This is a genomic window from Streptomyces sp. NBC_00286 (genome assembly GCF_036173125.1).
Taxonomy (GTDB): Bacteria; Actinomycetota; Actinomycetes; order Streptomycetales; family Streptomycetaceae; genus Streptomyces.
This window is the reverse complement of the sequence record NZ_CP108054.1, coordinates 4,456,523-4,513,014: the sequence shown is the minus strand read 5'-3', so window position 1 is coordinate 4,513,014 and position 56,492 is coordinate 4,456,523. Positions and strand designations below refer to the sequence as shown.

Annotated in this window: 51 protein-coding genes and 2 pseudogenes (1 of these 53 cut by a window edge); 25 read left to right on the top strand and 28 right to left on the bottom strand. The window is 69.4% G+C overall.

The features are described 5' to 3' along the window. Positions 1-320: 320 nt before the first annotated feature. The 4 genes from OHT21_RS20475 to OHT21_RS20460 form a co-directional block, all read right to left on the bottom strand. Positions 321-1,208, bottom strand: a complete 888-nt coding sequence (locus OHT21_RS20475; RefSeq protein WP_328769805.1) for a universal stress protein — start codon at positions 1,206-1,208, stop codon at positions 321-323. Positions 1,209-1,256: 48 nt separating this feature from the next. After that, complete coding sequence (locus OHT21_RS20470; protein WP_328769804.1) at positions 1,257-1,394, bottom strand: hypothetical protein; 138 nt, start codon at positions 1,392-1,394, stop codon at positions 1,257-1,259. 405 nt (positions 1,395-1,799) lie between these two features. Then, a complete protein-coding gene (locus OHT21_RS20465) occupies positions 1,800-2,837 on the bottom strand; it encodes a TerC family protein (RefSeq protein WP_328769803.1) in 1,038 nt (345 codons plus the stop codon). Between the two features lie 350 nt (positions 2,838-3,187). Next, entirely contained in the window at positions 3,188-3,682 is a 495-nt protein-coding gene (locus OHT21_RS20460; RefSeq protein WP_328769802.1) for a retropepsin-like aspartic protease, read from the bottom strand. 820 nt (positions 3,683-4,502) lie between these two features. Here OHT21_RS20460 and OHT21_RS20455 point away from each other — a divergent pair. Both OHT21_RS20455 and OHT21_RS20450 read left to right on the top strand, forming a co-directional pair. Next, complete coding sequence (locus OHT21_RS20455) at positions 4,503-7,571, top strand: FAD-binding and (Fe-S)-binding domain-containing protein (protein WP_328769801.1); 3,069 nt, start codon at positions 4,503-4,505, stop codon at positions 7,569-7,571. Positions 7,572-7,673: 102 nt separating this feature from the next. Continuing rightward, complete coding sequence (locus OHT21_RS20450; RefSeq protein WP_328769800.1) at positions 7,674-9,140, top strand: cation:proton antiporter domain-containing protein; 1,467 nt, start codon at positions 7,674-7,676, stop codon at positions 9,138-9,140. Here OHT21_RS20450 and OHT21_RS20445 read toward each other — a convergent pair. Beyond that, positions 9,121-9,249: a hypothetical protein gene (locus OHT21_RS20445; RefSeq protein ID WP_328769799.1), complete on the bottom strand. Its 129-nt coding sequence runs from the start codon at positions 9,247-9,249 to the stop codon at positions 9,121-9,123. The two genes, OHT21_RS20450 and OHT21_RS20445, sit on opposite strands and share 20 nt — an antisense overlap. A gap of 351 nt (positions 9,250-9,600) precedes the next feature. On the opposite strand from OHT21_RS20445, the gene OHT21_RS20440 reads away from it, so the two are divergent. The 3 genes from OHT21_RS20440 (at position 9,601) to OHT21_RS20430 (ending at position 12,263) form a co-directional block, all read left to right on the top strand. Next, a complete protein-coding gene (locus OHT21_RS20440; RefSeq protein WP_328769798.1) occupies positions 9,601-10,818 on the top strand; it encodes an aromatic ring-hydroxylating dioxygenase subunit alpha in 1,218 nt (405 codons plus the stop codon). 946 nt (positions 10,819-11,764) lie between these two features. Beyond that, entirely contained in the window at positions 11,765-11,932 is a 168-nt protein-coding gene (locus OHT21_RS20435; RefSeq protein ID WP_328769797.1) for a hypothetical protein, read from the top strand. A gap of 34 nt (positions 11,933-11,966) precedes the next feature. Continuing rightward, positions 11,967-12,263 carry a hypothetical protein gene (locus OHT21_RS20430; protein ID WP_328769796.1) on the top strand — a complete coding sequence of 99 codons (297 nt, stop codon included), beginning with the start codon at positions 11,967-11,969 and terminating at the stop codon, positions 12,261-12,263. 486 nt (positions 12,264-12,749) lie between these two features. Here the strand turns inward: OHT21_RS20430 and ku are convergent, their stop codons facing one another. The 8 genes from ku to OHT21_RS20390 all read right to left on the bottom strand — a co-directional run bounded on the left by ku (position 12,750) and on the right by OHT21_RS20390 (position 20,800). Next, the gene (gene ku / locus OHT21_RS20425) at positions 12,750-13,577 is read right to left on the bottom strand and encodes a non-homologous end joining protein Ku (protein WP_328769795.1); all 828 of its coding nucleotides are present in this window, start codon (positions 13,575-13,577) and stop codon (positions 12,750-12,752) included. Between the two features lie 274 nt (positions 13,578-13,851). Then, positions 13,852-14,085, bottom strand: coding sequence for a hypothetical protein (locus tag OHT21_RS20420; RefSeq protein WP_328769794.1), 234 nt, complete (start codon positions 14,083-14,085; stop codon positions 13,852-13,854). A gap of 629 nt (positions 14,086-14,714) precedes the next feature. Beyond that, positions 14,715-15,767, bottom strand: a complete 1,053-nt coding sequence (locus OHT21_RS20415) for a hypothetical protein (protein WP_328769793.1) — start codon at positions 15,765-15,767, stop codon at positions 14,715-14,717. 833 nt (positions 15,768-16,600) lie between these two features. After that, a complete protein-coding gene (locus OHT21_RS20410) occupies positions 16,601-17,080 on the bottom strand; it encodes an SPW repeat protein (RefSeq protein ID WP_328769792.1) in 480 nt (159 codons plus the stop codon). Between the two features lie 884 nt (positions 17,081-17,964). After that, on the bottom strand, positions 17,965-18,384 hold the full coding sequence (locus tag OHT21_RS20405) for a PRC-barrel domain-containing protein (RefSeq protein ID WP_328769791.1): 420 nt from the start codon (positions 18,382-18,384) through the stop codon (positions 17,965-17,967). Between the two features lie 656 nt (positions 18,385-19,040). Next, a complete protein-coding gene (locus OHT21_RS20400; protein WP_328769790.1) occupies positions 19,041-19,361 on the bottom strand; it encodes a hypothetical protein in 321 nt (106 codons plus the stop codon). Continuing rightward, positions 19,358-19,555, bottom strand: a complete 198-nt coding sequence (locus OHT21_RS20395; RefSeq protein ID WP_328769789.1) for a ferredoxin — start codon at positions 19,553-19,555, stop codon at positions 19,358-19,360. The genes OHT21_RS20400 and OHT21_RS20395 overlap by 4 nt, the downstream gene beginning before the upstream one ends. A gap of 24 nt (positions 19,556-19,579) precedes the next feature. After that, positions 19,580-20,800 (bottom strand): cytochrome P450, encoded by a 1,221-nt coding sequence (locus OHT21_RS20390; RefSeq protein WP_328769787.1) that lies wholly within the window; start codon positions 20,798-20,800, stop codon positions 19,580-19,582. A 240-nt stretch (positions 20,801-21,040) separates the two neighbouring features. On the opposite strand from OHT21_RS20390, the gene OHT21_RS20385 reads away from it, so the two are divergent. Then, entirely contained in the window at positions 21,041-21,538 is a 498-nt protein-coding gene (locus OHT21_RS20385; protein WP_328769786.1) for a MarR family winged helix-turn-helix transcriptional regulator, read from the top strand. 184 nt (positions 21,539-21,722) lie between these two features. Here the strand turns inward: OHT21_RS20385 and OHT21_RS20380 are convergent, their stop codons facing one another. After that, positions 21,723-22,646 (bottom strand): ribosome-inactivating family protein, encoded by a 924-nt coding sequence (locus tag OHT21_RS20380; RefSeq protein ID WP_328769785.1) that lies wholly within the window; start codon positions 22,644-22,646, stop codon positions 21,723-21,725. A gap of 324 nt (positions 22,647-22,970) precedes the next feature. Here OHT21_RS20380 and OHT21_RS20375 point away from each other — a divergent pair, with 324 nt between their 5' ends. From OHT21_RS20375 to OHT21_RS20365, 3 genes are all read left to right on the top strand, one after another. Beyond that, positions 22,971-26,798, top strand: coding sequence for an nSTAND1 domain-containing NTPase (locus OHT21_RS20375; protein WP_328769784.1), 3,828 nt, complete (start codon positions 22,971-22,973; stop codon positions 26,796-26,798). A 446-nt stretch (positions 26,799-27,244) separates the two neighbouring features. Next, on the top strand, positions 27,245-27,901 hold the full coding sequence (locus OHT21_RS20370; protein ID WP_328769783.1) for a hypothetical protein: 657 nt from the start codon (positions 27,245-27,247) through the stop codon (positions 27,899-27,901). A 184-nt stretch (positions 27,902-28,085) separates the two neighbouring features. Continuing rightward, the gene (locus OHT21_RS20365) at positions 28,086-29,348 is read left to right on the top strand and encodes a lactonase family protein (protein WP_328769782.1); all 1,263 of its coding nucleotides are present in this window, start codon (positions 28,086-28,088) and stop codon (positions 29,346-29,348) included. Between the two features lie 124 nt (positions 29,349-29,472). Here the strand turns inward: OHT21_RS20365 and OHT21_RS20360 are convergent, their stop codons facing one another. The 4 genes from OHT21_RS20360 to OHT21_RS20345 form a co-directional block, all read right to left on the bottom strand. After that, positions 29,473-30,228, bottom strand: coding sequence for an alpha/beta hydrolase (locus OHT21_RS20360; protein ID WP_328769781.1), 756 nt, complete (start codon positions 30,226-30,228; stop codon positions 29,473-29,475). A gap of 16 nt (positions 30,229-30,244) precedes the next feature. Continuing rightward, complete coding sequence (locus tag OHT21_RS20355; RefSeq protein WP_328769780.1) at positions 30,245-31,699, bottom strand: NAD(P)/FAD-dependent oxidoreductase; 1,455 nt, start codon at positions 31,697-31,699, stop codon at positions 30,245-30,247. A gap of 67 nt (positions 31,700-31,766) precedes the next feature. Beyond that, a complete protein-coding gene (locus OHT21_RS20350) occupies positions 31,767-32,747 on the bottom strand; it encodes a zinc-binding dehydrogenase (RefSeq protein WP_328769779.1) in 981 nt (326 codons plus the stop codon). Between the two features lie 53 nt (positions 32,748-32,800). Beyond that, positions 32,801-33,988, bottom strand: coding sequence for an NAD(P)-binding protein (locus OHT21_RS20345; protein ID WP_328769778.1), 1,188 nt, complete (start codon positions 33,986-33,988; stop codon positions 32,801-32,803). Positions 33,989-34,157: 169 nt separating this feature from the next. Here OHT21_RS20345 and OHT21_RS20340 point away from each other — a divergent pair, with 169 nt between their 5' ends. Continuing rightward, positions 34,158-34,892 carry a pentapeptide repeat-containing protein gene (locus OHT21_RS20340; RefSeq protein WP_443050403.1) on the top strand — a complete coding sequence of 245 codons (735 nt, stop codon included), beginning with the start codon at positions 34,158-34,160 and terminating at the stop codon, positions 34,890-34,892. 648 nt (positions 34,893-35,540) lie between these two features. Here OHT21_RS20340 and OHT21_RS20335 read toward each other — a convergent pair. Further along, positions 35,541-36,041 (bottom strand): hypothetical protein, encoded by a 501-nt coding sequence (locus OHT21_RS20335; RefSeq protein ID WP_328769777.1) that lies wholly within the window; start codon positions 36,039-36,041, stop codon positions 35,541-35,543. A gap of 76 nt (positions 36,042-36,117) precedes the next feature. Between OHT21_RS20335 and OHT21_RS20330 the strand changes: the two genes are divergently transcribed. Next, positions 36,118-37,518, top strand: a complete 1,401-nt coding sequence (locus OHT21_RS20330; RefSeq protein ID WP_328769776.1) for a M1 family metallopeptidase — start codon at positions 36,118-36,120, stop codon at positions 37,516-37,518. Positions 37,519-37,557: 39 nt separating this feature from the next. Here the strand turns inward: OHT21_RS20330 and OHT21_RS20325 are convergent. After that, positions 37,558-38,007: pseudogene (locus OHT21_RS20325) on the bottom strand (NUDIX hydrolase); the annotation flags it as partial. Positions 38,008-38,103: 96 nt separating this feature from the next. On the opposite strand from OHT21_RS20325, the gene OHT21_RS20320 reads away from it, so the two are divergent. Both OHT21_RS20320 and OHT21_RS20315 read left to right on the top strand, forming a co-directional pair. After that, positions 38,104-38,634 (top strand): DinB family protein, encoded by a 531-nt coding sequence (locus tag OHT21_RS20320; protein WP_328769774.1) that lies wholly within the window; start codon positions 38,104-38,106, stop codon positions 38,632-38,634. Positions 38,635-38,793: 159 nt separating this feature from the next. After that, positions 38,794-39,960 carry a pentapeptide repeat-containing protein gene (locus OHT21_RS20315; RefSeq protein WP_328769772.1) on the top strand — a complete coding sequence of 389 codons (1,167 nt, stop codon included), beginning with the start codon at positions 38,794-38,796 and terminating at the stop codon, positions 39,958-39,960. Positions 39,961-40,055: 95 nt separating this feature from the next. Here OHT21_RS20315 and OHT21_RS20310 read toward each other — a convergent pair whose 3' ends face one another. Continuing rightward, positions 40,056-40,367, bottom strand: a complete 312-nt coding sequence (locus OHT21_RS20310; protein ID WP_328769771.1) for a VOC family protein — start codon at positions 40,365-40,367, stop codon at positions 40,056-40,058. 89 nt (positions 40,368-40,456) lie between these two features. Next, a complete protein-coding gene (locus tag OHT21_RS20305) occupies positions 40,457-40,885 on the bottom strand; it encodes an ATP-binding protein (protein WP_328769770.1) in 429 nt (142 codons plus the stop codon). A gap of 230 nt (positions 40,886-41,115) precedes the next feature. Between OHT21_RS20305 and OHT21_RS20300 the strand changes: the two genes are divergently transcribed. From OHT21_RS20300 to OHT21_RS20275, 6 genes are all read left to right on the top strand, one after another. Next, entirely contained in the window at positions 41,116-41,970 is an 855-nt protein-coding gene (locus OHT21_RS20300; RefSeq protein ID WP_328769768.1) for a helix-turn-helix domain-containing protein, read from the top strand. Positions 41,971-41,981: 11 nt separating this feature from the next. Next, positions 41,982-42,176, top strand: a complete 195-nt coding sequence (locus OHT21_RS20295; RefSeq protein WP_328769767.1) for a DUF397 domain-containing protein — start codon at positions 41,982-41,984, stop codon at positions 42,174-42,176. 87 nt (positions 42,177-42,263) lie between these two features. Beyond that, a complete protein-coding gene (locus OHT21_RS20290; RefSeq protein ID WP_328769766.1) occupies positions 42,264-42,476 on the top strand; it encodes a hypothetical protein in 213 nt (70 codons plus the stop codon). Beyond that, entirely contained in the window at positions 42,460-42,993 is a 534-nt protein-coding gene (locus OHT21_RS20285; RefSeq protein ID WP_328769765.1) for a DUF6879 family protein, read from the top strand. The genes OHT21_RS20290 and OHT21_RS20285 overlap by 17 nt, the downstream gene beginning before the upstream one ends. Then, positions 42,977-43,816: a helix-turn-helix domain-containing protein gene (locus OHT21_RS20280; RefSeq protein ID WP_328769764.1), complete on the top strand. Its 840-nt coding sequence runs from the start codon at positions 42,977-42,979 to the stop codon at positions 43,814-43,816. Before OHT21_RS20285 ends, OHT21_RS20280 begins: the two co-directional genes overlap by 17 nt. 445 nt (positions 43,817-44,261) lie before the next feature. Next, complete coding sequence (locus OHT21_RS20275) at positions 44,262-44,468, top strand: DUF397 domain-containing protein (protein ID WP_328769762.1); 207 nt, start codon at positions 44,262-44,264, stop codon at positions 44,466-44,468. Positions 44,469-44,988: 520 nt separating this feature from the next. On the opposite strand, the gene OHT21_RS20265 is transcribed toward OHT21_RS20275, so the two are convergent. Then, positions 44,989-45,405: a hypothetical protein gene (locus tag OHT21_RS20265; RefSeq protein ID WP_328769760.1), complete on the bottom strand. Its 417-nt coding sequence runs from the start codon at positions 45,403-45,405 to the stop codon at positions 44,989-44,991. Positions 45,406-45,617: 212 nt separating this feature from the next. Beyond that, positions 45,618-46,193, bottom strand: coding sequence for a TerD family protein (locus tag OHT21_RS20260; RefSeq protein WP_165339486.1), 576 nt, complete (start codon positions 46,191-46,193; stop codon positions 45,618-45,620). A 208-nt stretch (positions 46,194-46,401) separates the two neighbouring features. Here OHT21_RS20260 and arfB point away from each other — a divergent pair, with 208 nt between their 5' ends. Further along, positions 46,402-46,827, top strand: coding sequence for an alternative ribosome rescue aminoacyl-tRNA hydrolase ArfB (gene arfB / locus OHT21_RS20255; protein ID WP_328769759.1), 426 nt, complete (start codon positions 46,402-46,404; stop codon positions 46,825-46,827). 52 nt (positions 46,828-46,879) lie between these two features. Here the strand turns inward: arfB and OHT21_RS20250 are convergent, their stop codons facing one another. Beyond that, positions 46,880-47,455 carry a flavin reductase family protein gene (locus tag OHT21_RS20250; RefSeq protein WP_328769758.1) on the bottom strand — a complete coding sequence of 192 codons (576 nt, stop codon included), beginning with the start codon at positions 47,453-47,455 and terminating at the stop codon, positions 46,880-46,882. 468 nt (positions 47,456-47,923) lie between these two features. Here OHT21_RS20250 and cdgB point away from each other — a divergent pair, with 468 nt between their 5' ends. Beyond that, positions 47,924-49,624 carry a diguanylate cyclase CdgB gene (cdgB, locus tag OHT21_RS20245; protein WP_328769757.1) on the top strand — a complete coding sequence of 567 codons (1,701 nt, stop codon included), beginning with the start codon at positions 47,924-47,926 and terminating at the stop codon, positions 49,622-49,624. Between the two features lie 118 nt (positions 49,625-49,742). Next, on the top strand, positions 49,743-50,726 hold the full coding sequence (locus OHT21_RS20240) for a carbohydrate-binding protein (protein ID WP_328769756.1): 984 nt from the start codon (positions 49,743-49,745) through the stop codon (positions 50,724-50,726). Positions 50,727-50,745: 19 nt separating this feature from the next. Here OHT21_RS20240 and OHT21_RS20235 read toward each other — a convergent pair whose 3' ends face one another. The 3 genes and pseudogenes from OHT21_RS20235 to OHT21_RS20225 form a co-directional block, all read right to left on the bottom strand. Then, positions 50,746-51,675 carry a 1-phosphofructokinase family hexose kinase gene (locus tag OHT21_RS20235; RefSeq protein WP_328769755.1) on the bottom strand — a complete coding sequence of 310 codons (930 nt, stop codon included), beginning with the start codon at positions 51,673-51,675 and terminating at the stop codon, positions 50,746-50,748. Between the two features lie 125 nt (positions 51,676-51,800). Next, entirely contained in the window at positions 51,801-52,934 is a 1,134-nt protein-coding gene (gene nagA / locus OHT21_RS20230) for an N-acetylglucosamine-6-phosphate deacetylase (protein ID WP_328774165.1), read from the bottom strand. Between the two features lie 198 nt (positions 52,935-53,132). Beyond that, a pseudogene (locus tag OHT21_RS20225) lies at positions 53,133-54,017 on the bottom strand (ROK family protein); the annotation flags it as partial. Positions 54,018-54,195: 178 nt separating this feature from the next. On the opposite strand from OHT21_RS20225, the gene OHT21_RS20220 reads away from it, so the two are divergent. The 3 genes from OHT21_RS20220 to otsB form a co-directional block, all read left to right on the top strand. Continuing rightward, a complete protein-coding gene (locus tag OHT21_RS20220; protein WP_328769754.1) occupies positions 54,196-55,479 on the top strand; it encodes an ABC transporter substrate-binding protein in 1,284 nt (427 codons plus the stop codon). A gap of 246 nt (positions 55,480-55,725) precedes the next feature. Continuing rightward, positions 55,726-55,956, top strand: a complete 231-nt coding sequence (locus OHT21_RS20215; protein ID WP_328769753.1) for a DUF3263 domain-containing protein — start codon at positions 55,726-55,728, stop codon at positions 55,954-55,956. Between the two features lie 25 nt (positions 55,957-55,981). After that, positions 55,982-56,492: the 5' portion of a trehalose-phosphatase gene (gene otsB / locus OHT21_RS20210; protein WP_328769752.1), read on the top strand. 335 nt of this gene lie beyond the right edge of the window; only the first 511 of its 846 coding nucleotides appear in the window; its start codon is at positions 55,982-55,984; the stop codon falls past the right edge of the window.

Below are 56,492 nucleotides of genomic sequence, written 5' to 3'. Positions count from 1 at the left end.
GATGGCCGCGGGGGCAGCCAGGAGAATCGCGAGAGCGATGATGAGCCAGATCCACCATTCCATCTCGGCACCCCTTTGCTCGCCTTGTCCCCCCATCTGCTTCCTTCCACAGTCCGTCCACCGATGCTCGGGTGTCTACTGCGGCCGGACGCCGTGCCTCCGGGGCGTCCATTCCTCCCGAGGTTCCCCTCTCCGTCATGGGCATGCCTGTACAGACGGCGCGGATACATGCGGCGTTGTCTCGCGGCACGCGGACCGGGAAGCGCGGGGCGTGTGGGTTCCATCCGGTTCCTCCGTGTTGGGCTCCTGGTGAGGTGCTCCTATTCGTTCGCCGCTGCCGGGACGACGGCGACGGGGCAGCGTGCCCTGTGCAGGACCTCGCTGCTCACCGAGCCGAGGAGAAGCCTGCGCAGGCCCGCTCGGCCGCGCGAGCCGACCACCAGCAGGTCGGCCTCCTCGGACAACTCCGTCAGGTACGTCGCTGGATGTGTCCAGTCGAGACGCAGCCCGGCCGTTACGCCTGGGTACCGTCCGCTGAGCTCGGCGATTCGTTCCTCGAGGAAGTGCCGGGCACTGTCCTCGATCTCGCGCATATCTGGTTCCAGTGCGGTGCCGGTGCGTGGGAGAGGCAGTAGCACGGGCCGGTGAAGGGCATGCACGACCTGGACGTGGGCCGCCCGGCGGTCGGCCTCCGCGAAGGCGAACTCCGCTGCCTCCGGCGAGTAGTGCACGAGGTCGGCACCGACGACGATGCGCCGGCCCGGCGTCTCGACTGGTCTGCCAGGACGCGTCACCAGCACCGGACACTGGGCGTGCGTGGCCACTTGGAGGCTTACCGAGCCGAGAGGCAGGTGCGGGAAACCGCCGGCGCCGCGATGACCCAGCACCACGAGCGACGCCTCCGCCGAGCGCACCACCAGGGTCCCGGCGGGATCGCCGAAGGGCAGCTCTCCCGCGACGGTGAGGTGGGGAAACGCCGACCGGGCCACTGCCTCGAACCGGTCCACCACTGCCGCACCTCGATCCGCGGCAGTCTTCCCCTCGGCGTCCTTCTCATCCGGCTTCCCGAAAGCTCCGGGCAGTTGGATGGCGTGGGCGATGTGCAGGGGAACGGCCCGCAGGACGGCCTCCTGGGCCGCGTACCGCACGAGGTGATCCTGATCGTCGGCGTCATCGACACCGACGATGACGGGTCTTGCATCCACCATCTCGCCTCCCAGGAAATCCCTTAAGGCATGCCCGCTCCGGGCCGACCCTCAAGGACGTGCGATGACGCGTACGGGCCAGCCCGTACGGCTGGGCGACTGGTGTTCACCGCCGCCGGGCGCCGAGAGGATCGCCTTGAGCAGCAGCCCGACAGCGGCCAGGATCGCCAGCGCCACAGCGACCTTCACCGTCCATGAGCGTTCTGGCCTCCTCCTCGTCGGCGCGCCCTGTGCCCGGGCCCAGGCCCCTGTGGTCCGTGAGCCGGTCGTCCCCCGCCAGCTCGCTGGACTGCATGGTCGGTCACCTCGGTGTCGAGTGACTGCCGAGACCCGTCCGACGGGGGCCTGCCCACGGCAACTGCGGCGGTGGTGGCACGGTCGTGCCGCGGGGCGCGACAGCCGACGGACACCGCCTCCACACCAGCCAAGGCCGGGTACCCGCGACCAGGTGCACGAAGCACGCCGGGAGGCTGGGGTACGGCCCGCCGGGGCTGGGTGGACCTCGTCCTCGGTCATGGGAAGGCCGGCCGAGTGGCGCAAGGCTGCCTCGCGCTCCTTGCCGCTGACTCTTGCCTCCACCTGGACGGGTAGGGGTCATGTGTCGTCACGGCCCTCTTCAGCAGCGTTACGGGAATCGCTCGGCGGTCCCGAAACAGGTTCACCAGCATCCGCTCCCGGCCGCTCGTCGGCGCGGCCGGACGGGGCGGGACGCAACACGCTGAGCACGACGGAGACGACCAGGACAGTGACGATCACGCCGAGGCTGAGGAGCGAATGAACCTCGGGAATCGCCGTGCTGATGATTTCGTGGGATGCCTGCAGGGTCAGTTTCACCCCGATGAAGCCGAGAATCAGCGCCAGGCCCTTGCTGAGGTAGTGGAAGCGGTCCATCAGATCGGCGAGCAGGAAATACAGGGCGCGCAGGCCCAGGATCGCGAAGGCGTTACTGGTGTAGACGATGAAGGCATCACTGCTGACGCCCAGGACGGCGGGCACGCTGTCCACAGCAAAGACCAGGTCGGCGCCTTCCACCGCGGCGACGACGGCGAGCAGCGGGGTGGCGACGATCTTGCCGCCCTCCCGGACGAAGAATCGGGCTCCCGCGTACTCGTCCCGAACGGGGATGACCTTGCGCAGGAGCCGTACGGCGAGGCTCTTGCCGGGATCGACACTGTCCTCTTCCTTGGTGAGGATCTTGTACGCGCTGTAGAAGAGGAAGGCGCCGAAGACGAACAGGACGGCGGTGAAGCGGTTGACCACCGCCACGCCGGCGGCGAGGAAGAGACCGCGGAAGACGAGGGCGCCGAGGACACCGAGGAACAGCACGCGGTGCTGGTACTCGCGGGGCACCTTGAAGTAGCCGAAGATCAGCGCGAAGACGAAGAGGTTGTCCGCCGACAGGCTCTTCTCCAGCAGCCACGCCGTGGTGTATTCCACGCCGGCGGTGGTGCCCACCACGAGGAAGACGAGCGCGCCGAAGACGACGGCCAGGCCCACCCAGACCCCACTCCAGACGGCGGCGTCCCGTAAGCCGATGGCATGTGCCCGCCGGTGCGCCAGCAGATCGACGGCCAAGGCCACCACAACGGTGACCGCGAAGACCGTCCACAGCCACAGTGGTACGTCGTGCACGAGCGCCACCTCTCTACCAAGATCGGCCGGCGGACGCGTCTCCGAGTCTGGAGTACCTGACGGTGGTCCGCTCCGGCGAACTGAGCGTGCTCCGTTGGACGGACACTTTCGGTGTGGTCGCGTTCACCGACGCCCCGGACCGGTGGCCTCGAACTCCGGCGACGGAGGCGTCTCGGGTGATGCCTGTGGGGTTCGTGACGATGCCGGTTCGCTGGCGGTGATCGGAGGAAGGCCGGTCGCCTGTGCCCCGCACAGGAGGGGATTTCCAGGCGGCGGCAAGACACTCGCGCGCAGCGCGCCCGTGCGCCGCCACCCGTCCAGACTGCGGCAGCAAGGGCAGGCCCCAGTTCTCACGGCGCGGGGATCTTGAGGACGCCGTCGTCGTAGTCGACGGTGATCGAGCCGTAGTCGCTGAGCACATCCGAGCCGAGCAGTCCCTGAATGCCGCCGCCTCCCCTGGGAGGGCCGAGGTCGATGACCGTGACCTCACCCGGGTCGATGCGTACGTCACCAACCCTCCACTGGTCCACCCGGGCGACGGGGACCTGCCCGGTGCCCAGGATCCCGCTCACCGATTGGCGCTCGCCGGTGCGTTCCAGACCCACCCGGTCGGCGACGTCCTCGTCGACGACGCTGGCTGAGGCACCGGTGTCCAGGGCGAACATGAAGGGACCCTCGCCTTCGATGCTTACCGGGACGAACGCCAGCGTCCGGTCGTCCTCCTCCACGACCCTGAGCGGTACCTCGCGCACCGCTCCGGGAGAGGCCTGCGCCGCGTCCGGGTCGTCGCGATCCTCGTACAGCACGCAGCCGGCGAGCAGCAGCGCGGCCAGAGGCGCGGCCACGAGCCGACTCGCCGGTCGATGCCTCGTGGCGGGCGCTGGGTCATCCCACATGCCCATGCGGCCGGGGTGCCCACCCGGCTACCGCGCAAACGCTGGTGAACGCCGACTGGTACGGGAGACCGTCGGCCGTGGTCCTTTCCTCGCCGCGGGCCATCGGGGTGCTTGCCGCCCGACTCGGGGGGGGATGGCACGGCCTGCGGGCGTGTGGCTTTTCTTCATCGGCGCCGGTGTGCTCGCCTCGCCCTGGCGTCCGGGGTTCGTTTTCCGGTACGGCGAACGCGATACCTGTAACCAACAAACGGCGAGTGAGCAGGACCTATGAGCCGGACGACACAGCAGACGGTTGTGGTGAGCGGGACGAGCGCCGGAATCGGACGGGCGACGGCCAGAATGTCCGCCGCCCGCGGGTCCGGGTCCCAGTGACGACTCGGATGGCTGTCCGATCCTGTTGTGCGCGTACCAGCCGACTCTCCTGCGGGTACGGCCGAATGCGCGGCTCTCCGGTTTGCCGGAAAACGGCCCGGGATACACGAACAGGAAATTCAGGGCATCGGCATCGCAGAGGAAAGAACGTCCCCTGGGGCGGCAGTGACGTCATCGCGGAACCGGCTCGAGGCGTTGACTTCACGCGACGCGCAGCGCCGACCGCGAATCCGCCGGGCCCGACACGCGCCGGCCAAGAGGGCCCACGCCCCGGTGCCAGGCACGGTGAACCATCCAGGAACGCCCCGACAGCACGCGGCATGGACTCCTGACCGGGGGCGCGGGCTGGTCAATCCCACAGCGGTACGTGTCCCATCCGTAAGAGGAAGGCTTGCGCATGAACCAGGTGGACCTCCCGCTGCCAGTCGTCCGTCGTTCGCCGGAGAAGATCGACATCGGTGCTCTCGAGCGGGATCTGCGCGACCGGGTCGACGGCGAGGTCCGCTTCGACACGGGTACGCGCGCCGCGTACTCGACGGACGGTTCCAACTACCGGCAGGTCCCCATCGGCGTGGTGGTTCCCCGCACGGTCGAGGCCGCCGAGGAGGCGGTGGCGGTGTGCCGTGAGTACGGCGCGCCCCTGCTCTCCCGCGGCGGCGGCACGAGCCTTGCGGGCGAGTGCTGCAATACGGCGGTGGTACTGGACTGGAGCAAGTACTGCAACCGGCTCCTGTCGGTGGACGCCGACAACCGGCGGTGCGTGGTCGAGCCGGGCATCGTGCTCGACGACCTGAACCGGCAACTGGCCGCGTACGGCCTGCAGTACGGGCCGAGGCCGGCCACCCACCCGAACTGCACCCTCGGCGGGATGATCGGCAACAACTCGTGCGGGTCGACGGCCCAGGCGTACGGGAAGGTCGTCGACAACCTGCACCGCCTTCAAGTGCTGACCTACGACGGGACCCGCATGTGGGTCGGCCGGACCGGGGATGCCGAGCTGGAGCGGCTGATGTCCGGCCAGGGGCGGGAGGCGGAGCTGTACCGCGGGATGGCGGCGCTGCGGGACCGGTACGCCGGCCAGGTCCGTGAGCGCTATCCCGACATCCCGCGCCGGGTCTCCGGCTACAACCTCGACTCGCTCCTGCCCGAGCAGGGCTTCGACGTCGCCGAGCTGCTGACCGGTTCGGAGTCCACGCTGGTCACCGTCCTGCGCGCGGAGCTGGAGCTGGTGCCGGTGCGTGCGCATACCGCCCTGGTCGTCCTCGGCTACCGGGACATCTGCGAGGCCGCCGACCATGTGCCGGCGGTCCTGGAGCACGAGCCGATGGCGCTGGAGGGCGTGGACCATCAGCTGATCCGCTTCCAGCAGCAGAAGCATCTCAATCCCGACGCGTTGCGGATTCTGCCCGGCGGCCGGGCGTATCTGTTCGTGCAGTTCGCGGGGGACACGCGCGAGGAGGTCGAGGGCCGGGCGAAGGCCCTCATCGACGCGAAGCCGGACGACGTCGATCACACCTGGTACGACGACCCCCAGCACGTGCACGACCTGTGGCGGGTGCGCGAGTCCGGCCTGGGCGCGACCGCCCATGTCCCCGGGCAGCCCGACACCTGGGAGGGCTGGGAGGACTCCGCGGTGCCCGTGCACCGCCTCGGTGACTATCTGCGCGACCTGAAGCGGCTGTACGAGGAATTCGACTACGGACACCCCTCGGTGTACGGGCACTTCGGTCACGGCTGCGTCCACACCCGCATCCCCTTCGACCTGGAGTCCGAGGAGGGCGTCGCCCGGATGCGGGCCTTCGTCGAGAAGGCCGCCGACCTGGTGGTGTCCTACGGCGGATCGCTGTCCGGCGAGCACGGGGACGGTCAGTCGCGGGGCGAACTGCTGGTGAAGATGTTCGGGCCGGAACTGATCGAGGCGTTCGAACGGCTCAAGGGGCTGTTCGATCCGGGCAACCGGATGAATCCCGGCAAGATCGTCCTGCCGCACCGCCTCGACGAGGACCTGCGCCTGGGATCCGACTACCTGCCGTGGGAACCGGAGACCGCCTTCGCCTTCCCCCATGACGACGGCAAATTCAGCCGGGCCGCCGCCCGATGCGTCGGGGTCGGCAAATGCCGCTCCCTGGAGGGCGGGGTGATGTGCCCCAGCTACGGGGCAACCCGCGAGGAGGAGCACTCCACCAGGGGCCGCGCCCGGCTGCTGTTCGAAATGGTCCGAGGCGACTCACCGGTCGATTCGGGGTGGCGTTCCCACGAGGTGCGCGACGCCCTCGACCTGTGCCTGGCCTGCAAGGGCTGCAAGACGGACTGCCCGGTCAACGTCGACATGGCCACCTACAAGGCGGAGTTCCTGCACCACCACTACCAGGGCCGACTGCGGCCGCTCGCGCACTACTCGATGGGCTGGCTGCCGGCGGTGGCCAGGGCGGTCGCGCTCGCGCCCCGTACCGTCAACGCGCTGGCCTCGGTGCGGTGGGTGGCCCGCGTGGCCAAGACGCTCGGCGGCATCGTGCCCGAGCGGGACGTGCCCGTCTTCGCCGAGCAACGCTTCACCGAGTGGTGGCGCGAGCGGGGCGTACCGGGCGGTGACGGACACCGAGGGGAGGTCGTGGTGTGGCCCGACACCTTTACCGAGCACTTCCACCCCGCGATCGGCAGGGCAGCGGTGGAGGTCCTGGAGGCGGCGGGTTTCCGGGTCAAGGTGCCCGAGGCGGCGGTGTGCTGTGCACTGACCTGGATCTCCACCGGGCAACTGGGCGTCGCCAAGCGGGTCCTGGGCCACACGATCGACGTCCTGCGCGCGGACCTGCGCCGCGGCACACCCGTCGTGGGACTCGAACCCAGCTGCACCGCCGTCTTCCGCGCCGACGCGGCCGAACTGCTGCCCAAAGACCCCGACGTTGACCGGCTGCGGAACCAGACTCGCACCCTTGCCGAACTGCTCGTCGAACGCGCCGACGACTGGCAGCCGCCGGCCGTCGACGCGCGTGCGGTAGTCCAGCGGCACTGCCATCAGTACGCCGTCATGGGCTTCGATGCGGAACGGAAGGTGCTCGAACGGGCCGGTGTGGACGCCGACGTGCTGGATGAGGGCTGCTGCGGGCTGGCCGGCAACTTCGGCTTCGAGAAGGGCCATTACGAGGTGTCCATGGCCTGCGCCGAGGCGGGGCTGCTGCCCGCCGTGCGGGAGGCGGACGAAGCGACGCTGGTCCTCGCGGACGGTTTCAGCTGCCGTACGCAGGTCGAGCAGGCCGGTACGGGACGCGCCCCGTGGCACCTGGCGGAGGTGCTGGCGGCGGCACTGCGGGCACGACGGGACGCCGAGCCCGAGCGCCCCGCACCCCCGGGGCTGCGCGCCCTGCTGCCGCTGGGCGCCGTCGGCCTCGCCGGTGTGGCACTGGCCGTACTGGCCGGGGCACGGCGCTCCCGCCGTGGTCGCCGGGGTGCGTTCCGCGACCGGTGATACCGCGTCCCTGACCGACAGGGGGCAAGCCAGGGGGCACCACCTGCCGCTCCCTGACCGGCGGACACCGGCGGAGACACCTCCGACAGGAAGGATCGGCAGGTGGAGGGAACCTGGTCATTTGGACTGGCCGTGCTGGTCGTGGCGCTGGCCGCCATGGCGGCGGTGGCGTCCAACCGGCTGAGCGAACGCAGCCGAATCCCGGCCCCGGCCTTCTTCCTGGTGACCGCCGCCGTCGCGGTGGACCTCTTCCCGGCACTGCGGAAGCTGTCGATGGCGACGGTGCAGGACATCGTGACCGTCGCCCTGGTGGTGCTGCTCTTCCAAGGCGGCATGGAGATCGGCTGGCGGCGTTTCCGGCCGGAGGCCGGTGCCATCCTCTCGATCGGCGTGCTGGGCACCTTCGCCACCGCCGCTCTGGTCGCCGGCGCGGCCCACCTCCTGCTCGGGCTGGACTGGCGCCCCGCCCTGCTGCTGGGCACGGCGCTGGCGCCCACCGACCCGGCCGTCGTCTTCTCCGTGCTCGGCCGCCGGACGATCACCGGCAGGCCCGGTGTCCTCCTGCCCGGTGAGTCGGGGGCCAACGACCCCGTGGGCATCGCCCTGATAGCCGGTCTGCTGGGCACGTCGGCCGGCTCGGCCCTCGATACGGCCGAGCACACGGCACTGGTCTTCGTGCAGGAGATGGCCATCGGCGCGGCGATGGGTGCAGCGGGCGGCTGGGCGCTGAAGGTGGTCATGCGCAAGGTGCCCCTGCCCGCCGAGGGGCTGTATCCGCTGCGTACGCTCGCGGGAGCATTCACGGTCTACGGGCTGACGACGGTGGCGCATGGCTCGGGTTTCCTGGCCGTCTTCGTCGCCGGTGTCCTGCTCGGTGACGTACGCGCTCCCTACAAGAAGGAGATCGAACGCTTCCACACCGCTCTGGGCAGTCTCGGGGAGATCGTCGCCTTCGCCGTGCTGGGGCTGACCGTGCCTCTGTGGACCTTCACCGCCGAAGGAGCCTGGACGGACGGTCTGCTGCTGGCCGTGCTGCTCGTCTTCGTGGCTCGCCCGATCGTCATGGGCGTCCTGCTGTCGCGGATGCGTCTGCGTGCGGGGGAGCGGGTATTCCTTGCCTTCACCGGGCTCAAGGGGGCCGTCCCGGTCCTCCTCGGTAGCTACATCGTCAGCTCCGGCGTCGCCGACGCCGACCGCCTGTACGACGTGGTGTTCGTCGTGGTCGTCTTCTCCGTCATCGTCCAGGGCTCACTGGTGCCGACGGTGGCCCGGCTGTGCCGTGTGCCGATGCGGTCCGTCGAGCTGGAACCCTGGGCGCTGGGCGTGCGGCTGCGGGAGCGTCCGGAAGGCGTCGCCCGCCATGTGGTCGAGGAGGGATCCGCGGCTGACGGAAGCAGCGTCGGCGAGCTCGACATCGGCGAGGACACGTGGATCAGCCTGGTCGTCCGCGAAGGCGGCCTCGTCCCCGTGAGCGGCTCCACGCGGTTGCGGGTGGGTGACGAAGTACTGGTGCTCACCGGGGATGACGACGAGAAGTGCGCCGGGCTGTTCACCACCCGGCGGGAATGACCGGGTCGGAGGCGTCGCCGAAGCGTGCCGAGCACTCCAGCAGCAGGGCGTGGACAGGCGCTCCACGGCGGAGCCGTCGTGGGGCGCCGGACACCTTCGTACTGGCCATGGGCACTCCGCTTCCGCTCCTGAGATTGCTGCACGCCTACCCACTCCGACCGCATGCGCGGGACGTCACGACATTTCATAGGTAACGATGCAGATCGGATGGAAACGTCGCACTCAAGACGTCGCTCTTGGAGCTGCTGACACACGCGCCGTCCCGGACACCAACGCGGATGGCACCATCACCGCCTACCCCACCGCTGTACACGTCACCGTCCAGTACGCCTGGCCTCATGCGTGAACGGTGCTTGCCGAGGCCCGACGGGCCGCTCACCCGTTCGGACGCGCTGGGCAGGGCGTGCCCGGCGGGCGGCCGCCAGGATGGGGGGTGTTGTCACGCGTGCAAGGGAGAGGTATGACCGGGACCGACTCCGACGGGGCCAGGAGCGGTCGGCGCTCGGGACACCGCGATCCGAATGCGGGCATGACCGACCTGCGGCGCGTCGGGGCGAACCCGGACTTCTGGTACCCGGTCGCGCTGTCCCGCAGCGTGCGCAGCATGAGAGTGATCGCGACCGCGTTCGCCGGTGAGCGCATCGCGCTCTACCGCGGGGAGAGCGGTGCCGTCTACGCGCTGGAGGACCGGTGCGCCCACCGGCAGGTGCCGCTGAGCATGGGCGTCGTGGAGGGCGAGACACTCCGCTGCTGCTATCACGCGTGGGCCTATCGTGGCGACGGTCGCATCTCTCAGATCCCGTACCTGTCCAAGGGCGATGGCCGGCCGCCGCGCGGCGTGCGCGGCTACCCCGTCCGCGAGGCATACGGCCTGGTCTTCGCCTTCCCGGGCGACCCGGAGAAAGCAGCGGTCACCGCGCTGCCCGACCTGCCGGCCTTCGGCTCACCGAAGTACAAGACCATGACCTTCTCCCGGACGGTGCGCTGCCACTACTCGTTCATGCACGAGAACCTGCTCGACATGAACCACCAGTTCCTCCACCGGGGTGTCGTCGGCAGGCTCCACCCGGAGCTGCTGGAACACCGGACCGGCCCGCGTTCGGTGGAGGCCAGGTACCTGTTCACCCATGCCGGAGGTAAGCGGAACCGCAGCGCCTCCCTGCTGGCCGCCGAGGGCATCGGCGGCAGCGACTCCGCCGACGTGATGACCATCCGCACCGATTACCCGTACCAGACCCTTGACCTGGTCCCGGAGGGCGCCGAAGGTCCGGCCTACTGTCTGTGGGCCGCGTACGTGCCCGAGGACGCCGAGCAGCGCATGTGTCACGCCTACGGCCTACTCATGATCGAGAAGCCCGGGATTCCCGGCGTCCTTCATCTGGGCTGGCCGTTCATCAGGCGGTTCACCGAGCGCGTGTTCGCCGAGGACCGCATGGCCGTCGAAGCCGAGCAACGGGCGTGGGAGGAGCAGGGCGAGGACCGCAATCACGAGGTCTTCCCCTTGATCCTGGATGTCCGGGAGGTGCTGCGCACCAACGGCGTCCCGCTCCGCCCCCAGGCTGCCGCGTTCGACGCCGATCCGTCGTCCGACGGCCCGGCGTCGGCGCCCGGCGACCACCCCGCAGGACCGGCCGCCCTCGAGGGCCCGAAGTCCTCGACAGAGTTGCCGGGCGGGTGAATGCGGTGAACGCCGATCGACGCGGAACCGCTGGTCTCGGGCCCTTCGGGGGACGTGTGGTTTTGGTCGGCCTCCCGAGGAACTCCCGGACGGCCGCCGCCCGACCGTTGCAGGTGCTGGAGAAGCACCGCGCCCTGGAGCCCCGATTCGATCCGTCTCTGCGACACATTCCGCCGGTCACGGTCTGGCGAGACGTCGAGCGAGCGGTCAACGAGCTGACCGCGCAGGACGACGGGTTTTCGAGCAGTCGATTCTGACCACCCTGGTGCCTGGCCACGCCGACTTCTCTCACCTGCCGTTCTTCCCCCAATCCGTCTTTCGCCTCCGGTAGCGGCTCCACTGCCGCGGCCTCGGACCTGCCGCCGGAGATCGCCCGTCTGGCGGACTGGGCCGCGGACCCGGAGCACTTCATGCGGCGTGCCGGCGGCGCGGAAGCGGTCCACCGCGACTGGGACCAGGGCCACCTCAGCTGCCGAACCGAGGTCGTTATGGGCCGGGCTGGGCGATCTGGCCCCGAGGGAGAACGAGCGGATCGCGGTAGTGCACGCGCGCCGCCTGGCCCTGGACGACATCGTCGCCTCCCTCGCCCGCCAACTGCCGCAACGTCGCCCATTACCTTCGTCGTAGAGTTCGGTTCGGGTTCGTGGCCATCGGGGCCGGTATGACTCTTTGCCCCTGTCCTTGATGATCCGGGGGGTGCTGTCGCCGGTCCCGGCGGCACCGGTACAGCGAACTCCGTCAGCCGGACAGGACATCACCAGCAGCGGCATTCGCGCCCAACCGCTGGCCTGGCCACCGGAGCCGCAGCAGTAGCCGCCATGGCATGACTCCATTCCGCCCCCGCTCCGGCAAGCCGGGGCACTGCCGACCGGAGCGCTCTGCGACAACATGGTCTACCGCCGCACACCCCACCCATGACCACCCACCAGCCAGCATCTGGAGCAGCATGTCCGAACGACGCATCGGAGCGGTCCTGGCCGCCGCGGGGACCCCATTGGTTCTGACCGGGGCAGCGATGTACGTACTACCCGGGCCCGGTTTCCCCATTCTTGCTACCGGCCTCGCCGCGCTCATCACAGGACTCATCATGATCGCCGCCAACCGCCGCAGCTGACCCGCCCCCTCACTCACAGGAGAACTCTGCCCTCATGACCTGGCACTGGATCGGCTTGGCTTTCTTCTCAATCACCCTGCTCCCGGCCGGGCTGGCGATGGTCACCGGCCACGTGCCGAAGCGTCTGCGCCCCCGGCTCGCCCCGACGCCACCGCGCGGCTGGGCCATCCTCGCGCTGTACGCCGCCGCGCCTCTCAACGCGATCCCCCGTCTGGCCGGCGCCTCACCGGCGATCACCTTGGCCGCTACCGCCACCGCAGGCGTCGTCGCCGCAACCGGATGCGCGGTCGCGGCCATCGCCTCGCACCGCTCAGCAAGCGCCGCGTCATGACGAGGGCACGGATCTGGCGGCGCGAGATCGGATCAGTCAGCCTCTGGTGGACCACGCTCACACTCATCCTTTGGCTGCTGAGCCGCACCACTGGTCAGCCCACGGGCTTCCTACGCTGCGCCGCCTCCGCAGCGCTGCTGGTCACGGTAGGGGAGATCGGAGACTGGCTACGCCGACGCTGGTACGCACACCGCACCACTAACCGTTCCTAACTCCTTTCACCCGGCCTTCCACATCCCCTCCCTCTCAAGTGGTCCGCAGCTCTACCTCATCCGTGTCAATCACATCGCCTCAACCTCAACTTGCTGAACTTGACAGGGAAGGCTCGTGGAGGCATATCGCGCGGCGGAGTTCAGCATCTCCTGCGCCTAGGCGTACCGGCTGCTTGGCGTGGACCGCCCCCTGGGCGCCCGCAAGGAACGGTTGGTGTTGCGCCCACCCGGTGCGTACCCCGTCTTGCGGCTCGCTGGGAGATGGCGCCCGCGGTCAGCCCGACGTGCGGCCCTGGTCTGCGGCTTTGCGTAGGCTCTCCTCCAGCGCGGCCATCAAGTCCCCCGTCGGTTCCGGCTCAGGAGGCGGCATTGGTTGGCCTCCGGATTCCTTCGCCGCGACCAGTTGCTCAAGCGCCATGGCGTATTCGTCGTGCAGCGCGGTGAGGTCGATGCTGGGCAGCTGGGCCATCAGCAGGGAGGCGAGCTCCAGTTCTTGCCCGGTCACCGGCGTGGTCGATCCCATGCCGCCGGGTTCGCGTACTTCTTCGGGCCACAGGAGGGTCTGGACAACCAGAGTGTCGCGGCGCGGCCACAGTGCGGCCAAGCGCTCTCTGGACTGCAGCGTCACCTTGGCCACGGCTGCGCGCTCAGCTCTGGCCAGTGCGGCTACCAGCAGTGCGTACGGCCGCTGCCCGGACTGCCCGTGCGGCGCGGCGTAGTAGCCGCGGGAGAACAGGAGCGGGTCCAGGCCGTCGACGGGGACGAATCCGAGGACCTCGATGACATGCTTGCTGAGCAGCGGCAGGGCCTCGAGGTCTTCTTCCCGCAGCACCACAGTGCGTCCGTCCGGGGTCTCATATCCTTTCGCGATCTCGGGCCTGTCGACCTCGCGACGCTCGGCTTGGCAGACACGCCGGTGCCGGATGCGGGCACCGTCGGTGGCGTGCACTTCGTGCAGATCCACTCCGTGCCGTCGGGTCGCGGGGAACAACTGCACCGGCAGGCTGACCAGGCCGAACATGATCCAGCCGGTCCACACCGCCTGCGTGGGCACATCCATCGTGGGCACATCCATGCCTCCAGCCTCCGCCGCAGCAGGCACGGGCGCACCTTCGAGCGGACCGCAGCCGGATCGCCAGGCGCGGAAGGCGCCGTGAGGGATACGAGGAAGGGCCAGAATCGCTGGCCCTCTTCGACATGTCAGCCGCTGGCAGGCCGGGCCTGCCAGCGGCGTGATTACAGCACTGGGACGCGCGAGGCCTGCGGGCCCTTGGGGCCCTGCACGACATCGAATTGAGAACCGGCAACGCTGCCGGAGCGTGTGGGCCCTTCCCGGGTGCCGTGAGCTGACGGAGCGGGCGGCCGACAGGCGGGTCCTAGGAGCCGAGCCGGGTGCGCAGCAGTTGCTTGCCCAGTTCCGCGCCCTTGCGGCTGTCGGCCTGTGCCTTGCGGAACAGCTCTACGACTTCCGTGTCGTTCTCGCGCTGGGCGTCCTGGAGGTAGGTTTCCAGCCGCAGAGCGTTGCTGAGACATGCCTCGATGTACCAGATCAGGTTGTAGTCCTTGTCCTTGGTGCCGGTGACCTCACCGGTTTCCGTGTTGCTGGGCATGGCGGGCGTCCTTGAGTGTCGTGGAGGGGCTGGGCAAGCAGCCGGCGTGGCTGCGGGTGGCCCGGATCGCCAAGCCAGCGGGGATGCGGCCTTCGCGATCCGGTGGCCGCGGCCGTCTGCTTGAGGGGAGCATCGGCCGGGCCTGTCGCCGCCGGGGCAACCAGACGACAACCACCGGGCGGCGCTTTGCTGGACGACTGCTCCCGCGAGGGTCGGCGGTTCACACCAACGGCGGTGATCCGCAGGCACCGGTTACCGTCACGCCCACACGCCCCTGTGGCCGCACTCGGACTTGTCGGTCTCTCCAGGCCTCTGGTGCCGGGGTGGGTCGAGCATTCGGCGGCGGCATGGTCGTGGGTCTGTTCGGCGGTGCTTTCCGGCCTGCGCCGCAGGTCAGAGCGATTCCCCTGCACCGGCGGGCTCAGGACGGTGTCACGATCACTCATCCGGGAGCTGCGCCAAAGTGACATTAGGTACGGTTCCGACGCGATGGGCGCTGTGATGACCCTAGTCCTGGGGCCGGTGAGGGCGGGCCCCAGGACTGTTCATGATTTCCTTCTCCGGGCTCCAGGAGAGGGCGGAGCTGCCCTGCCATCACCCGCCCGGCGGCAGAGGCTCGCTTGTTTGACTCACGGGGTGGTGCGTGCTGCGGCGGCGGAGATGACCTTCTGGCGCTGCTGGTGGCGGCGTTCGTACTCCAGGGCCTGGCGGGCGACGCTGGAGGGAACATCGTGCAGCCGGGCGGTGATCTGGTTCTCGGCCATGGTGTCGTAGCCGTCCCAGGGCTCAGGGCCGCGCAGCTCCTCGATGGCGTCCAGGACCGGACGCCGGTAGCCGTGGGCTCGTTCGTATCCCTCGATCACGGTCAGGTCCGACTGGGAGAGTGTGCGCAGCCGCTGGGTGATTTCGTCGACGCTGAGCTGGCTGAAGCGGGCGATCGGCAATTCCTCCTCGCGGGTCACCGCACCCTGGACCTCTTCGGCCGTCCGGGTCGGCTCCGGCATTTCCCGCACCGCGCCCTCGGCCGCACCCCGGGCCCGCCGTCCGCTACTGCGGGCGACATCCTGCACCCGGTCGGCGACGGTCCGCACGGTGCGGGCGGCCGCGTCGGTCAGGCCACCGCCGTTCTCCACGCCGAAGCCGTTGGCGGAGGCCGCCACGGTCCGCGCGCGATCGGCGAGACTGTCGTCCAGTCTTGCGAGCAGTTCCTCGTCCTGGCGGCGCAGTGCGGCGAGCAGGTCGGCGGTGGCCTTCTCGTGGATCTCTTCCGCGATGGTCTGTCCGGCCCGGCAGGCCGCCAGTGCCCGGGCGGTGACCGCGTACTCGTCTTCGGCGTTCTTCAGCAGGCGCCGTTCGTCGTTCGGCTGCCGGCCGCGCAGCATGTCCGTCACGATCGCGGATCCGATGGTCAGCGGCAGCATGGCGGTGCGCACGGTGCTGCGCGCGATGTACCGCGCGATATCCACGGTGTCCCCGACGAGGCCGCGGGGCTGCAGCTCGCGCACGTGGTGCTCGATGCGCTGAAGGCTGTCCTGGACGTCGTGCACCTGTTCTTCGAGCATGTGCCGGTAGGGGCCGGGCGGCGTGATGGTCGCATCGGTCCGGAAGCGGTCGACCACCGCCTCATGCGCCTCGCGGGCGTCTTCCAATGCCGGTACGAGCGCGTCCGTCATCACTGTCATGGGGGGTGCTCCTGGGGGTCTGGCGGCCGGTACGGCCCGCCGCGCATCGGGAAACGGCTGCCCACGTGGTCATTTCCGCGGCCGGGCAACCGGGCACCATCCTGTGGGACCGTAAGCAAGATCGCCCGGAGGCCGGGCCCGTTTGCGTCCGTACGGCGACAAACCTGGCTGGGGCGCGCTTCGCACCCGGTCGCCTGTTGCCCCGTTGTGCCCCGAGGAAACAGTCGGTGAAGACAATGTGTCTTCCCCTTCCGAAGCGGCCCTGATCTCGCACGCGGCCCGGGTGGGCGCGGCGCTGTCGGGACGGGCGAATGCGGGCTGAAAGGGGGGCGACGGCGGTTGGGCTGTATCGAAATTCCTGATCACGCGTTGGTCCGGGCGTGAATCCTCGCGTTGACGACGCTGTGCCGTATCGGCACCGCTCGGGCTTACTGGCTCCGAGCCCGAGCGGGATGACCTGGGTGCTGGCGTACAGGCGTGAGGCGGTTGGAGCTGGCGGTGATGGTCAGATGCTCAGCGGTGATGGTTGCCGCTTGTGGACGTACGCCGCGACGGTCCGCCTGGCGCGAGCAGCGGCCTGCGGCTCTCGCGCAGGCCGCCGCGAGTGAGCACACTGGCGTGCCTGCTCACTCGCCGACAGTTGGATCTGTACACGCGGAAACCCGCCGATCGTCCGTGACTCCCCCCATCCCTATGGGCCGCCGAGGCCGGCGGTCCATAGGAGGCGTCAGTCGCCGGACGAGTGTCGCCGGAGCCGCGCTCGGTTCCCGCCCGTCGCCGGTGAGCGGGGCGTAAGGGTCGCGCGATGAAGCCAAGCCGGCTCCGGCAGGCCTCTAGGCAGCCGGCATGTCGCGGTTTCGGCCGGTTGACCGACGTGAGTCGGCTTGGCGGGCGGCGGCGCTGGCTGCCAGCCCCAGCAGCAGAGCGACGACACCCACGATGACGTTGCTGACGATGGACCTCGTAGAGGTGACGTCACCTGCCACGACCCAGGGGGCGATGATGGTCCACACGCCCAGGGCGCAGGCCGCCCACGCCATGCTGTGCGTGCGCTCGTAGGCACGCCCGAAGCCACCGCTCATCAGGACCGCATAGGCGATGCCGACGATCAGGTTGCTGACGGCCAGCGTCGTGAAGCCGTTGAACCCCGCGATCCACGGCGACGCCGCCAGATACAGGCCCGTGAGGAGAGCCATCGTCTCCACGGCCTGCGCCTGGGGGGTGGTCGCCGCGCGCTCGGCCATCTCGTGGCGCATGCGCATGTCGAGGATGTCGGGATGGGTTTCCATGGATGATCGGGGAGAGGTCGTCATTCCTGTCACCTCCGAGGTTGCGTGATCTCCGGATGCGCATCAACGAGTACCCACATTCCAGCTCCGTCCATCGAGGGCCGAAAGGCGCTGACGTGCCAGGGGCACGGGAGCGGCCGCACCAACCGTGCCCTCGGACAGCGGTACCTCGCACAGAGCACCGGGTGCCCCAGCCACCTGTAGTGCAGCACGTCCCGGCCGCGCCCCAGCGGCAGCGACCGTATCCCCGTCCGGAGTGCGTCGATCACCGCATGGGCCCGCGGCTCCCCGTTCAGAGGGTCCAGCAGCCCCAGGCCCCGGCTCCGCTTCATCCGGAGACGAGGAGGCATTGCGGTCATGGACAGCCAGGTCACCACCAGCGCGAACGTCAAACGAAGCCGTGAGGGCGGGAACGTGTTGCTGCGCCGGTCAGCTCAGCCGTCAGGGCGGAAGACCGTGCGGACGCAGCTGTCCGTCTTGCCCTCGAACATCTGGTCAGCACCGGACAACGTGGTGGCGGCCGAACGCCCGTGTCAACGCTGGTCGCGCGAGCCGCCCGTTGGAGGATGCGGCCGGGGTGTCTGGGCCGTGGCCGTTGGGCGGGTGACGCGCCGCCGCGTGGGCATGTCCGCGGTCCGCGTCGAGGCGGCCGAGATGATCATGGCAGGTCGGCCGACCAGAGCCACAGGGCCATCAGCTCAGGCCACACGTAGAGACCAGCGGTGAGCCGACCAGTAGCGTCTCACCAGGCCTTGTACTGAGTGAGCCGCACATCGCGGGCCCCTCGATGTGGTCTGCCGTCCCGGCCCGTTCGGTTGGGCATGGCTTGAAATGCTGTGCGGCGCCCACCGTCAGCGCTCCACGCGCGGACCCTGATGAGGGGCATGGAGTGTCCGCGCGCACGGCGCTCACACACGGTAGGGAAAGCGCGGGGGAATGTAGCCGGTGCCCCAGAAAGGGGCGTATCCGTAGTGGGTGTAGACCCGGTCGTAATATTCGCGCTGGTCCACGAGCTCCGGGTCGTACTCGGGCGCGTCGACGACATCGTCCCGGGTACGGTCGATGCGGATCTCGTCCTCGGCCACGTCGGCCACGGCGTCGACCGGTATGTAGCTCTTCTTTTCGCCGATGCCCAGGAAGCCGCCGTGCTCCATGAGCAGGAAGCGGACCTTACGCTCCTCCTCGTCGATGATCAGGTCGCTCACTTTGCCGAGTTCGTTTCCGGAGCGGTCGGTCACCTTCCGGCCCCGAACGTCCTCGTCGGCGGAGGGGATCGCGTGATGCGAGTCGGAGAGCCTGGTCAGCACGGGAATGTCGCCGGACTTCATCGGGGGCCTCCCTGGAATATCAGGACACATCTATGCGGCTGAGGGGTCATGCCCGGTCACCTTCGTCCGAATTCCCTCCCACCGCCGCCGCATGCGTGTATCCAAGGGGCTGACGTGCCCGTGGGCTGTAGCCGTCGAGGAAGGCGGCACGCAGGTCGGGCCGCTTACCCACGGGCCGCAGGCCGGCGGGACGTTCGGGACGGCGAGTTCGGGTGTCTCAAGAACGTGCCTGATCAAGGAGCCGTCACGGGCCATGATGGGCGTATCTTCGTACAAAAGTTCGAGGGTCTGGTGTGGGCCTACAGAAGCCGGGTGATGCGATCGAGGGAGGGCGGTATTCATAAATAGGTCGTTTTTCTCAGTGACTTGACGGGGCGGCAGAGCGGGTCTCGCGCGTACGAACGGGGATCAGCGGCCGCGAATCGGCTCCGTGGTGCAGCGCGGACAGGACTGTCAGAGGCCCCGAGGGCATGCTCCGCGCGGCACGGTGGCGTGCACCGCAGTTGGTGCCTCACTCGCCGCTCGCACGGCCGACTCGCCGGATGCGCTGACGAAGGGGTGTCTGTCAGCGACTACGCGCGGAGCATGCCGATCTGGCCGGTATCCGCTGCCGGGAAGCGCCACGTGACGAGCCTTCCAACTCGCTGCCATCAAGATCATTCTTGCCCAATTGTGTACGCCTGCCCCAGATGGGCAAAGTCTTCTCGAATCACGTGATCGCTCTTGCGCAGCGCCTTGGCGAGCTGGCCGCGCAACTCGCTGGGGAGCGACCCGGCTCCCAGCGCGCAGTCGACGAGGAGCGCACGGCAGTCCCGCACCTCCTGATCGGTGGCGAGGGCTGTGAACAGCGGGTGCGTCAGGGTCTCTCGGGCGGCGTGGCCGTCGGTCGTCTTCATCGTCCGGCGGTGCAGCTCCGCGACCACCAGGCGCCCCGCAGGGGGTTCCATGAATAGGTACAACACGCCCGCGGGGTTCATGCGTCGTCGAGTGTGATGGCGGCGGCCGGGCAGACGGCGGCCGCCTCTCGGACGGTGGGGTGCTGGTTCTGGGGTGGTTCGGGGTCGAGGAGGGTGACGATGCCGTCCTCTTCTCGCTGGTCGAAGATGTCGGGGGCGATCAGGGCGCATTGGCCGGCGCCGCAGCATTTCGTCTCGTCCACGCTGATCTTCATGTTTCTTGGCCTCCTTCCTGCTCGCTACCAGCGCACGGGGACCTCGCGTAGGCCGCCGACCAGTAGGCCTTCCACTCGTTGTAGTTCGTCGGTGGGGGCGGCCAGGGTGAGGGTGGGGAGTTTGTGGAGGAGGGTTTCCAGGACGACTTGGAGTTCGGTGCGGGCGAGGGATTGGCCTAGGCAGGCGTGGGGGCCGGCGCCGAAGGTCAGGTGGGGGTTGGGGGTGCGGGTGAGGTCCATGTCGTCGGGGTTGGTGAAGGTGTTCTCGTCGCGGTTGGCGGAGGACAGGGCGCAGAAGACTGTGGTGCCGCTTGGGAGTTGTTCTCCGTTGATGTTGGTGTCTTCGGTGAGGTAGCGGCGGATGCCGAAGGTGCCGAGGTTGGCGTCGTAGCGGAGTGCTTCGTCGACCGCGGTGCGGATGAGGGTGGGGTCGGCGAGTAGGCGTTCCCAGCGGGAGCGGTCGGTGAGGAGCATGGCGATCATCTTGCCGATCATGTTGGCGGTGGTCTCGTGGCCGGCGACCAGGAGGCCCATCCCCGTGCTCAGCAGTTCGGCGTCGGTCATTCCCTCGCCTTCTGCCTCGCTTTCCTTGATCAGCATGCTGAGCAGGTCTTCGCCGGGTTCGGTGCGCTTGGCTGCGATGAGGTCGCTCATGTACTGGATGAACTCGGTGTGTGCGGTGCGGGTCTCGTCCTTGGAGAAGCGGGTGACGTTGAGGAAGGCGTCGGACCAGTAGGAGAAGCGTTCGCGGTCGTCGGCGGGGGCGCCGAGCAGGTCGCAGATGACGTACACGGGGAGGGGGAAGCCGAGGGCGGCCTTGAGGTCGGCGGGCCGGCCGTGTTCGACCATGGCGTCGATGAGGTTTTCGGCCGTCTCCGTCATGCCGGTGCGTAGTGCCCTCATGCGTTTGGCGGTGAAGTACTTGCCTACCTGTCGCCGCCACCTGAGGTGGGGTTCGCCGTTGTCGGGGATGGCCAGTTCGTAGTCGCCGGTGGCGGCGGAGCCGCCTGCTCCTTCGGGGGCGACCCTGGCGCTGTTGTCCTCGGTGGTGGGGCGGGCGAAGCGGGGGTCGGTGAGGAGGTTTCTGACGTCGTCGTAGCGGGTGAGGAGCTTGCCGGTGTCTCCGCTGGGGAGTTCGACGGTGGCCACCGGGCACTGGCCGCGCAACTGCTCCCATTCGGCGGGCGGCTCCAGTGGGCCTTCGGTGGGTATCGGCAGACGGATGACCTGGTCGTTCTGGCTCATCTGGCGTCTCCTCGTGGGGGAGGTGTGGTGCGACAACGGTGCCGACGAGGTCGACGACGCCTGCGATGACGCCGACGACGGCGCGTTCACGGTGTTGCACGATACGTACGTCGTGCATGATGCATCAATAGTGCATCATGCACTTTTCATGCATGGCGCATTATCGACGTAGGGTGGAAGAGACGGTGACGCGAGCAGCGCACCTGTCGCCAACGTCCGTGCAGGCAAAGGGAGATCGGCGTGGATGCCCGAGAGGCGGGGGAGCGCATCGAGCGTGAGCTGCTGATCCTGACGCGGAACCGGGAGTCGTCGACACCGCGTGGCGTACGCGGCGGGGGCGCCCTGGACCGTAGCGCCTACGCGCTGCTCAGCAGGCTGGAAGTGCAGGGACCGATGTCGATCCCGGACTTCGTCGAGGCGTTCGGGCTCGCCGCGTCCACGTTCACGCGGCAGACCTCGGCGCTGCTGCGGGAGGGCCTGGTGGAGCGGACGCTGGATCCGGACGGCGGGGTGGCCCGGAAGTTCCGGCTCACCGAAGAGGGCGTGAAGCGTCTTGCCGCGCAGCGCGAGGAGATCATCAACGGCCTGACCCAGGTCGTCGCCGGTTGGGAGCCCGAGCGTTTGCAGCGCTTCGTCGCCGACCTGCGGCAGTTCAACACCGACATCGAACGGATCACGGGCCGCGCCTGGCCGCGTCCGACGCCCCAGGGCACCGACGATCCGCACCCGCGTGACTGATCACGGAGTGAGCTCGTGATGTCCGCGGGCATCCGACAGTAGGAACCCCGCATCCGCCCCACCAACTCCAGGAGCCCGGGTTCGGCCACTGTGGACCGCCTGGCATCGCACGGCAGCGCCCTCGGGCGGCCACCGGTGTTCTCCGGTGGGCCGTCCGAGGGCCGACGCATCAGCTGTCTGCCGGTCAGGAGGTAGGGGATATCCACATGGCAAGGGCGAGGACGGCCGCGGTGGCGGCGAAGGTGCTGAAGTCGTACCTCCCTTGCGGGGCGGTCGGCGCCACAGTGGTGTCGCGCATGCGCCGCTGGAGGTTTTCGCCGATCACCTGCCAGTTGGTCACCAGGCCCACGTCGGAGTCATCGAAGCGGTATCCCCAGTCGTCGGTCCAGCCGTTGATGATCCGGTCGGAGATGGCGTGGAACCGGGCACCTTCGGCGATGGCTTCCACGAACCACAGGAGCGCCCCGGCCCTGGCGCGGTCTGCGGCATTCCTGTCGTTTTCTACGACTGGCGGGTTGTTGAGCGCGTTCGCGTTGTCCCGGAGATCGCGGGTGGAGAACATCGGCGTCGTTCTGGTCTGGCCGGCGTAGCCGGGCAGGCCATTGCTGGCGGTGTAGCTGCCCGAGAACGGGAGCACCTCTGCGGAGTTCGGTTCCGTGGACGAAGACGGCAGCCAGTTCACGTTCTGGAGGGTCGCGTCCGAGGTGTAGCGGTAGGTGTGGTCGCGGGGATTGTAGAAGCCCTGCACGTACAGGTTGTGGGCGTTCATGACGATTCGGGTCAGCAGGTTCGGCCCGTCGTACACGTTGACGAGGAAGAAGTCGTCGGTGGTCGTTTCGGTGGCCCACACCGTCTGTGCGCCGTTGCCGTAGATCGCTTTCTCGTTCACTCGGCCGCGGACATCGTTGATCATCTGCTGGTAGCCGGCCCGGCCTCCGCTGACGTCCCAGTCGACGTCGTTCGCGTCGTCGATCGCGAAGGCTTTCGTGGCACCGAGGGGGCTGAGCAGGGCCAGGAGCAGCGCGAGCAGTACCGCGCCGGCGGTTGCGATGGTCGTTCTGGTGCGTCGGCCGCCCGGAGGGCTGCCTACAACGATGTCAGGACTCATGTGCTTCTCCTTGTGTGCAATGAGCGTCGTGCCTGACCGACGCTTGCAACCGGAGCGTTGATTGGCACGTCCCTTCCACCAGGGCAATCAACCTCGTGGACAGCACTGGATTGTTTGCCGGGCCGTTTCGTCGCCGTTGTCAACGGTCGATGTCACATCGGGAATGGGTTCACGCCCGAGTGGTGCGGTCCGTACGTTTGCCGCCCTGAACGGCGTTTTCGCCAGCCATACAGCCACGTACGGCCATAGGTGCGTACGGACAACAGACATGCACTGCCAGAGACACGTAACGCCACGTACTGCCACAGGAAAGGGGACGGCTTCGTGGGACGTCCCGAAAGAACGGTGGATCCGGCTGCCGGTCCGGTGCAGCGCCTCGCCCACGAGTTGCGGCAGCTGCGCAAGGCCGCGGGCTGCCCGTCGTACCGGACCATGGCCCAGGCGGCGGGGTTCTCGGCGACGACGTTGTCGCAGGCGGCGGCCGGGCAGCGGCTGCCGTCGCTGGCCGTGGTCCAGGGGTACGTACGAGCCTGTGGCGGCGAACCCGAGGAGTGGGAGCCGCGGTGGAAGGCGGCCGAGACGGAGGCCGCGGAGAGCCCCGCGGACGAGAAGACCGACGAGGACGCGGCGCCGCCGTACCGGGGTCTCGCGCGCTTCGAGCCCGCCGACCGTGACCTGTTCTTCGGCCGGGACCGGCTGGTCCACGAGCTGTGCGAGCTGGTGTCCGAGCAGCGGTTCGCGGTGGTGTTCGGGGCGTCCGGAAGCGGGAAGTCGTCGCTGCTGCGGGCCGGGCTGATCCCGCGTCTTCAGGAGGAGATCGCGGAGCTGGGGAGACCGGCGGTGTTGCGGATCCTCACTCCGGGGGACAGGCCCGCCGCCCGGTACGAGCACCTGCTGGCCCCGGCCGAGGACGAGCCGGAGAGCTGGGTCGTGGTGGACCAGTTCGAGGAGGTCTTCACCCTGTGCCGGGACAAGGCCGAGCGGGCCCGCTTCATCGACCTGCTGCTGGCCGCCCGGAAACCGGACAGCCGGTTGCGGGTGCTGATCGCGGTGCGGGCGGACTTCTACGCCCGGTGCGCCGAGCACCGGGAACTCGCGGACATGCTGCGCGGCGCCGCGCTGCTGGTCGGGCCGATGACGGCGGACGAATTGCGGGAGGCGGTCGTCAAACCGGCGCAGGCGGCCGGTCTGCTGGTGGAGCGGGAGCTGACCGCCCGGATCGTCGAGGAGGTCCTCGACCAGCCGGGCGGGCTGCCGATGCTCTCGCACGCGCTGCTGGAGACCTGGCGGCGGCGTCGCGGCCGGCTGCTGACCCTGGCCTCGTACGAGGCGGCCGGCGGGGTGGGCGGCGCCATCGCGGCCAGCGCGGAGGAGGTGTACGGGCAGCTGACCGCGGCCCAGGCGGACGCGGCCCGCCGTCTTCTGCTGCGGATGGTCGAGCCCGGGCGCGGGACCTCCGACACCCGGCGCCCGCTGAACCGGGCCGAACTCGATTCGTGGGCGTGCCCCTACGTGCCGCCGGTGGTGGAGCGGCTGGCCCGCGCCCGCCTCCTCACCTCAGACGAGGAGACCGTCCACCTCGCCCACGAGGCGCTGATCACCCGCTGGCCCCGGCTGCACGGCTGGATCGAGGAGGACCGCGAGCGGCTGCGCCACCACCGGGCGCTCACCGAGGCGGCCCGCGCCTGGCTGGAGCACGAACGTGACCCGGGCACGCTGTACCGGGGCGTCCGCCTGGCCCGAGCGGAAGAGCTGTTCCCGAACCCCGCATGCGACCCCGAACTGACCGTGGCGGAACGGGAGTTCCTCGTCGCCGCCTTCGAGGCCCGCGACGCGGAACGCCAGGCCGCCGCCCACTCGGCGCGCCGGGCACGGGCAGCGGTGGGCGTGCTGTCGGCCGTACTCGCGGTGGCGCTCGTGGCCGGACTGGTCGCGTTGCTGGAGCATCGCGACAACCAGCGGCGGCGCACCGACGAGGCGGCCCGCCGTATCGCCGCCGTCGCGGAGTCGCTGCGTACGACCGATCCCCGCACCGCGCAACTGCTGGGCGTCGCCGCCTGGCGCGCGGCGCAGCTGCCCGAGACCCGGCGGGCCCTGCTGGGCTCACTCGGCCAGCCGGAACCCGACTCCTTCATCGACCCGGCGCCCGGCGACGGCCCCACCCGCTTCCTGACCCACTCGGGCCGCAGGCTGCTCAGCGTCGAGGGACGCGTCTGGCGGACCTGGGACGTGGTCCGGCACCGGCGGATCGCCTCGGGGCGCCTGCCGGAGGGCGGCACGGTGAGCGCGGCCGCTGCGGACGGGCGGCTGCTGGCGATCACCGGGGACGACGGAACTCGGCTGTGGGACACGGCCGCCGGGCGGTGGCGCGGCGACCGGCTGCCTGCCTCTGCCTCCGTGGACTTCTCCGGTGCCAGTTACGTCGTGGGTGACACGAGCGACTACCGGGTGCAGGTGCGCTCGTCCGCCGACGACCGCCTGCGATACGACACGAAGGCGGCGGATACGACGCTGGTGGCGTCGAGCGCGGACGGCCGGCTGGTCGCGGCCTGCCCCGACGAGGGCACGCCCCTGGTACGGGACCTGAAGACGGGGCGCACGCTGCCAGGAGCCTGGGAACGGGACGGCGAGATCTGCAGCGCGGAAGGGCCGCAGCTCGTGTTCGACGGAGGCGAGCGAAGCGAGATGGGGGTCCCCCCGGCCGAAGGCTGGGGGAGGCTCGCCGCGTACACCTTTGACGGGATGCACGTCTTCGATGTCCCCTCGGGGCGGCGGCTGGCGAACATCGACGACCCGGGCGTGAAGTACGCCTCCCTCAGCAAGGACGGGAAGTTCCTGGCGACCGCGGACGGTGAGGAGGTCAGGGTGTGGCGCCTCGCGGTCGACGAGTCGGCCCCGGTGTTCCGGCACTCCCTGAACAACCAGCACCCGTACGGCGGCCTTGCCTGGGATCCCGACCGCCCCGTCCTGCGCTACCTGGAGGGCGGTACGGTCCACTCCCTCGACGTCGCGCACGCCGTGACGCCCGCCTGGCGCGACGAGCCGCTGGACGGGGTGCGCATCAGCCCGGACGGCCGCACCCTCGCCACCGCCCGCCGCACCGGCGACCGTTACCACTTCGAGCTGCGCGACACCGCCGACGGCAAGCTGCGGCGGACGCTGCCGCCTCCGCCGCTCCCCGTCTCCCGCGATCCCGAGACGCCTGTGCACCCGGAGAGCACCTCACCACTGCTGGCGTTCGCCCCCGACGGCAAGACGCTCGCGTACGGAATCTCGGCGCCCGACGACGAGGCGTCCCCGCAGCGCGTCATGATCTGGGACGTCGCGCCCGGCCGGTTCCGTACGACGCTGGATCTGGCGACGAGGACTTCGGCACCCGCGGTGCTCACCCTCGCCCTGGGCCCCGACGCGCGCACGCTCTACGCCACCCGCTCCTCGGCTGCCGGCGAACTGAGCAACGAGGTCTGGGACACGGCCTCCCACCGCAGAACGGCGGTTCTGCCGGCCCTGTCCAGCAGCCACCTCGCCGTCCGCCCCGACGGCGGACTCCTGGTCGGCGACACCCGCACGGCCGTCCTGCCGGACGGCAAGGCAGCCGCACAGAACCTGGTTCAGGGCGACGAGATCGGCGCGCTCGCCTTCGCCGCGGACGGTTCGCGGCTGGTGGCGGGGGACCAGACGGGCCGGGTGGCGCTGTGGGACGGAAAGGTCCGGGAGCGAGCCGGGATCCTCCGGAACGTGTTCCCGGCCCCGGTCGGCGTGGGCTCCACCGGCGACAGCGCCGAGGACCCCGTCGGCGACAGCTCGGAAGCCGTGAACGCCCTCGCCGTCAGCCCCGACGGAAGCACCCTCGCCGTGGGCGGCGAGGCGGGCACGCTCCAGCTCTGGGACCTCGACACCCAACAGCCCCTCGGCGGCCCGCTGACGACACCGGGCGACAAGATCGACACGGTGGCGTTCAGCGCGGACAGCGGCACGGTGTACGCGGGGAGCGCGCACGTTCCGCTCCAGCGGTACACCATCGCACCGTCCAAGGCGGTCGAGACGGTGTGCGCGAGGGTGGCGGAGGGCGGCGGCGATCCGGGCGGTCTGACGCGGGCGCAGTGGGAGGCGCACGTGGCGGATGTGCCGTATCGGAGGGTGTGCGGGTGACGCGGTCGGCGGGCGGCTGATACACCCGGCGGGCGAGTGGCGTACCCGACGGGGGTGACGTGCCGACGGCGGTGATGCTCCCGGCGGGCGGCTGACGCACGCGGCGGGCGGGTGACGTACCCGACGGCGGTGATGCTCCCGACGACGGTGACGTACCCGATGGCGGTGATGTGCCGATGGCGGTGATGCGGTCCGACGGCGGTGATGTGCCGACGGCGGTGATGCTCCCGGCGGGTGGGCCCGGTCGACGATTGATGCGCCCCGGTGTGCGGTTGATGCGTCAGGCCGGTGATTGATTGCCCTGATGGAGCGGCTGGCTGATCAATTCCCGAGCGTTGAGGATTGAGCCGTCGCTGTCCCGGCCATCCCCCTCTTCTCCCCCCGGCCGGGACAGCGGCCGTAACACCCGACGAGGGTGTCGAACCACCCGACGGGAGAACCCATCCATGAAGGCTCTCAAGACCGGCCGCCGTCGCCTTGCCATGCTGACGCCCGCCGCGGCCCTCTTCCTGATCACCTTCTCCACGGGGACGGCCAGCGCCAACACCAGCCCCGGCTGGGGCGACGACAGACCCGACGTGATGTGGGACTGCAACAACGACAACGCCGACTCCTGCCAGTACCACGAGGTCAACGCCTGGACCGAGCTGGGCAAGCGGCGTCAGGTCGGCAACGCGGTGTACAACTGCGCGGGCAGTTCCGACCTGGGCTACGACCGCATCTTCCGGATCGACCGCACCACCGAGTACTCCTTCAGTCAGACGACCTCGGTGGAGGTCAAGGCCGGCTTCTCGGACGTCCTCAAAGGGGGCATGTCCGTCGGCGTCTCGCAGGAGGAGACCTGGAAGGCGGGCGACACGGTCAGCGCCAGCACCACCCTCAAGGGGACCATCAAGCCCGGTGAGGCGGGCGGCTACTGGTTCGCGCCGTACGAGCGGAACTCCCAGGGCTGGCTCGAGGTCCACTACGGCAAGCGCAAGGACGGCCACTACCACTGGTACTACCCGGGCCAGGGCTCCACGGACGTCCACATCAAGACGCCGGTGCTATGGCCGGACGGCACGATGAAGGGCAAGTGGTTCTGGGCGACCTGGAAGTGCTGACGCCCTCCGGATCTGTTTGCCAATAGTTCTCAAGAGCTCTCACGAGTTCTTACGAGAGCCTTGCGCACCGCTTACGAGACCCTGACGCGGGCCCGGATCCGGTTCGTCTCTCGTCCCCCACTGGTCACTCTTGTGCTGTTCCGCAGGGCGCGGACGTGGGGGACGAGAGACCGAGGAGCCGGGCGTGGGTGCGTACAACACGTACGACAGGAATGGCCGTCGCAGTGACCACAAGACTGGGCACAGGAGTGGGCACCGGGCGAAGTCCAAGTCGCGGCGGGTCATGATCGGGGCCGGAGTGCTCGCCTCGGTGGGGGCGGTGACGGCGGCGGTGTCCGTGGCCAATGCCGGGCAGTACGCGCGCACCACGTCGGCCGGAGCCGATCAGGCCGTGTTCGTGCAGGGCAACGAGCTGAACGGGAACATGATCCACGTGTTCGCGCGGGCTGACGACGGAAAGCTGTCGCCGGCAGGGGAGTTCGCGACCGGCGGCAAGGGCGGCGACCAGATCGACGCGCCCACCGACTCGCTCGCTTCCCAGGGCTCGCTCGTCTACGACGACGCCTCGGGGATGCTCCTCGCCGTCAACGCGGGCAGTGGCACGGTGACCTCGTTCCGCGTCGAGGGGACCGAGCTGAAGGATCCGAAGCAGGTGGACTCGGGCGGGGAGTTCCCGGCGAGCATCGCGGTGCGCGGGAAGGTGGCGTACGTGATGAATGCGGGCGGAGCGGGCAGCGTCCAGGGCTTCACGATCACCAAGAAGGGGCTCAAGCCGCTGAAGGGCTCGCATCGTTCGCTGGGGCTGGACAACGAGAATGTGCCGCGCTTCGACACCTCGCCCGGTGAGGTCGAGTTCACTCCGGACGGCCGCAACCTGGTGGTCACCACCAAGGCCGCCAACACGGTCGAGGTGTTCCCGATGAAGCGGAACGGGCTGCCCGCCGTCGACGAGCCGGTCGTCAACAAGTCCGCGGGCGGCGTCCCGTTCGCGATCAGCTTCGACAAGTCGGGCAAGCGGATGCTGGTCGCGGAGGCCGAGAAGTCGACGGTGTCGGCGTATCAGGTGAAGCGCAACGGCAAGCTGAAGGTCCTGCAGCAGCCGCTGGCCAACGGCCAGGAGACGCTGTGCTGGCTGGTGCGCGCCGGCAACTACTTCTACGGCGGCAACACCGGGAACTCGACGGTCAGCGGCTACCGCATGGCCAAGAGCGGCAAGCTCGCCCTCACCAACGACGTGGGCATCGCCACCCCGCCCTCCGCCAACTCCCAGGGCGTGATCGACCTCGCGGTGACCGAGGACGAGAAGTTCGTCTACGTGCAGAACGCCGTCTCCGGCACCGTCGACGGCTTCCGTGTCGAGAAGAACGGCGCCCTCACGAAGGTCACGACCGCTGAGGACCTGCCGGTCTTCGAGGAGGCGGGCATGGAGGGCATCGCCGCGAAGTGACGCCGTCAGACGATGCCGTCAGGCGACGCGCCATCAGGCGATGCCGTCGGACGACACGCCGTCGGACGACACGCCGTGGAACGTAACGCCGTCAGACGATGGTCTGTTGGCGCCCAGGTCACCGTCAGCCGTTGACCTGGGCTCTTCTTCCACGGCTGTCGAGTTCGGGCACCTCCAGCCCCGCCGCCGACGCGATGACGCGGGCGGTGCGGAGTCCCTCCTCGTACGGTGTGCCGCCGTGGACAGGGCGGCAGCGCCCCAACTCCGGGGCGTACTCGGCCATGACCGCGCCCGCGTGGTCCGTGGTGAGTTCGGTGAGCGGAGCCGGGCGGCCGCAGTCGGCGAGGACCGACTGGAACTCGAGGGCGTTGTTGAAGTCGCAGACCCTGTCGGCCGTTCCGTGGACCAGGTGGATCGGCAGCGGCGGCGCGCTGGCGCAGACGGCCATGGGGGAGGGGAGGCCGAGGAGGGGTTCGGGCTGGTTGTAGCGGGCGGCGATGCCGACCACCGCGGCCGGACGCCAGCCTTCCGGAGGGTCGGGCCGAAGGGCGGTGGCCATCGCGGCCCGGCCGCCGAGGGACCAGCCGACGAGCACGACACGGGCCGGGTCAGGTACGTAATCCCAGGTGAAGCGGAGGGAAGCCGCGAGGTGCGGCCGTCCCCCGTCGTCGGCGTCGGGCCGCCAGTCGGGAACGATCACGGTGGCGCCGAGCCGGGCGACGGTACCGGCGAGGGCGCCGAGGACGTCACGCTCGGCGGGCCCGCGCCCGTGCCAGAGGAGGACGGTCGGCGCGGCCGGGTCGGTGCCCTGGTGGATGTCGAGGAGCTGACCGTCGGCGGTGTACCGGATGGTGTCGACGATGCGGGTGTCCATGTCCATGTGTGTTGCCCCCTGCTCAGCGGCCCGCGACCCGGTCGGCGATACGTGCCAGCCGGGACGACTGCGCGGCCTGCGTGCCCCGTTCACGGCGATCGGCGGCTCGATACGTCGCGTACATGCCGTGTACCCCGATCCAGCGCAACGGCTCCGGTTCCCACTTGCGGACCTTGTGACCGACCCAGGGCAGGGCGGTCAGCTCCGTCGCGCCGGACTGCCCGGAATCCTGCTGGATCAGATCGCACAGCGTGCGGGCGGCGAGGTTGGTGGCGGCGACTCCCGAGCCGACATAGCCGCCGGCCCAGCCCAGCCCGGTGGAACGGTCGAGGGTGACGGTGGCGCACCAGTCCCGGGGCACACCGAGGACACCGGACCAGGCGTGCGCCACTTCCACCCCGGTGAGCTGCGGAAAGAGACGGAAAAGCAGCTCCCGTAGCGCCTCGATCGTCGCCGGCTGCGTACGGCCGTCGTTGTCCGTGCGCGAGCCGAAGCGGTACGGGACGCCACGTCCCCCGAGCGCGATACGGCCGTCCGCCGTGCGCTGCGCGTACATGTACGCGTGCGCCATGTCGCCGAGGGTTTCGCGGCCCTCCCACCCCACCGACGCCCACTGCTCGGGGGTGAGCGGTTCGGTGGCGATCATCGACGAGTTCATCGGGAGCCAGGTGCGTCTCTGTCCCCTCAACGAGGCGGTGAAGCCCTCGGTGCAGCGCAGGACGTAGGGCGCGCGGACGGTGCCGTACGGAGTGACCGCGTGCTTCGGCCGGATCTCGGTGACGGGCGTCGACTCGTGGATGGTGACGCCGAGCGCTTCGACGGCCCTCGCGAGTCCCTGGACGAGCTTGACGGGGTTCAGGCGGGCCCCGTGCGGCGTCCAGGTGGAGCCGACGGCGTCGGCGACGCGGACACGCTCGGCGGTCTCACGGGCGCCGTACAACTCGCGGTCCTTCTCACCGAACGACAGCTCTGCCTCATGGAATGCTTTCAGGCGAGCCAACTGAGCGGGTGTACAGGCGACTTCGAGTACGCCTCCCTGGTGGATGTCCGCGTCGACGCACTCCTCCTCGGCGACCCGGACGACCTCCGCCACCGTCTCGTTCATCGCCCTCTGGAGGCGTACGGCGGCCTCGTGGCCGTGCACGCGCGCGTGCCGGTCGCGTCCGGCGATGCCGTTGTAGAGCCAGCCGCCGTTGCGGCCGGAGGCGCCGTAGCCGCAGAACTTCTGCTCAAGGACGGTGATACGGAGGAAAGGGGCGGCCTTCTTGAGGTAGTACGCGGTCCACAGTCCGGTGAAGCCGCCGCCGACGATGACGACATCCGCGGCGGCGTCCGAGGGGAGGGGTTCGCGGGGCGCGGGGAGGCCCTGCTGTGCGTACCAGAACGATATGCCGCCGTTGACGACGGTGCGGGCGGTGTTTCCCCCGGCCGTGCTGCCGGTGTGCTCAGTGCCACCCACGCTCTCCGTGCTGCTCATGCGCGGGACGTTAGCTTCTGAGGGCCGTGGGTGTCTCCTCCGGAGACCGAAAGTGGGATCGGTTACTTCACGGCTCCAGAACCACTTTGCCGATCGTCCCCCGGTTCTCCAGGGCCCGGTGCGCGGCTGCCGCCTCTGCGAGGGGGAAGCGCTGGACGGCCGGGTTGAGGCGGCCGGCGGCGGCCTCGCTGAGGGCGCGGAGTTCCAGCGTGCGTACGGGATTGGGGCCGCCCGCCTTCTGCATCATCACCGGCCCGAGGACCTGCTCGGACACGCCCTCGACGATGAGCGGGCTGCCGTCGTGCAGACCTTCGCCGGACCAGCCGAAGACGATGTGCTTGCCGCCGGGTCCGAGGAAGTCGACGGCCGTACGGGCCACTTCGCCTCCTACGCCGTCGAAGACGACCGTGGCCTTCCGGCCCCAGAGGAAGTACTTGACCTCGTCGGGCCAGGCCGGGTCCGTGTAGTCGACGGCGAGATCGGCACCGTTCTTCGCCACACGGGCCACCTTCTCCGGGCCGCCCGCGAGGCCGATCACGGTGGCTCCGGCGTTCTTGGCGTACTGCACGAGAAGGGTGCCGATACCGCCGGCGGCGGCCGGGATCACGGCCATGGAGCCGGGGCCGAGCTCGGCGAACTGGAGGATCCCCATCGTCGTACGTCCCGTGCCGATCATGGCGACGGCCTGCGCGAAGTCCAGGTTCTCGGGGACTTGGTGGAGGCGGTCGGTGTCGGTGACGGCCAGTTCGGCGTATCCGCCCGGGTTGAAGCCGAGATGCGCCACGACGCGCTTGCCAAGCCAGAGTTGGGCGACGCCATCGCCGACCGACTCGACGGTGCCGGCGACTTCGCGGCCGGGGATGGTGGGCAGGGCGGGAAGTTCGGGCAGCGGGCCTTGCACGCCCTCGCGGATCGCGGTGTCGAGGAGGTGGACGCCTGCCGCGGCGACGGCGATACGTACCTGGCCGGGGCCCGGCTCCGGGGCCTCGACCTGCTCGTACGTGAGATTCTCGGCCGGGCCGAAGGCGTGCAGGCGGATGGCGTGCATGAAGGGCTCCTCGTGTTCGTGAGCGTCGTGCTCGTGCCCTCAACCCTCGTACCTCAAGCTTGCTTGAGGTCAAGCCCTGCCCTGCGCGGGATGTCGAAGGCGAGGGAAACGGCCGTCAGGGCGCTGTTGAAGGACACCTCGGAGAGCACGCCGGGCGCCGCGACCTGGTCGCCCGCGAGGTAGACGCCGTCACCGCGGTCGACGGCGGGCCGGTCGCGCCAACTGGTGCCGGGGTAGTCCACGGCGCCGGTACGCCCGTCGGCGACGGCCTCGCTGCGCCAGGTCACGCGCTCGCGCCAGCCCGGGAAGGCGAGGTCGAGCAGTTCCTCGGCGCGGGCGATGCCGACGGCCCGCGGCTCGTGGGGCGCGATCGGGATCTGCCCCTGGATGAGCTGTTCGCCGGCCGGGGCGAGCGTACGGTCCTGGGCGGTGAACCGCTCGATCCACCCCGCCGCATCCAGGTCGGACACGGCGAATGCGTCGCCCCGGCGGGTCCGTACGGCCAGATCGATCAGGGCCGTACGGCCGCTCGTCCAGGTCAGCGAGTCGTCGCGGAGGAGCCGGCGGGCGGCCGCGAGGGAGGTGGCGACGATGACGGGCCCGCGCCTGCCGTGCTCGTCAAGGCTGTCGAGGCTGTCGATCCGGGCGAGCGTCTCCATGCGGACGCCCAGGTTCCAGGCGCGGGCCGCCATCCGGTCGATGACGCTCGCCCAGCCGCCGCGCGGGTAGTGCGCCTCCGGCGGCAACTTCGTGGCGCGCCGAAGCCGTTCCTGCACGAAGGCGGCGGAGAGGGCGCCCGGGTCGTGGTGAAAGAGGGCGACGGCGGAGTAGTACGCGGCTGCCTTAGCGCCTTCCTCCCCGGCGATGTCTGTGGCCCAGGTCTTGAAGTCGACGTCCACGGGCGCCTGTTGGGCCGTACGGCGGAGAAGCTTGAGCATCGGGAAGGGCGGGGTGCGGCGGAGGGCGCCCTTGTGGCGGAGGCGCAGCCGGGCCGCTTCGAGCGGCGGGAGCGGGGCGAGTTCGCCGATCAGCCCGCGTTGTTTGAGCCAGGTCCAGTGGGGGCCGCCCTTGTAGAGGGCGTGCGGCCCTTCGTTGGTCTTGTACGGCCCCTCCGCGGTGCGGGCACGCCCGCCGAGCGTGTGGTGGGCCTCGTAGATGGTGACCTTGGCGCCCGCCTCGGCAGCGGTGATGGCCGCGGTCAGTCCGGCAAAGCCGCCGCCGATGACGGTGATGCGGTGCATGGCTGGGGTCTCCCTCTGGTCCGGTGCGTGCGTGTGGTGGGTGCGCGTGGATGGGTGCGCGGGTGTGCGTGACTCGTAGGTATGACTCTGTGAGGGGCCTGGAGTGTGACATCGCGGGCGTTTGTGCAGGTCAAGGGCTTTGTCAGTGGTGGGGTGCAGGATGGGGGGCATGGTGAGGAGAGCGGCGGGCCGCGCGGGCGGTGGTACGGGTACGAGCGGTGGTACGGGTGTGAGTGGTGCTGGTACGGGCGTGAAGGCGGCGCGGCGCCCGGAGGTGCGACTGCCTCCGCTGGAACCGCACGGGGGCGGCGAGTTGGAACCCGACGGGGACTACGACGGCCTGGAGTTCCAGGACGCGGACTTCGCCGGCCAGGACGGCGCGGGCTCCCGCTTCATGGACTGCGCACTGACGAACTGCGCCCTGGACGAGACCCGCCTGCGCCACGCCCGCGTGATGGACTCCGTCCTCACGGGGATACGGGGCGTAGGCACGGATCTGGCCGAGGTCACCCTCCGCGACGTAGAGCTGGTGGACGCGAGACTGGGCGGCGTCCAACTCCACGGCGCCGTACTGGAACGGGTCCTGATCCGCGGCGGCAAGATCGACTACCTGAACCTACGCAAGGCCCGGCTCCGAGACGTCGTCTTCGAAGGCTGCGTGCTGGTGGAGCCGGACTTCGGGGGTGCGCGGCTGGAGCGGGTGGAGTTCGTCGACTGCGTGCTGAAGGGGGTGGACTTCAGCGCGGCGACACTGACGGATGTGGACCTTCGGGGGGCGGCTGAGGTGGACATCGCGCGGGGGGTGGACCGCTTGGCGGGGGCGGTGATCAGCCCGGCGCAACTGCTGGATCTGGCGGCGGTGTTGGCGGCGGAGATGGGGGTTCGGGTGGTCTCCGAGGGGTGACGGTTGCCTCCGGCGGTTGGGCGGTTGGGTTCGTTGTCGGCTGACGGTCCGTTGTGGCTGGTCGCGCCCACGCGGCGGAGCCGCAAATTGACACAGCCCCGCGGGGTGCCTCCGGCGGTTGGCGGGTGCGGGTGCGTTGTGGTTGCTCGCGCAGTTCCCCGCGCCCCTTGGGTGCGTGGTGGGTGCGGGGCCGCGGGCCGGTGCGTCAGCCCGTCGCCAACAGGGCATACGGCCCCTTGCTTCCACAGGGTGCTGGGATGCCCAGACCGAAGCTAAGCGACGGGCATAGGACGCACCGGCCCACGTCCCCTCCCACCGGCGGGAAGCTGCGGGTAGTCGGGGGTCCGGGCTTCCCGCGCGGGCTGGTACGAGGGCGCGAGCCCCTTCCGGGGTGCGGGCTTTTTCGGTTCGCTGGCTCTTCAGGGTGCGGGCGGTCGCAGGCTTTTCAGGGGCGCGGGGAACTGCGCGACCAGCCCCAATGCACCCGCAGCCGCACACGATCCCAACACCCACCCCGGTGGGCGCCCCACCCACCCACTGCGGTGGGTGCCCCACTAGCCGCAGGCTGGGGGCCTGGGGCGCAGCCCCCAGTTTCGGGAAGGGGCGGGACTGGGGAAAAGAAGCGCCCACCCCAGCCCACCCGCAGGGTCACGGCACCCGAGGAAACCGTGCCTGCAGGCTCCAGATCGCCGGATTCTCCGCAAGCTCGTCATGCAGATCGCACAGGTCAGCGATCAGATCATGCAAAAAGTCCCGCGCCTCACGCCGGAGTTCGGCATGCGAGAAGGTCAGCGCAGGCTCCTCCACCGGCATCCAGTCGGCCTCGATGTCCACCCACCCGAAGCGCCGCTCGAAGAGCATCCGGTCGGTCGACTCGGTGAAGTCCAGTTCGGCCCGCTGCGGGCGCGACGCCCGCGACCCCGCCGGATCCCGGTCGATCCGCTCCACGATGTCGCACAGCGCCCAGGCGAAGTCGAGCACCGGCACCCATCCCCAGGCTGTGGACAGTTCCCGGTCCGCCTTGGTGTCGGCGAGATAGACGTCGCCGCAGAACAGGTCGTGCCGCAGGGCGCGGACGTCCGCGCGGCGGTAGTCGGTCTGCGGAGGATCCGGGAAGCGGGCGGAGAGGGCGTAGCCGATGTCGAGCACGTACGTGATGGTGTCACGCTCGCTCGGGCTCCTGACGTGCCCCGATCTCAGCCTCGATCCTCGTAGGATCGCGAACGTGCCCCGACCCGCCCGCCTCGTACCGGCCGTCGCATCCGCCCTGGCCCTCGCCCTGACCGCGTGCGGCGGCGGCAGTGCGCAGGACACGACCGGCGCTCCCGGCCTGAGCGACCCGTACTTCCCGAGAGCGGGCAATGGCGGCTACGACGTAACCCACTACGCCCTCACCCTGACCTACGACCCCACCTCCCGCCGCCTGACGGGAACGGCGGAGATCGAAGCGCGGGCGAAGCAGGACCTCACCTCGTTCAACCTCGACCTCAAGGGCCTGGAGGTCACCGCGGCCGAAGTGGACGACGCGTCCGCCCGCTTCCACCGCGGCGGCGATCACGAACTGACCATCCGCCCGCCCGACGCCCTCGACAGGAACGCCACCTTCCGCACCACCGTCCGCTACTCCGGGCGCCCCGAGACGATCACCGACCCCGACGGTTCACGAGAGGGCTGGCTGAGAACGGCGGACGGCGCCCTCGCCCTTGGCGAGCCCACCGGCTCGATGGCCTGGTTCCCCGGCAACCACCACCCGAGCGACAAGGCAACGTACGACATCACGATCACCGTCCCCGAGGGCCTGAAGGCGGTGTCCAACGGCGAGTTGAGGCGCGAGAAGACGGAGAAGGGCCGCACGACCTTCGCCTGGCACGTCGGGGAGCCGATGGCGACGTATCTGGCGACGGTCGCGATCGGCGAGTACGACGTACGCCGCTCGAAGACCGCGAACGGCCTGCCGGTGTACATGGCCGTCGACCCCGACCAGTCGAAGGCGAGCGCCAAGGTCCTCGCCCGCATCCCTGAGATCATGCAGTGGGCGGAGCGGAACTTCGGCCCGTACCCCTTCTCCTCCACCGGCGCGATCGTCGATCGGGCGAACGACGCGGGCTACGCCCTGGAGACCCAGAACCGCCCCGTCTTCCCCGGCGCCCCCGACACCGCCCTCCTCGTCCACGAACTGGCCCACCAGTGGTACGGCAACTCCGTAACCCCCGCGACCTGGCGAGACATGTGGCTGAACGAGGGCTTCGCGACATACGTGGAATGGCTCTGGCAGGAGGACCACGGCGGCGACACGGCCCAGGCCACCTTCGACGCGCTGTACGACCACGGCGAGGACACCTACGAAAACCTGTGGGCCTTCCCGCCCGCGAGCCCGACAAGCGCCGCGCACATCTCCGACGCCCCCGTCTACCAACGCGGCGCCATGGTCCTCCACAAGATCCGCGAAACGACCGGCGACGCCACCTTCCACGCCATCCTCCGCGGCTGGCCGACCACCCACCGCCACGGCAACGCGAGCACCTCCGACTTCACGGCGTACGTGGAACAGCAGGCACCGGACGAGGACTTCGGCCCGATCTGGGACGACTGGCTGTACGGGAAGGGAAAACCGGACCACGCCTGACCGCACCCGCGCCAGGGCTCGCCCCTGTACCTCCGTGCGTCACGCCTCTCGCCCGTCCAACTCCGTGAGCAGTAGCGGCAGTTCGGGCGGCCACACGGACTCCGCTGCGTCGGCGAGCTCCTTCCGGGTCCACCACTTCCAGCCCAGCATGCCCTCCTCGCTGCGCAGGGCGCGGATGTGGTCGTCGCCGTCCGGCTCACGGCGCGGCCCGTACGCCACGTAGATGTGCTCGTGCTGGCGGACGGGGACGTTCATGCGCGTGAAGTCGTGCTCCCAGGTGCACAGCAGGGGCCCGGGGGCGAGGTCGGTCCAGCCGGTCTCCTCGCGGAGTTCGCGCAGGGCGCCCTCGCGCGGGCTCTCACCGGGTTCGAGACCGCCGCCGGGCATGGCCCAGTGGATGCCGACCTCATCGTTGTCGTACCGGAAGAGGAAGACCGCTCCCTCCGGATCGAGTACGGCGATACGGGCGGCCGGACGTGGGGTGCGCGGTTCGAGAGACATGTCCGCAGGCTAGGACCTGTCCGGGTCGATCGCGTCCGGGTAATTTCGTTGCTTCGGCCACGCCGTCCGGGATGGCATAGGCGGGTGAATAACGCATCCCAACCTGACCTGCTGCGCTGGCAGTTCGAGCTGACCTGGTCGCTTTTCGAGTACCACCTGGAGCGGCTGGAGCCCGAGGACTTCCTGTGGGAGCCCACGCCTTACTGCTGGACGGTGCGCCCGAACGAAGACGGGACATGGGTGCCGGACTGGGCGGAAACCGAGCCCGACCCCGTCCCGGTCCCCACCATCGGCTGGCTGAGCTGGCATATCGGCTGGTGGTGGACCGTGACCATCGATCACGCGCAGGGACGTACGCCTCGGGAGCGGACCGAGATCACCTGGCCGGGCGACGGTACGGCGACCATCGAGTGGCTGCGCGGCCTCCGCGCCGACTGGCTGGCGGTACTGGACCGCCTCACCGACACGGAGCTGGACGCCACGGCCCCGTTCCCCTGGCAGAACGACCCCGACCACACCATCGCCCACATGCTCGCCTGGGTGAACGCGGAACTGATGAAGAACGCCACCGAGATCGGCCAACTCCGCTTGCTGCGCGCCGCGTCCGCGGCGTGAGTCCGCCAGCCGTCATCCCTCCAGCGGCACGCAAGGGCCGCACGCCCCGATTCTCCGCCATGTACGTCAGTCAGGGACTCGCTCATCCGCGAGAGCAGGAACCCGAGCCGGTCGTGCACCTTGATCGTTTCATTGAGCGGCGCCTAGGCTCCCATACCCATGGAGACAGGGGGGTCGGACCGCGGTCGCAGGCTCTGGCGCGACCGGCTGGTCAGGCGTCGTGCGATCGCGGCCCTGCTGGCCGGGACGGCGGGGTTGGCCGTTCTGGGCGTGGTGCTCGTCGTCCTGCCGGGTGTGGTGGTCGACCATGATCTCGCAGGGGCGAGCGTCGCGGCGCAGGACCGGCTGAAAGCGGTGAACGACGTCCGTACGACACTTCTGCAGGCCGTGGGCGGCATGGTCGTGCTGTTCGGCGCGTATGCCACATGGCGGCAACTGCGCGTCAGTCAGGACGGGTTGCGCGCCACCCAGGAGGGCTATGTCACCGACCGGTTCAGCACGGCCGTCGATCAGCTCGGCAGCGACAAGCTGGAAACACGCATCGGCGGACTCCACGCGCTGTGGCGGATCGCGGAGCACTCCGCCCGTGACCGCGAGGCTGTCATCTCCATCCAGGCCGCTTACCTGCGTACACACCTGCCCTGGCCGCCCGCCGGACCGGACGCCCCAGCGGCCGACGCGCCCATCAACGATGTCGCGCCACTGGAGGTCCGTGCAGCCGATGCCCAGGTGGCGCTGACCGGCCTCGGAGTGTTGTTGCTGCAACCCCGGGAGCAGTCCTGGGTCAACCTCAGCGTCACGGACCTGCGCCGGGCCGACTGCGACGGGCTGTGGCTGCATGAGGTCAACCTCGACCGGTCCTGTATGGAGGCGGCGGGCCTGTACCACGCCAACCTGACGCAGGCGTCCCTCGTCTCGGTCAACCTGCGGCACGCCGACCTCAAGACCGCCATCCTGCGCCGGGCCCGCTTCGCTCTGTCCGACCTGCGGGGCGCACGGCTGGTCGAAACCGACTTGCGTGACGCGGACTTCACCGAGGCCGACCTGCGCGAGGCGAACCTGCGCAAGGCCGACGCGGGCGGCGCTGTCTTCCGCCGCGCCGACCTTCGCCTGGCCGACTTGCGTGGCTCCGACCTGAGCACGGCCGACCTTCTCCAGGCACGTCTGACCGGCGCGCTGGCCAGCGAGAACACTCGCTGGCCGACCGGGTTCGACCACGCGTCCACCGGCGTAGTTGTCACCGAGGATCCCGGCCCCGAACCTCCGCCACTGCTCCAGCCCCCAGGGATAACAACGCAGCACCCGCCCCTGCGGTCCATGGCATGACCGCAAGGCTCGGGGTGTTGTGAGAACGACCAGAGCGGACAGTCCGTCCTGCGTTCACTGTCGGCTTACGACCACTAACCCTTGGGACCGATCATCTAGTTGGACGTTGCCAGGGTGCGCATGACGTCGAACTCGTTGGCCACCTCGTCGTCGGTACTGCGGTCGATCGGGCTGACGTCTAGGCGGAGCCGGTTCTTCACGGTCTTGCCCTCGGGTACCCGGATGAACATCAGTGTGGGCGGCATCTGCCGTGCCCGGACCTCCTCGACGGTCGGCTCCCAGGAGTCGATCTCAACCTTGCCCTCGCTCCGGTCGATCACCTTGAAGTCCAGGACCGCGCACCAGAAGGCTGCGAGCCGCTCCGGATCGTGGCAGTCGACAACCAACTCGGTGAACCTACTGGTCATGGCTACCCCAGACAGTGCGGACGGAGGCTCAGTCTATGGAGCCGTGCCGCCCGTCCGGCAAGTCCGAGATTGCTACGACGACTAGCCCGTCATCCCTCCAGCGGCACGCTCGGGCTTTGAAGCTCGAACCAGACGTGTTTGCCGTTCCGGCCGGCGTTGTACCCCGGGCCGACGCCCCAAGTGTGCGCAAGGGCTTGCACGAGCAGTAACCCGCGCCCGCCCTCGCTGTCCTGCGCGGCTTCGGTGGGAAGCAACAGCCCGGCGGGCCCGTCGTCGTACACGGCCACGCGTACTCCGTTCGCCAGAACCGCCGTCTCCAGCATGATGGTTGGCGTACCGGTGTGCCGTACGGCATTGGTGACGACCTCGGAGACGAGGGTGCGGGCGGTGTCGGCGAGGTGCGGGGCGTGGCCGGTCGCGGCGAGGAGTATGGCGACGGTGTCACGGCAGATCTTCGGGCTGAGGGGTGAGTTGGGGGTGGTGAGGTGGTACGTCGGGGGGTCGGTGTTGGTGTTCATGGGTTTCAACTTTCCGTTCGTGTAGAGGGGTTGCGCGGCGGGGCCACCGTGGCTCGGGCACCGTGGGGTCGGTGACTGCACTGCGGGTTTACTGGCGTGCCGCGCGCTGACGGGTTCGAAGGTAGGGGCAACCTTGCAGTGGAGCAAGATTGCCCCGGAAGGTTCACTCGAGTGAGTGGACCCTGCTCGTCGTGACACGGCAGACTCGGACGCCGAGAGGAACGGAACCCATGCCACTGAGAGATAACCCCTCCGCTCGCCAGGTCCGACTCGGTACGGAACTGCGGAAGTTGAGGGAGGCCGCAGGCAGGACGGCCCGCGAAGCCGCAGGCCTGCTGTCGACCGATCAGGCCAAGATCAGCCACATCGAGGCGGGTCGGCTGGGCATCAGCGAGGAGCGGATCCGGCGGCTGGCGGTGTTCTATGCGTGCGATGACGCCGCACTCGTCGACGCGTTGAGCGTGATCGCCCGGGAGTCTCGTGGGCAAGGCTGGTGGGATGCGTACCGCGGAATCCTCGCCCCAGGTTTCCTGGACGTGGCCGAACTGGAGCACCACGCAACGTACTTGCGCGCCCTCCAGCCGATGACGCTCCCCGGCGCCTTCCAGACGGAGGACTACGCGCGGGCGATCTACGGCGGCAACATCCCGCCCCTCCCTCCCGAGGAGGTGGACGTCCGCGTGGAGTTCAGGCTGAAGCGCCGCCAGATCTTCGAGCGCGACGCTCCGCCGCCCTTCACCGTGGTGATCCACGAGGCGGCCCTGAGGATGCGGATCGGCGGGCGCAAGGTCGCGCAGGCGCAGCTCGGCCACCTGCTGGAGGTCTCCGAGTGGCCCACCGTCACGCTGAAGGTCATCCCCTTCACGAGTGAAGAGTTCGTCGAGGCCACTCAGCCGGTCTTCTACGCCGGGGGAGTCGTCCCTCAACTGGACACGGTCCAGGTGGACAGCGCCGTGGGCGGCGTCTTCCTCAGCATCGCCACCCAGCTCAAGAAGTACGGCACCCTGCTGGACCTCGCGGAGCGAGCAGCGCTCGACGCCGAGAGCTCCAGACGGTTCGTCCACGACGTCGCGCGAGAATTGTGAGAGCCCACACCATGCCTGTGAACTGGCAGAAGTCGTCCTTCTCCGGGGCCGGCGGCGAGAACTGCCTCGAACTCGCCCACACCGACCCCCACGTCCTCCTCCGCGAAAGCGACACCCCCACCGACGTACTCGCCCTGCCCCCAAACGGCTTGCTGGCCCTGATACGCAGCTTGAAGGGCGGCCCGTTTATGCCGGAACGGGAATAGCCCCGAGGCGATCTCGACACGCACGGGCACGCTCCGTAACGTCGTCCATGGATGGCCTCGGCTCGAGGCCGGGCAGCGGGAGGTCTTGTGGCACGTGAGGAATTGACTCGGCTCACTGGCACGGTGAATGGGCCGAACTGTGACGACGATGACTGCCCGAACGTCTACCGGCACTCGGGGCGGAGCTCCATCGTCGTTCAAGGTGACGTCTACGACGGATTCTCCGTGCCCAATGGCGAAGGGCTCGTCGAGATTCCGGAATCGGTGCTGCGGGAGGCCGTTCGTGCTCTTGGATGGTGATGATTGGCGGGCGGTGTTCGACGCCTACGAGCGAGAGGCCTGGCGCTTCGAGGCCCAGCCGACCTACACCATGCCCAGAGAGGCCGAAAACATCGCGCGCTTCCTTCGGGGAGAACCCAAACCAGGTGACCACAACGCGCGCTGGCACGAGCGCGTACGCGGATACGTCGCCTCCGGCAGGCGCATCGGCCGTGTGAGAGTGGTGCGTCGCCCGCTGACCGACTATCAGCGGTACCAGTTCGCATGGGGTATCCCAGGCAACATCGAGGCCGGTGAGGACATCAGGATCCTCGATGTCACGGATGAGGAGTACGGCCTCCATCTGACCGGCCAGGATTGGTGGATGTTCGATGACGCTCGGATCGTTCACCTGAATTTCCGTCCGGATGGCACGCAGATCAGTCGCGAGATGTTCGAAGGCGACCTCGGGCCCTACCGGGAATGGAGGCGTATCGCGATGCTCCACGCGGTGCCCTTCGCCGAGTACGTGAAAGAGCACGGTGACATACGAGCCTGAGCAACTGGGCCAGTCCAAGAGCGACTTGGCCAGCAGGCTGCGAGAACTGCGGAAGCGGGCCGGTCTCACAGGGGACCGGCTCGCTCGGCGTTGCAATATGTCTCAGTCGCAGATCAGCAAATTTGAGACGGGCAAAAAGACGCCCAGGCTCATGGACGTCGAACGGATCCTGCGAGCACTTGACGCGCCTCCGGAGGTTCTCGCTGACGTCTTGGCGCTGGCTCGAATTGCCAATACCGAATGGCAGGACAAGCGATCCTCGAGGCGCAGAGGCCTGGAGAAGCGGCAGATTGAACTGGCGGCGCTGGAGGCCGAGTACACGGAACTGCGGTACTTCCTTCCCAGTATGATCACGGGTTTGCTCGCCACTCCGGAGTATGTGAGAGCGAGCCTGACCCATTCTCCAGGGGACGTCTCCACCACAGTTGCTCGCAAGCTCGCGCGGCAGGCTGTCCTCTACGACACGTCGAAGCACTTCACCTTCCTGCTGACAGAGCAGGCTGCGAGATGGGCGATCGTGCCCTTCCCGGCGATGGCTGTGCAGATCGATAGGTTGGTGTCGCTGTCACATCTCCCCAATGTGCGTCTGGGGGTTCTTCCGGTCGGTGCCGCGATGCCGCGTGGGCCGATGAACACCTTCACGGTCTACGACGACCGCCTGGCAACCGTGGAGAACTTCACGGGACGCCTGGTGTTTCGGGATTCTCGGGATATTGCTGAACACCGAGCCGTATTCGACCAGTTCGAGCGGCTCGCGCTCTTCGGAGACGTCGCGCGGCAGCAGTTCGCTGATTGGGCAGAAACGTATCGGGTTGATCTTTAGTCCACCACAGGAATAGACCTGGAGTTGAGTGGATGACGGTCCGAAGATGAATGCATGCCAACCAACCCGAAGCCGACGCGCGAACCAGTCGCCCGAGGCTGGCGCATGGACCCGATTCCAAGTCGCCCTGCCTACAAGGACGATGACGGACGCATTCGTATTCCTGTCTGGCTGACGAAGAACGGTCGGCACGTGGCGGACACGGAGATGGTCCTCCTCCCTTCAGAGGCGGAGCTTCTCGTCGACCACCTTGCCAAGGCCACCGGGAGTAACAGGTCCGTCCTGCAGGAGCTCTGCCGGGACAGGACTATGGCGCAGGGGCCGGGGGTTTTCCTCGTTTCGAAGAACGCCTGTGACGAATCCAGTTGGACCTGATTTCCGCCCAACTCCCCTTCCCTCCAAACAGTCAGAGAGGTAAGCCATGAACGGAAACGACCTTTACTGCATGCCCATTGACGGAGCTCAGTTCTCCAAGGCCTGCGGTGGCAACACCCACCCCGATGGTGAATCCTGCGTGACGCTGGCCCGGATTGGTCGCGACGCGTGGGCCATGGGCGACAGCAAGAAGCCGAACGCGGAACCCCTCAGGTTCACCACGGCCGAACTCGACGCGGCCGGGATCGACCCCGCTCGCTTCGGCCTCGGCGCGTAGGACAGGAAGCTCAGTTGCACCACCATGGCTACCTGTGGGTGGGCGACAAAGCTCGCTTCGACCAGGAGGGGATCCGCAGGCCCGCCCCCGCGGATCCCGCTCCCGGGTGCGACCCGGATGTCGTACGGCGGCATCGACAAGCGGCGGCCGAGTTCCGGGTGTCCGAGGTGCCGCCTGTCGAGACGGCCCATTGGCTCTTGAAACCGGCTGGCCTCGTCCGAGGCACATGGGAGGAGCCGAAGGAGGCCGCGGCATGGCTGGAAGGCCAACTCGTCCAGTACGCACCCCGGTACGACTCCCTCCATGAGCGGGAACCAGTGCGAATCGCATTCCTTGTCGCCTCGGCCGCCGCCAGGCTGACCTGGGGCGGGGACGTATCTACGGGCGTCTACCTCAGCCGACCGCAGTTTCTGTGCCTGGCCCTGGTCACGTGTTCACCCAACCTCTCGTCGCCCACCTTGTCGTGTCCCGCTCCATGAGGAGACGAAGGGGCAAGGTCGCGATCCTCCCGACGAGACCGTCAGCGCGTCTCCCGCAGCCGCCGACGGCGCATCGCCAGCGTGCCCAAGAGGAATGCGGCGGACAAGCAAGTGGCGGCCAGGTCTGAGCGGTTGGTCTCCATCCACTCGACCAGGTCGTCGCGTCGCCACACCATCAGGACCATCCCCCAGCCTCCACAGACCATCCACAGGAGCGGGACCAGTTGGCTGTCGCGACTTGCCGCCAGCTCCGCGAGGAACAACAGTCCTCCCAAGAGCAACGCCATGGCAGCGAGAAGGATCTCGCCGTCCATGCCACCGACGAGCATCGCCTCACCGAGGAGCAGGGAGACGGTGGCCAGGAGCGCCTTCAGCCCAGCCCGGCCGTCGGCGGGGAGGATCAGCACGGCCGTCGTCTGCGCCCCCATGACAACAGCGACCGCCCATGTGGCGTCCATGCCTTGTCCCCCTCGCTCGTGCGACGGCCAGTCGGCCAGTCGGCCCGACAGCCAGGCACACAGCATCGGCGGAGGTGTCCGGGACGGGTCCCGGAGCGGCACCCCGCTCACCCCGGACCCTGGTTTCGGCTCGTCAGGAGGCCCCGCGCAAAAGGGCGGAGCCCCCAGTCACCAAGTGACCGGGGGCTCCGAAAAAACAGGCGTGCTGAACCTCAGACGTTCACGCCGAAGTCCTGGGCGATGCCCACGAGGCCCGAGGCGTAGCCCTGGCCCACCGCGCGGAACTTCCACTCGGCGCCGTTGCGGTACAGCTCGCCGAAGACCATCGCCGTCTCGGTGGCGGCGTCCTCGGACAGGTCGTAGCGGGCGATCTCCGTGCCGCCGGCCTGGTTGACGATGCGGATGTAGGCGTTGCGGACCTGGCCGAAGTTCTGGGAGCGGGTCTCGGCGTCGTAGATGGAGACCGGGAAGACGATCTTGTCGATGTCGGCGGGCAGGCCCGCGAGGTTGACGTTGATCGCCTCGTCGTCGCCCGCGCCCTCACCCGTGCGGTTGTCGCCGGTGTGGACGATGGTCTGGTCCGGGGTCTGCTTGTTGTTGAAGAAGATGAAGTGACCGTCCGAGTAGACCTTGCCCTCGGGGTTGACCGCGATGGCCGAGGCGTCCAGGTCGAAGTCGGTCCCCGTGGTGCTGCGGACGTCCCAGCCGAGGCCCACGGTGACAGCGGTCAGGCCCGGAGCCTCCTTGGTGAGCGAGACGTTGCCACCCTTGGACAGGCTTACAGCCATTGTTGGGAGTCCTTCCATCGTTGACGTACGTGCGACAAGTGCGGTGCGTTGAACTCAGTGCTTCGTACGGGGACGAAGCTACCGTCACCCCTATGAACGCCGCGGGGGGTCCCCCAGGTTCCGCCCTCTTTACTTTCTTTACCCGAGAGGCCCAGGGCCCTGGAAAAAGCGCGTGACGTGGACCGGACACACGCGCGACCATGGAGCCATGTCTGGTCCCTACGTCATCCGCGGCTCCGTCTCGCTCCCAGAGGCCGAGCTGGTGTGGCGTTTCTCGCGCTCCTCGGGGCCCGGTGGCCAGCATGTCAACACGAGCGACACTCAGGTGGAGCTGCGGTTCGACCTCGCGAAGACGGAAGCCCTGCCCGAGGTGTGGAAGGCCCGTGCCCTCGAACGGCTCGCCCCGAAGCTCGTCGACGGAGTCATCAGCGTACGAGCCTCCGAACACCGTTCTCAGTGGCGCAACCGCGAGACCGCCGCCGTCCGCCTCGCCGCCCTGCTCGCCGAAGCCACCGCCCCGCCGCCCAAGCCCCGCCGGACCACCCGCATCCCCCGCGGCATCAACGAACGCCGGCTGCGGCAGAAGAAGCAGCGCTCCGAGACCAAGCGCGGACGCTCCGGACGCGATTGGTGACGACCGGCCCGTAAGCGTCGGCTTCCCGCTCGCCGCCCATCAGAGGGGCGGCCTACCCCAACTGCCGGTACCGCCCCTTGAAGTACGTCAGCGGCCCCCCGTCCGCACTCGGCACCGAAGCCGTCAGCACCCGCCCTATCACCAGCGTGTGATCGCCCGCGGGCACCCGCTGCTCGGTCCTGCATTCCAGGGTCGCCAGGGCGCCGCGTACGAGCAGCGCCCCGGAGGCCTCTCCGCGTACGTACGGAATGTCCTCGAAGAGGAGGCGGTCGGAGATACGGCCCTTCATGGCGAAGCGGCCCGCGATGTGGCGCTGGCTCTCGGAGAGGACCGAGACCGCCCACAGGGGCTGCTCGTCGAGCAGGTCGTCCATGCGGGAACCCTCGCGCAGGCTGACCAGGACCAGGGGCGGGTCCAGGGACACGGACATGAAGGCGGTCGCCGTCATTCCGACGTCCTCACCTCCCGGCCCTTCGGGATCCAGCGCGGGCTCGTGCGCGGTCACCAGCACCACGCCCGCGGCCAGCCGGGACATGGCGGCGCGGAACTCGTCGTCACTCACCCCATCAGCATGCCCGTCAGCGGTGGGGTTGAGGGGCGCGCGTGGGGCAGGAGGAGTCGTCAGCACGTACCGGACGCTAGTCTCCCCGCTCCGGTCCGCGCATCGGACCAGCGCCCGAGACGGGTCCTAGGACCGACGCCCGACCGCGGCCCTGCCGGCCTGTCTGTCCCCGTCCGGTCACCGGCGTCCGGCCGGCGATCGCTCTGTGTCCGGTAACCTCACAGGCTCCACATATTCGCGTTCAGTAAACGCACGGTGAAAACGCAGAAACTCCACTCAACTGCTCATCTTTAGCTGTGACTTGAGTCACAAGGGCCATATTTTGTTGACCCTGTGTACCGAGTGGGGAGCGCGCTGTGATTCAGTGGCGGGGAACGCTGCAATCGATAGGCGATCCAGAAGAGATCCGGGGATCGGCCAGGCGATCGGTAAGCGACCAGTCCACAATCGGTAGTCGATCAGTACAGAACGAGAAGACAGGCGAGAAGCCCGGACAACTCTGGAGTTGCTGTCGAGGTCTCGGGGAGAGCGAGCATGGAGACCGAGTCGGAGCCGTACGTCCGTCTTGCGACCCTGCGGCAGCTGCATCAGGTCATGGCCGACATGAACACGGCACGCAGCCTGGCCGACACGCTGCAGACCGTCGCCGACGGAGTCGTGACGGGTCTGGGCTACGAAATCGCCGCCGTGAATCTCGTACGCCCCGACGGGGACCTCGTCGTCGCCGCCTTCGCCGGGAACTCCGCCGCCGAGGCGCTCATCACCGGCCGTGTCGGCTCCCGCGCCTCCTGGGAGCGCCGGCTGAACATGGGCGAGGCCTGGGGCGACCTGCGTTTCATACCCCACACCGAGGGCTGGGTCCTCGACGAGGACGACGTCCCGCAGTGGTACACCGACGGCCCCCCGCCCCGCTTCGAGGACGAGTGGCACCCCTCCGACCGCCTCTTCGCGCCCATGTACACGCCAGGTGTGCCCGGCGGCGCCTGTGGCGAGCTGATCGGCGTGCTCTCCGTCGACCGCCCGCGCAACGGACGGATTCCCGGCGCCTGGGGGCGCGAGGCACTGCAGATGTACGCGTTCCAGGCGGCCATCGCGATCAGCAACGCCCGGCTCAGGGCCAACATGCAGCGCGCCCTCGTCCGCCTGGAGCGGGAGCAGCAGGCTCTGCGCGCCAGCGAGGAAAGCTTCCGCCAGGCCTTCGAGTACGCCCCTTCCGGCATGGCCATCGCCGAGATGGGCGGCGACCAGCACGGACGCATCCTGCGGACCAACGACGCGCTGTGCCGCCTCCTCGGCCGCCCCGCCTCCGCGATGCGCCGCTACTCCTTCTCCGACCTGGTCCACCCCGAGGACATCGGCACCCTGCTGCGTACGTCCGCGGAAGGCGGGCGCGCCGAGCTGCGGCTCGGGCGCCGCGACGGGACGTATGTCTGGGTCTCCCTGCGCAACAGCGTGGTCGCGGACGCCGCCGACGGGCCGCGCTTCCTGCTCACCCACGTCGAGGACATCGAGGAGCGCAAGCGCCGCGAGCTCCAGCTCGCCCACCGCGCCTCGCACGACTCGCTCACCGGACTGCCGAACTCCGCCGAACTGCGCGCCCGGCTCTCCGCCCGGCTGTGCAGCCGCCCCGCAGCCGTGGCACCGGGACCGGTGGACACGCTGGACGCGGCCTATGCGCAGCACGGCGAGTACGGCGGGGATCAAGGGGAGCACGGCGGGGCGCCCGCGTACGACGCGGACGGGCACGGGTTCGACTTCCGGCCGGCCCTCGAGGCCTTCGACGCGTACGACCACCATGTGCACACCATCGCGCCGCAGGGCGAGACGGACGACGGTACGAAGGGGCTCGCGGTGCTCTTCTGCGACCTCGACGGCTTCAAGTCGATCAACGACCGTTTCGGGCACAACGCCGGCGACGCCGTGCTGATCGAGGTCGCGCGCCGATTGAGCAGCGGCGTACGGGACGGGGACACGGTCGCGCGGCTCGGTGGCGACGAGTTCGTGGTCCTCGCCGACGGGCTCGGCCGGGCCGACGCACAGGACCTCGCGGTCCGGCTGCGTAACGAGATCATCCAGCCGATCCGGGTCGACGGCCGCGCGATGCGGGTCGGCGCGAGCTTCGGCATCGGATGGGCACATTGCGGCATGACTGCGGACGAAGTGTTGAAGTCCGCTGACGAGCGGATGTACGTAGAGAAACGGTCTCGTCCCAAAGCACATCGACGTGCGGGCTGAAGCGCAGGTCAGAGGTGTTGTGCGAGCTGAGTCACCCGTTTGGGGCCTGTAGAGCGGGTAGGCTCGCCCCTCTACCCACCCATCGCATCTGCACCAAACCCGCTGAGGAGACCTAGGGATGACGCCCGGCAACAACGGCGCGAGCACGCCCGAGGACGACGACCCGTTCGGCTATCTCTACGCCGACGGTCAGGCCGCCGGAGCCACGCCGCCAGACGGAGGCGTGGGCTACGGCTACCCCGGTTCGGTCAACCGGGTGCGGGCGGTCGGCGAGCGCCAGTACGGCCAGCAGGCCCAGCAGTCGCAGCAGGCTTCCCAGACGGCGCCGACCGCGCAGTACGCGCAGGCTCCGGCGCCGCAGGGTCAGGACACGTACGGGCAGTCGCACTACCAGGCCCCGGAGACGTTCGGCGGCGGCACGCCCACGACGCGCACGCCCCTGCCGAGCAGCGGTATGGGCGGCGGCGGTGGTGGCCGTGGCCGTGGTCCCAACACCAAGGGCCTCCTGATCGGCGCGATCGCCGTGGTCGCGGCCGTCGTGATCGGCATCGGGGTCGCGATGATGGGCGGCGACGAAGATCCCGGGGGGAACGAGGCGGGGGGTTCGACGCCGACGGCGGGGCAGAACACCGAGCCGAGCGCGCCGGCTTCGAAGCCGGCGAAGGACGAGGCCGAGCTGCCGAAGATCGACGCGAAAACCCTGCGTCTGGAGGGCGGCACGACCGTCGACACCCAGTTCAAGGGCGCCGAGGCGGGCGGCGGTGTCTATGTGACGGGCTTCAACAAGGTCGGTGCCAAGGTCGTGTGGGCCGTCAAGGGCATCGAGAAGGCCGGCACCTACCGGCTGGACGTCCGCTACGGCATCCCCGGTGTCGACGCCAACGCGACCGTCGTGGTCAACGGCAAGCCGAACACCTCGCCGCTGAACATGAAGAACTTCATCGGTGAGAAGCAGGCCCCGAAGGGCGACTGGGAGAAGGGCTGGCAGACGACCTGGGCCCCGGTCAACCTGACCAAGGGCGCCAACCTCATCGAGATCGCCTGCGCCGAGGGCAACCAGTGTGACGCGGTGCTCGACCAGCTGTCGCTGAGCAAGGGCTAGCAGCAGGCTCGAGGGCTTCTCAGGCCGCGCTGGACTCGCCCGTCACCGTTACCTGCTCCAGCAACTCCTCGTACGCCCGCCCGTCGAACTCGCCCGCCGCCGGCGCCAGTACCGTCGCCGTCGACAACGCGACCGCGCGGGCCAGCCTCTCCGGCCAAGGCAGACCCTCCACCAGGCCCGACAGCAGGCCCGCGACGACCGAGTCGCCTGCCCCCGTCGGGTTGCCCTCGACCGGGGCCGGCGGTGTCGCTCGCCAGTGGCCCTCCGCGTTCAGGGCCAGCAGGCCCTCCGGGCCCAGGGAGGCGACCACCGCGTGGGCGCCGCGGCGGCGGGCGTCCCGCGTGGCCTGCAACGGCTCGTGGGAGCCGGTGAGTTCGGCCAGCTCGTCGGTGTTCGGTTTGACGAGGTCGGGGCGGGCGGCTACGCCTCGGCGGAGGGGTTCGCCGCTGGTGTCGAGGAGGACCGGGACCGACGCGGAGCGGGCCGTGCGGACGAGTTGGGCGTACGCGCCTACCGGGACGCCGGGTGGGAGGCTGCCGCACAGGGCCACCGCGGAGGCCGCGGGCAGCAGTTCCTCGTACGCGTCCTGGAACGCCCGCCACTCGGCGGGGGAGACGAGCGGGCCCGGCTCGTTGAGCTGAGTCGTGTCACCGGTCGTCGTGTCGACCACCGCGATGGTGCGGCGGGTCGGACCCGTCACCGGGACCAGCGCGTCCACGACGCCCTCGGTGGACGCGAGTTGGTCCTGGAGGGCGCGCCCGGTCGCCCCGCCCACGAAACCCGTCACGGTCACCTCGTGGCCGAGCGCCGCCAGCACCCGGGCCACGTTCAGGCCCTTGCCGCCGGGGCGTTCGGTGACCTCCGTCACGCGGTGCGAGGCGTGCGGGCGCAGGGACGGTACGTAGTACGTGATGTCGAGAGCGGTGTTCAGCGTGACCGTGAGGATCATCCGGGCCGACCTCCCCCGAGTGCGCGCTTACCTTGTCCGGCCTTGTCCGGATGACCGATCATGCCAGCCGGACGGCGGTCGGCCCAGTTCCGCAGGCCAGCCGCCCGGCTCAACAAACGGCAGAATCAGCCCAGTTGGGGCTCAACCACCCATTCTCCGCGGCGCATCACGCCCTTCAAAGCGAAGTCGGCGTCCAGGATCACCAGGTCCGCGTCCTTGCCCGGTTCCAGCGAACCCACCCGGTCGTACAGGCCCAGCAGCCGGGCCGGGGTGGCGGAGATGGCGGCGACCACGTCCTCGACGGCCAGTCCGTCCACGGTGACGGCCCGCTTGAAGGCCCGGTCCAGGGTCAAGGTCGAGCCCGCGATGGAGCCGCCCTCCACCAGCCGCGCCACGCCCTCGCTGACCTCGACCTCCAGCGGGCCGAGCATGTAACGGCCGTCGCCGAAGCCCGCCGCGTCCATCGCGTCCGTGATGAACGCCACCCGCCTTGCGCCCGCGTGACGGAACGCCAGCTGGAGCGACGCCGGATGCAGATGCGTACCGTCGTTGATCAACTCGACCGTGATCCGCTCGTCCTCCAGGAGCGCGGCGATCGGGCCGGGAGCGCGGTGACCGAGGACGGGCATCGCGTTGTAGAGGTGCGTGGCCACGGTGGCGCCCGCCTCGATGGCCTCCACCGTCTGCTCGTACGTAGCGTCCGTGTGCCCGATCGCCGCGATCACCCCGTGCTCCGCGAGGAGGCGTACGGAGTCGATGCCGCCCGGCAGTTCCGTGGCGAGCGTCACCATCGTGGCCTGGCCGCGCGCCGCGTCGATCAGCTTGCGCACCTCGGCCGGGTCCGGGTGGCGCAGCAGTTCCTCGGAGTGCGCGCCCTTGCGGCACGGCGAGATGAACGGTCCCTCGAAGTGGATGCCCACGATGTCGCCCTGCTCGGCCAGCTCGGAGAGCAGCCCGGCGCGTTGGGCGAGCACGTCCATATCGCCGGTGACGGTCGACGCGACGGTCGTCGTGGTGCCGTGGAGGCGGTGCGTGTGGACGCCCTTGAGGATGTCCTCGACCGTGCCGGAGGTGAAGGAGGCGCCTCCGCCGCCGTGGTTGTGGACATCGACGAAGCCGGGCACCAGCCAGTGGCCTCGCAGGTCGATCATGCGCGCATCATCGGGTGCGCTCCCGGCGATCCGGGTGCCCTCGACGATTACGCGGCCGCCGTCCACGATTCCGGTGGGGAGGACCACTTGGGCGCCGGACAGGACGATGGGCGCTTTGCCGGTTGCGGGCTGCGGGCCGTGCGTGGCTGGTCGCTCCCCCACTCTCGGCTTTCGCTCGAGCGGGGGGACCCCCATCGCGGCGGAGCCGCATGATGTCTCGTCCCGCGCCCCTAGGTGGGTTGCCGTCACCCTGGGTTCCTCCGGCTTCGTAGGTGTGGTGTCGAGCAAATCCCAGGCCAGTAGCCCCGCGCCCAGGCATCCGGCCGTATCCCCGAGCGCCGCCGGGACGATGGCGGGCAGCTTCTGGAAGGTCACCCGGCGCTCGACCGCCGCCCGTAGCGGTGTGAACAAGGTTTCCCCGGCCTCGGCCAGGCCGCCACCGATGATCAGCGTGCGGGGGTCCAGCAGGGTGAGGGCCGCGACGAGGCCGTCCGCGAGGGCGTCCACCGCCTCCTGCCAGACCGCGAGCGCCCGGGGGTCCCCGGTCCGCACGGCCTGCGCGCAGTCCGCCGCGTCCGCCTTCGGATCACCGGACGCCTCGGCCCAGGCCGCGCTCACCGCCGACGCGGACGCGTACCGCTCCAGACAACCGCGCTGCCCGCATGGACATGGGGTGCCCCCGGGTCGTACGACGACGTGGCCGATCTCACCCGCGAAGCCGTGCGCGCCCGCCTCCACCCGGCCGTCGATGCCGATCGCGCCCGCGATCCCGGTGCCGAGCGGCACGAACAGGAAGCGGTCGGCTCCCTGCCCCGCCCCGAGCCGTCCCTCGGCGAGGCCGCCGGTGCGCACATCGTGGCCGAGGGCGACCGGGACGCCGTACAGGCGCTCGCCGAGCAGATCCCGCAGGGGTACGTTCCGCCAGCCGAGGTTGGCCGCGTACACCGCGAGGCCGCGCTCGGCGTCCACGATGCCGGGGACGGCGATGCCGGCGGCGGACGCGGGCTCGCCGAAGTGGCGCTCGCCGTGGTCGCGCAGCTCGGCGGCGAAGGCGAGGATCGCCTCCACGACGGCGTCCGGACCGCGGTCCCGGTTCGTGGCGCGGCGGGCCCGGTGCAGCACGGAGAGGCCGGGGTCCCGCAGCGGTAGCCGTTGATCGCTGCGTGTCCCGGTTCGGCTCCCGGAGGGCATGGCGCCGTCCGCCCCCAGGAGGGCGGCTTTCATCCCGGTGCCGCCCACATCGAGGGCGATGACGTGTTTCACGGGATACAGTCTCGCCCCTCACCCCATGAGAGGTCTAGTCCACTCGCGTACTGTAGACCTTGCATTCCGGTTGTCCGGACTTCAACTACCGTGACGAGTACGACAGATGGGGAAATCAACGGTGCGGCGACGAGTGACAGGTTTCATCTCGATGGTGTCCGCAATGGGCGTGACGGCGGCACTCGGCGGCTGCTCCGCCGACTCCTCCACCCCCCAGAACGCCACGCTCAGGCTGGTGGCCGCCGACTACGGCAACTCCGAGGCGAACAGCTCCCAGAAGTACTGGGACAAGCTGGTCAAGGAGTACGAGAAGAAGAACCCCGGCATCGAGGTCGACGTCAGCGTTTACTCGTGGAACGAGGTCGACGCCAAGGTCAAACAGATGGTCGCCGACGGGGAGGCACCCGACATGGCGCAGATCGGCGCGTACGCCGACTACGCCGCGAAGGGCCAGCTGTACGAGGTCGACGAGCTGCTCTCCATACCCGTCCAGGCCGACTTCGTCCCGAGACTCGCCGAGGCGGGCGAGGTGGGCCTGGTGCCGTACGGCATGCCGTTCGCCGCCTCCACGCGGCTGCTGTTCTACAACAAGGAGCTCTTCGACGAGGCCGGCCTCACCCCGCCGCGCAGCTGGGACGAACTGGCCGACGCCGCCCAGACCCTGAAGTCCCGCGGCGTCGAGACCCCGTACGCGCTCCCCCTCGGCCCCGAGGAGGCCCAGGCCGAGACCATGATGTGGCTGCTCAGCGGCGGCGACGGCTACACCGGCACGGTCGGCTCGTACGGCATCGACTCCGACCAGAACATCGCGACCTTCAACTGGCTCAAGAACGACTTGGTGGGCAAGGGCCTCACCGGCCCGACGCCGCCCGGCAAACTCAACCGCGCCGACGCCTTCGAGGCGTTCACCCGCGGCGAGGTCGGCATGCTGAACGGTCACCCCTCGCTGATGCAGGCCGCCGACAAGAAGGGCGTGGAGTACGGCATGGTGCCGATGCCCGGCGTCGACGGCAGGGCCAGGGCCACGATGGGCGTCGCCGACTGGATGATGGCGTTCAAGGAGAACGGCAACGGCGAGGAGATCGGCGAGTTCCTCGACTTCGTCTACAGCGAGAAGAACGTGCTCGAGTTCTCCCACGAGTACAATCTGCTGCCCGTGACCATGTCCGCCTCCGATGCGATGGCCGAGGACAAGAACGACAAGGATCTCGACCCGTTCCTGTCAGAGCTCGAGAACGCCGAGCTGTATCCCGTCGCCAAGACGTCCTGGGCGCAGGTCAGCGCGGACATCAAGCAGCAGATCGGGAAGGCGGTGGGGCCCAATGCGCGGCCTGCCGCGGTTCTGGGGTCGCTGCAGCGGTCGGCTTTCACCGCAGAGACCTCGGAGTAGTTCCTACGGGGTAGCTCCGCTGGTCGCGCAGGGTGCCTATTAGCTGGGGCGCGAGTCGTATGGCGGCTGCGGGTTTGTTGTGGCTGGTCGCTCCCCCACTCTCGACTCCGCTCGAGCGGGGGGACCCCCATCGCGGCGGAGCCGCAAATCGATACAGCCCCGCGCCCCGAGGAGCCCCGCGCCCCGAGGAGCCCCGCGCCCCGAGGAGGCCTGCGACCTCCACCGGGGCACGGGTACCGTGCGGGCATGGGAGAGGAACTGACTCCGCTGGAGCGCGACGTACTGGCCCTGGAGCGGCGTGGCTGGGAGTCGCCCGGGGCCAAGGAGCGGGCCATACGGGAGGAGTTGGGGATGGTGCCGGTTCGGTATTACCAGTTGCTGAACGCCCTGCTCGACGCGCCGCGGGCCCTGGCCCATGACCCGGTGACCGTGAACCGGCTGCGTCGAATACGGGACGCCCGCCGGGCCGAGCGCTGACGGACCGGGCGGATAGGGTCGCCGTATGGGCAGCCAACCGGACTCATTGCCGACTCCCGCGACCCCGGCGGGACGTGACGGACTCGACGCCATCCTCGCGCGGCCCGGCCGGGCCGTACTCGCCTTCGACTTCGACGGCACCCTCGCGCCGATCGTCCCCGACCCCGAGCAGGCACGCGCCCACCCCGAAGCGGTACCGGCGCTCGCCGCCCTCGCCCCGAAGGTCGCCTCCGTCGCCGTCGTCACCGGCCGCCCGGCCGAGGTCGCGGTACGCCACGGCGGCTTCGCGGACGTACCCGGCCTGGAACACCTCGTCGTCCTAGGCCACTACGGCGCCGAACGCTGGGACGCGCTCACCGGAACCGTCACGGCACCCCCGCCCCACCCCGGCGTCGCCGCCGTCCGGGCCGAACTGCCCGGCATCCTCGACCGGTCCGGCGCCCGGCAGGGCACCTGGATCGAGGAAAAGGGCCGAGCCGTCGCGGTCCACACCCGCCGCGCCGAGGACCCACAGGCCGCCTTCGAGGCCCTACGCG

What these genes read in the sequence shown, in the direction of transcription:
- OHT21_RS20475 (WP_328769805.1), bottom strand. Translation starts at nt 1,208, where the DNA reads ATGGTGGATGCAAGACCCGTCATCGTCGGTGTCGATGACGCCGACGAT.
- OHT21_RS20455 (WP_328769801.1), top strand. Translation starts at nt 4,503, where the DNA reads ATGAACCAGGTGGACCTCCCGCTGCCAGTCGTCCGTCGTTCGCCGGAG.
- OHT21_RS20445 (WP_328769799.1), bottom strand. Translation starts at nt 9,249, where the DNA reads ATGGCCAGTACGAAGGTGTCCGGCGCCCCACGACGGCTCCGCCGTGGA.
- OHT21_RS20440 (WP_328769798.1), top strand. Translation starts at nt 9,601, where the DNA reads ATGACCGGGACCGACTCCGACGGGGCCAGGAGCGGTCGGCGCTCGGGA.
- OHT21_RS20435 (WP_328769797.1), top strand. Translation starts at nt 11,765, where the DNA reads ATGTCCGAACGACGCATCGGAGCGGTCCTGGCCGCCGCGGGGACCCCA.
- OHT21_RS20430 (WP_328769796.1), top strand. Translation starts at nt 11,967, where the DNA reads ATGACCTGGCACTGGATCGGCTTGGCTTTCTTCTCAATCACCCTGCTC.
- OHT21_RS20420 (WP_328769794.1), bottom strand. Translation starts at nt 14,085, where the DNA reads ATGCCCAGCAACACGGAAACCGGTGAGGTCACCGGCACCAAGGACAAG.
- OHT21_RS20415 (WP_328769793.1), bottom strand. Translation starts at nt 15,767, where the DNA reads ATGACAGTGATGACGGACGCGCTCGTACCGGCATTGGAAGACGCCCGC.
- OHT21_RS20410 (WP_328769792.1), bottom strand. Translation starts at nt 17,080, where the DNA reads ATGACGACCTCTCCCCGATCATCCATGGAAACCCATCCCGACATCCTC.
- OHT21_RS20405 (WP_328769791.1), bottom strand. Translation starts at nt 18,384, where the DNA reads ATGAAGTCCGGCGACATTCCCGTGCTGACCAGGCTCTCCGACTCGCAT.
- OHT21_RS20400 (WP_328769790.1), bottom strand. Translation starts at nt 19,361, where the DNA reads ATGAACCCCGCGGGCGTGTTGTACCTATTCATGGAACCCCCTGCGGGG.
- OHT21_RS20395 (WP_328769789.1), bottom strand. Translation starts at nt 19,555, where the DNA reads ATGAAGATCAGCGTGGACGAGACGAAATGCTGCGGCGCCGGCCAATGC.
- OHT21_RS20390 (WP_328769787.1), bottom strand. Translation starts at nt 20,800, where the DNA reads ATGAGCCAGAACGACCAGGTCATCCGTCTGCCGATACCCACCGAAGGC.
- OHT21_RS20380 (WP_328769785.1), bottom strand. Translation starts at nt 22,646, where the DNA reads ATGAGTCCTGACATCGTTGTAGGCAGCCCTCCGGGCGGCCGACGCACC.
- OHT21_RS20370 (WP_328769783.1), top strand. Translation starts at nt 27,245, where the DNA reads ATGAAGGCTCTCAAGACCGGCCGCCGTCGCCTTGCCATGCTGACGCCC.
- OHT21_RS20360 (WP_328769781.1), bottom strand. Translation starts at nt 30,228, where the DNA reads ATGGACATGGACACCCGCATCGTCGACACCATCCGGTACACCGCCGAC.
- OHT21_RS20355 (WP_328769780.1), bottom strand. Translation starts at nt 31,699, where the DNA reads ATGAGCAGCACGGAGAGCGTGGGTGGCACTGAGCACACCGGCAGCACG.
- OHT21_RS20350 (WP_328769779.1), bottom strand. Translation starts at nt 32,747, where the DNA reads ATGCACGCCATCCGCCTGCACGCCTTCGGCCCGGCCGAGAATCTCACG.
- OHT21_RS20345 (WP_328769778.1), bottom strand. Translation starts at nt 33,988, where the DNA reads ATGCACCGCATCACCGTCATCGGCGGCGGCTTTGCCGGACTGACCGCG.
- OHT21_RS20340 (WP_443050403.1), top strand. Translation starts at nt 34,158, where the DNA reads ATGGTGAGGAGAGCGGCGGGCCGCGCGGGCGGTGGTACGGGTACGAGC.
- OHT21_RS20315 (WP_328769772.1), top strand. Translation starts at nt 38,794, where the DNA reads ATGGAGACAGGGGGGTCGGACCGCGGTCGCAGGCTCTGGCGCGACCGG.
- OHT21_RS20310 (WP_328769771.1), bottom strand. Translation starts at nt 40,367, where the DNA reads ATGACCAGTAGGTTCACCGAGTTGGTTGTCGACTGCCACGATCCGGAG.
- OHT21_RS20305 (WP_328769770.1), bottom strand. Translation starts at nt 40,885, where the DNA reads ATGAACACCAACACCGACCCCCCGACGTACCACCTCACCACCCCCAAC.
- OHT21_RS20300 (WP_328769768.1), top strand. Translation starts at nt 41,116, where the DNA reads ATGCCACTGAGAGATAACCCCTCCGCTCGCCAGGTCCGACTCGGTACG.
- OHT21_RS20295 (WP_328769767.1), top strand. Translation starts at nt 41,982, where the DNA reads ATGCCTGTGAACTGGCAGAAGTCGTCCTTCTCCGGGGCCGGCGGCGAG.
- OHT21_RS20275 (WP_328769762.1), top strand. Translation starts at nt 44,262, where the DNA reads ATGCCCATTGACGGAGCTCAGTTCTCCAAGGCCTGCGGTGGCAACACC.
- OHT21_RS20265 (WP_328769760.1), bottom strand. Translation starts at nt 45,405, where the DNA reads ATGGACGCCACATGGGCGGTCGCTGTTGTCATGGGGGCGCAGACGACG.
- OHT21_RS20260 (WP_165339486.1), bottom strand. Translation starts at nt 46,193, where the DNA reads ATGGCTGTAAGCCTGTCCAAGGGTGGCAACGTCTCGCTCACCAAGGAG.
- arfB (WP_328769759.1), top strand. Translation starts at nt 46,402, where the DNA reads ATGTCTGGTCCCTACGTCATCCGCGGCTCCGTCTCGCTCCCAGAGGCC.
- cdgB (WP_328769757.1), top strand. Translation starts at nt 47,924, where the DNA reads ATGGAGACCGAGTCGGAGCCGTACGTCCGTCTTGCGACCCTGCGGCAG.
- OHT21_RS20240 (WP_328769756.1), top strand. Translation starts at nt 49,743, where the DNA reads ATGACGCCCGGCAACAACGGCGCGAGCACGCCCGAGGACGACGACCCG.
- OHT21_RS20235 (WP_328769755.1), bottom strand. Translation starts at nt 51,675, where the DNA reads ATGATCCTCACGGTCACGCTGAACACCGCTCTCGACATCACGTACTAC.
- OHT21_RS20220 (WP_328769754.1), top strand. Translation starts at nt 54,196, where the DNA reads ATGGGGAAATCAACGGTGCGGCGACGAGTGACAGGTTTCATCTCGATG.
- OHT21_RS20215 (WP_328769753.1), top strand. Translation starts at nt 55,726, where the DNA reads ATGGGAGAGGAACTGACTCCGCTGGAGCGCGACGTACTGGCCCTGGAG.